General features: G+C 61.2%; 47 protein-coding genes and 2 tRNA genes (2 of these 49 cut by a window edge). 24 read left to right on the top strand and 25 right to left on the bottom strand.

What is annotated here, in order from left to right:
• Window positions 1-1492: the 3' portion of a TolC family protein gene (locus tag AC5IJH_RS02100; protein ID WP_491901138.1), read on the top strand. It extends 626 nt beyond the left edge of the window; only the last 1492 of its 2118 coding nucleotides appear in the window; the start codon falls outside the window, past its left edge; the stop codon is at window positions 1490-1492.
• A 40-nt stretch (window positions 1493-1532) separates the two neighbouring features.
• On the opposite strand, the gene aroA is transcribed toward AC5IJH_RS02100, so the two are convergent.
• From aroA to hpt, 4 genes are all read right to left on the bottom strand, one after another.
• Window positions 1533-2831 carry a 3-phosphoshikimate 1-carboxyvinyltransferase gene (gene aroA, locus AC5IJH_RS02105; protein ID WP_491901139.1) on the bottom strand — a complete coding sequence of 433 codons (1299 nt, stop codon included), beginning with the start codon at window positions 2829-2831 and terminating at the stop codon, window positions 1533-1535.
• A gap of 47 nt (window positions 2832-2878) precedes the next feature.
• Window positions 2879-4708, bottom strand: a complete 1830-nt coding sequence (locus AC5IJH_RS02110; protein ID WP_491901140.1) for a SpoIIE family protein phosphatase — start codon at window positions 4706-4708, stop codon at window positions 2879-2881.
• An 89-nt stretch (window positions 4709-4797) separates the two neighbouring features.
• Window positions 4798-5481: a deoxyribose-phosphate aldolase gene (gene deoC, locus AC5IJH_RS02115; protein ID WP_491901236.1), complete on the bottom strand. Its 684-nt coding sequence runs from the start codon at window positions 5479-5481 to the stop codon at window positions 4798-4800.
• Between the two features lie 248 nt (window positions 5482-5729).
• Window positions 5730-6290: a hypoxanthine phosphoribosyltransferase gene (hpt, locus tag AC5IJH_RS02120; RefSeq protein WP_491901141.1), complete on the bottom strand. Its 561-nt coding sequence runs from the start codon at window positions 6288-6290 to the stop codon at window positions 5730-5732.
• A 73-nt stretch (window positions 6291-6363) separates the two neighbouring features.
• Between hpt and AC5IJH_RS02125 the strand changes: the two genes are divergently transcribed.
• Window positions 6364-7161 carry a prolipoprotein diacylglyceryl transferase gene (locus AC5IJH_RS02125; RefSeq protein ID WP_491901142.1) on the top strand — a complete coding sequence of 266 codons (798 nt, stop codon included), beginning with the start codon at window positions 6364-6366 and terminating at the stop codon, window positions 7159-7161.
• Between the two features lie 7 nt (window positions 7162-7168).
• Here the strand turns inward: AC5IJH_RS02125 and AC5IJH_RS02130 are convergent, their stop codons facing one another.
• The 8 genes from AC5IJH_RS02130 to ileS form a co-directional block, all read right to left on the bottom strand.
• Window positions 7169-7855, bottom strand: a complete 687-nt coding sequence (locus AC5IJH_RS02130) for a M48 family metalloprotease (protein ID WP_491901143.1) — start codon at window positions 7853-7855, stop codon at window positions 7169-7171.
• A gap of 82 nt (window positions 7856-7937) precedes the next feature.
• Window positions 7938-8135 carry a hypothetical protein gene (locus AC5IJH_RS02135; protein ID WP_491901144.1) on the bottom strand — a complete coding sequence of 66 codons (198 nt, stop codon included), beginning with the start codon at window positions 8133-8135 and terminating at the stop codon, window positions 7938-7940.
• Window positions 8136-8187: 52 nt separating this feature from the next.
• Window positions 8188-8730 (bottom strand): SNARE domain-containing protein, encoded by a 543-nt coding sequence (locus AC5IJH_RS02140; RefSeq protein WP_491901145.1) that lies wholly within the window; start codon window positions 8728-8730, stop codon window positions 8188-8190.
• 4 nt (window positions 8731-8734) lie between these two features.
• Complete coding sequence (locus tag AC5IJH_RS02145; RefSeq protein WP_491901146.1) at window positions 8735-9181, bottom strand: hypothetical protein; 447 nt, start codon at window positions 9179-9181, stop codon at window positions 8735-8737.
• A 26-nt stretch (window positions 9182-9207) separates the two neighbouring features.
• On the bottom strand, window positions 9208-10530 hold the full coding sequence (locus AC5IJH_RS02150) for a tetratricopeptide repeat protein (protein ID WP_491901147.1): 1323 nt from the start codon (window positions 10528-10530) through the stop codon (window positions 9208-9210).
• Between the two features lie 14 nt (window positions 10531-10544).
• Entirely contained in the window at window positions 10545-13502 is a 2958-nt protein-coding gene (gene uvrA, locus AC5IJH_RS02155; RefSeq protein WP_491901148.1) for an excinuclease ABC subunit UvrA, read from the bottom strand.
• Window positions 13503-14185: 683 nt separating this feature from the next.
• A complete protein-coding gene (gene lspA, locus AC5IJH_RS02160; protein ID WP_491901149.1) occupies window positions 14186-14713 on the bottom strand; it encodes a signal peptidase II in 528 nt (175 codons plus the stop codon).
• Window positions 14713-17952: an isoleucine--tRNA ligase gene (gene ileS, locus AC5IJH_RS02165; protein ID WP_491901150.1), complete on the bottom strand. Its 3240-nt coding sequence runs from the start codon at window positions 17950-17952 to the stop codon at window positions 14713-14715. Before ileS ends, lspA begins: the two co-directional genes overlap by 1 nt.
• Window positions 17953-18227: 275 nt before the next feature.
• Between ileS and AC5IJH_RS02170 the strand changes: the two genes are divergently transcribed.
• Both AC5IJH_RS02170 and AC5IJH_RS02175 read left to right on the top strand, forming a co-directional pair.
• A complete protein-coding gene (locus AC5IJH_RS02170) occupies window positions 18228-19238 on the top strand; it encodes an energy transducer TonB (protein WP_491901151.1) in 1011 nt (336 codons plus the stop codon).
• Window positions 19239-19362: 124 nt separating this feature from the next.
• Window positions 19363-19439: transfer RNA gene (locus AC5IJH_RS02175), tRNA-Arg, on the top strand.
• Between the two features lie 64 nt (window positions 19440-19503).
• Here AC5IJH_RS02175 and msrB read toward each other — a convergent pair.
• From msrB to AC5IJH_RS02190, 3 genes are all read right to left on the bottom strand, one after another.
• Entirely contained in the window at window positions 19504-20124 is a 621-nt protein-coding gene (gene msrB, locus AC5IJH_RS02180; protein WP_491901152.1) for a peptide-methionine (R)-S-oxide reductase MsrB, read from the bottom strand.
• A gap of 75 nt (window positions 20125-20199) precedes the next feature.
• Window positions 20200-20484, bottom strand: coding sequence for a hypothetical protein (locus AC5IJH_RS02185; protein WP_491901153.1), 285 nt, complete (start codon window positions 20482-20484; stop codon window positions 20200-20202).
• Window positions 20485-20520: 36 nt separating this feature from the next.
• Complete coding sequence (locus tag AC5IJH_RS02190) at window positions 20521-20997, bottom strand: TlpA family protein disulfide reductase (protein ID WP_491901154.1); 477 nt, start codon at window positions 20995-20997, stop codon at window positions 20521-20523.
• A gap of 134 nt (window positions 20998-21131) precedes the next feature.
• Between AC5IJH_RS02190 and AC5IJH_RS02195 the strand changes: the two genes are divergently transcribed.
• The 4 genes from AC5IJH_RS02195 to truB are packed head-to-tail and all read left to right on the top strand — an operon-like array spanning window position 21132 to window position 23528.
• Window positions 21132-21560 (top strand): 6-pyruvoyl trahydropterin synthase family protein, encoded by a 429-nt coding sequence (locus AC5IJH_RS02195; RefSeq protein WP_491901155.1) that lies wholly within the window; start codon window positions 21132-21134, stop codon window positions 21558-21560.
• The gene (locus AC5IJH_RS02200; RefSeq protein ID WP_491901156.1) at window positions 21557-21970 is read left to right on the top strand and encodes a 6-carboxytetrahydropterin synthase; all 414 of its coding nucleotides are present in this window, start codon (window positions 21557-21559) and stop codon (window positions 21968-21970) included. The genes AC5IJH_RS02195 and AC5IJH_RS02200 overlap by 4 nt, the downstream gene beginning before the upstream one ends.
• Before the next feature lie 56 nt (window positions 21971-22026).
• Window positions 22027-22629 (top strand): GTP cyclohydrolase I FolE, encoded by a 603-nt coding sequence (gene folE / locus AC5IJH_RS02205; protein ID WP_491901237.1) that lies wholly within the window; start codon window positions 22027-22029, stop codon window positions 22627-22629.
• A gap of 23 nt (window positions 22630-22652) precedes the next feature.
• Window positions 22653-23528 (top strand): tRNA pseudouridine(55) synthase TruB, encoded by an 876-nt coding sequence (gene truB, locus AC5IJH_RS02210; RefSeq protein ID WP_491901157.1) that lies wholly within the window; start codon window positions 22653-22655, stop codon window positions 23526-23528.
• Between the two features lie 3 nt (window positions 23529-23531).
• On the opposite strand, the gene AC5IJH_RS02215 is transcribed toward truB, so the two are convergent.
• Window positions 23532-24236, bottom strand: coding sequence for an arylesterase (locus AC5IJH_RS02215; protein ID WP_491901158.1), 705 nt, complete (start codon window positions 24234-24236; stop codon window positions 23532-23534).
• 50 nt (window positions 24237-24286) lie between these two features.
• Between AC5IJH_RS02215 and AC5IJH_RS02220 the strand changes: the two genes are divergently transcribed.
• Together AC5IJH_RS02220 and AC5IJH_RS02225 are read left to right on the top strand one after the other, a co-directional pair.
• Window positions 24287-25006, top strand: coding sequence for an ABC transporter ATP-binding protein (locus AC5IJH_RS02220; RefSeq protein WP_491901159.1), 720 nt, complete (start codon window positions 24287-24289; stop codon window positions 25004-25006).
• Window positions 25003-27597 (top strand): ABC transporter permease, encoded by a 2595-nt coding sequence (locus AC5IJH_RS02225; protein WP_491901160.1) that lies wholly within the window; start codon window positions 25003-25005, stop codon window positions 27595-27597. Before AC5IJH_RS02220 ends, AC5IJH_RS02225 begins: the two co-directional genes overlap by 4 nt.
• On the opposite strand, the gene AC5IJH_RS02230 is transcribed toward AC5IJH_RS02225, so the two are convergent.
• From AC5IJH_RS02230 to AC5IJH_RS02245, 4 genes are all read right to left on the bottom strand, one after another.
• The gene (locus AC5IJH_RS02230) at window positions 27541-30762 is read right to left on the bottom strand and encodes an efflux RND transporter permease subunit (protein ID WP_491901161.1); all 3222 of its coding nucleotides are present in this window, start codon (window positions 30760-30762) and stop codon (window positions 27541-27543) included. The genes AC5IJH_RS02225 and AC5IJH_RS02230 overlap by 57 nt on opposite strands.
• A 3-nt stretch (window positions 30763-30765) precedes the next feature.
• Window positions 30766-31860 (bottom strand): efflux RND transporter periplasmic adaptor subunit, encoded by a 1095-nt coding sequence (locus AC5IJH_RS02235; RefSeq protein WP_491901162.1) that lies wholly within the window; start codon window positions 31858-31860, stop codon window positions 30766-30768.
• Complete coding sequence (locus AC5IJH_RS02240; protein WP_491901163.1) at window positions 31857-33059, bottom strand: TolC family protein; 1203 nt, start codon at window positions 33057-33059, stop codon at window positions 31857-31859. Before AC5IJH_RS02240 ends, AC5IJH_RS02235 begins: the two co-directional genes overlap by 4 nt.
• A 262-nt stretch (window positions 33060-33321) precedes the next feature.
• A complete protein-coding gene (locus tag AC5IJH_RS02245) occupies window positions 33322-33741 on the bottom strand; it encodes a hypothetical protein (RefSeq protein ID WP_491901164.1) in 420 nt (139 codons plus the stop codon).
• 162 nt (window positions 33742-33903) lie between these two features.
• Here AC5IJH_RS02245 and AC5IJH_RS02250 point away from each other — a divergent pair.
• From AC5IJH_RS02250 to AC5IJH_RS02265, 4 genes are all read left to right on the top strand, one after another.
• Window positions 33904-33977 (top strand) — tRNA-Gln (locus AC5IJH_RS02250).
• Between the two features lie 175 nt (window positions 33978-34152).
• A complete protein-coding gene (locus AC5IJH_RS02255; protein WP_491901165.1) occupies window positions 34153-35493 on the top strand; it encodes a tyrosine-type recombinase/integrase in 1341 nt (446 codons plus the stop codon).
• 303 nt (window positions 35494-35796) lie between these two features.
• Entirely contained in the window at window positions 35797-36003 is a 207-nt protein-coding gene (locus AC5IJH_RS02260) for a hypothetical protein (RefSeq protein WP_491901166.1), read from the top strand.
• A 271-nt stretch (window positions 36004-36274) separates the two neighbouring features.
• On the top strand, window positions 36275-36577 hold the full coding sequence (locus AC5IJH_RS02265; RefSeq protein ID WP_491901167.1) for a hypothetical protein: 303 nt from the start codon (window positions 36275-36277) through the stop codon (window positions 36575-36577).
• A 503-nt stretch (window positions 36578-37080) separates the two neighbouring features.
• On the opposite strand, the gene AC5IJH_RS02270 is transcribed toward AC5IJH_RS02265, so the two are convergent.
• Window positions 37081-37521, bottom strand: coding sequence for a hypothetical protein (locus tag AC5IJH_RS02270; RefSeq protein ID WP_491901168.1), 441 nt, complete (start codon window positions 37519-37521; stop codon window positions 37081-37083).
• 128 nt (window positions 37522-37649) lie between these two features.
• Here AC5IJH_RS02270 and AC5IJH_RS02275 point away from each other — a divergent pair, with 128 nt between their 5' ends.
• Window positions 37650-38102, top strand: coding sequence for a hypothetical protein (locus AC5IJH_RS02275; protein WP_491901169.1), 453 nt, complete (start codon window positions 37650-37652; stop codon window positions 38100-38102).
• A 14-nt stretch (window positions 38103-38116) separates the two neighbouring features.
• Window positions 38117-38668 (top strand): DUF8453 domain-containing protein, encoded by a 552-nt coding sequence (locus tag AC5IJH_RS02280; protein WP_491901170.1) that lies wholly within the window; start codon window positions 38117-38119, stop codon window positions 38666-38668.
• On the opposite strand, the gene AC5IJH_RS02285 is transcribed toward AC5IJH_RS02280, so the two are convergent.
• Window positions 38634-38933: a glycoside hydrolase family protein gene (locus AC5IJH_RS02285; RefSeq protein ID WP_491901171.1), complete on the bottom strand. Its 300-nt coding sequence runs from the start codon at window positions 38931-38933 to the stop codon at window positions 38634-38636. The two genes, AC5IJH_RS02280 and AC5IJH_RS02285, sit on opposite strands and share 35 nt — an antisense overlap.
• Window positions 38934-39329: 396 nt before the next feature.
• On the opposite strand from AC5IJH_RS02285, the gene AC5IJH_RS02290 reads away from it, so the two are divergent.
• The 4 genes from AC5IJH_RS02290 to AC5IJH_RS02305 are packed head-to-tail and all read left to right on the top strand — an operon-like array spanning window position 39330 to window position 47891.
• Window positions 39330-41630 (top strand): type I restriction-modification system subunit M, encoded by a 2301-nt coding sequence (locus tag AC5IJH_RS02290; RefSeq protein ID WP_491901172.1) that lies wholly within the window; start codon window positions 39330-39332, stop codon window positions 41628-41630.
• The gene (locus AC5IJH_RS02295) at window positions 41627-43453 is read left to right on the top strand and encodes a DUF262 domain-containing protein (protein ID WP_491901173.1); all 1827 of its coding nucleotides are present in this window, start codon (window positions 41627-41629) and stop codon (window positions 43451-43453) included. The genes AC5IJH_RS02290 and AC5IJH_RS02295 overlap by 4 nt, the downstream gene beginning before the upstream one ends.
• On the top strand, window positions 43453-44850 hold the full coding sequence (locus AC5IJH_RS02300; RefSeq protein WP_491901174.1) for a restriction endonuclease subunit S: 1398 nt from the start codon (window positions 43453-43455) through the stop codon (window positions 44848-44850). The genes AC5IJH_RS02295 and AC5IJH_RS02300 overlap by 1 nt, the downstream gene beginning before the upstream one ends.
• Complete coding sequence (locus AC5IJH_RS02305) at window positions 44847-47891, top strand: type I restriction endonuclease subunit R (RefSeq protein WP_491901175.1); 3045 nt, start codon at window positions 44847-44849, stop codon at window positions 47889-47891. The genes AC5IJH_RS02300 and AC5IJH_RS02305 overlap by 4 nt, the downstream gene beginning before the upstream one ends.
• Window positions 47892-49792: 1901 nt before the next feature.
• On the opposite strand, the gene AC5IJH_RS02310 is transcribed toward AC5IJH_RS02305, so the two are convergent.
• Window positions 49793-51967, bottom strand: coding sequence for a recombinase family protein (locus AC5IJH_RS02310; RefSeq protein ID WP_491901176.1), 2175 nt, complete (start codon window positions 51965-51967; stop codon window positions 49793-49795).
• Window positions 51968-53426: 1459 nt separating this feature from the next.
• On the opposite strand from AC5IJH_RS02310, the gene AC5IJH_RS02315 reads away from it, so the two are divergent.
• From AC5IJH_RS02315 to AC5IJH_RS02330, 4 genes are all read left to right on the top strand, one after another.
• Window positions 53427-53630 carry a hypothetical protein gene (locus AC5IJH_RS02315; protein ID WP_491901177.1) on the top strand — a complete coding sequence of 68 codons (204 nt, stop codon included), beginning with the start codon at window positions 53427-53429 and terminating at the stop codon, window positions 53628-53630.
• Window positions 53631-54111: 481 nt separating this feature from the next.
• Entirely contained in the window at window positions 54112-54348 is a 237-nt protein-coding gene (locus AC5IJH_RS02320; RefSeq protein WP_491901178.1) for a helix-turn-helix transcriptional regulator, read from the top strand.
• A gap of 301 nt (window positions 54349-54649) precedes the next feature.
• On the top strand, window positions 54650-54889 hold the full coding sequence (locus AC5IJH_RS02325) for a DUF4238 domain-containing protein (protein WP_491901179.1): 240 nt from the start codon (window positions 54650-54652) through the stop codon (window positions 54887-54889).
• Entirely contained in the window at window positions 54871-55548 is a 678-nt protein-coding gene (locus tag AC5IJH_RS02330; RefSeq protein ID WP_491901238.1) for a DUF4238 domain-containing protein, read from the top strand. The genes AC5IJH_RS02325 and AC5IJH_RS02330 overlap by 19 nt, the downstream gene beginning before the upstream one ends.
• Window positions 55549-55796: 248 nt before the next feature.
• Here the strand turns inward: AC5IJH_RS02330 and AC5IJH_RS02335 are convergent, their stop codons facing one another.
• Window positions 55797-57527, bottom strand: coding sequence for a tetratricopeptide repeat protein (locus AC5IJH_RS02335; protein WP_491901180.1), 1731 nt, complete (start codon window positions 57525-57527; stop codon window positions 55797-55799).
• Window positions 57454-57671: the end of an outer membrane beta-barrel protein gene (locus tag AC5IJH_RS02340; protein ID WP_491901181.1), read on the bottom strand. Its footprint extends 3100 nt past the window's final position; 218 of the gene's 3318 nt are visible here — the last part of the coding sequence; its start codon lies off the right edge, out of view; its stop codon occupies window positions 57454-57456. The genes AC5IJH_RS02335 and AC5IJH_RS02340 overlap by 74 nt, the downstream gene beginning before the upstream one ends.

The raw sequence follows: 57671 nt of genomic DNA on the forward strand, positions 1-57671 counted from the left end.
ATCGACGACGCCCGAGCCCAACCAGTTCATCACTGGTGCGCCAGCGTTGAATCAGAACACTGATGCTTACAACTTCCAGTACCAGCAGGGGTACCAGACCGGCACGCTGTTCACTGTAGGGTTCCAGAACTCGCGCGTCACCACGAACAGCTTCCGTAACGGCTATAGCCCGGAGCTGACCTCGAGCTTTCGCGCGACCGTCACGCAGCATCTGCTGAATGGCTTTGGCCCCGGCGTGAATCGCCGGTTCATCGTCCAGGCGCTCAACAATCGCCGCATCACAGACTCAGGTTTTCGCCAGCAACTGCTCTACACCATCAACCAGGTAGAAGGCATCTACTGGTCGCTGGTGAGCGCGTACGAAAACGTGCAGTCGGCGCAGCGTGCCTTGGACCAGTCGACGCAGGTCGCCTCGGACGATCGCAAGCAGTTGCAGATCGGCACACTGGCTCCGCTGGACGTGCTGAATGCCGACAACCAGGTAGCGCAGGACAAGCAGACGCTGATCAGTGCGCAGTCCACGCTCGAATACCAGCAGCTCATCATCAAGCAGGCGGTCGCGCGGAACCTGGATGATCCCAAGCTCTCTGCCGCCCCTGTGGTGCCGACCGATCGTGTGTCGCTGGTCGAGATGCCGGAGGAGACAGCCGCAGTCGAAGACCTGGTCAAGCAGGCGTATCAGAATCGGCCGGAGATCGAGCAGGCCGTGCTCAATCTGAAGAACGACCAGATCACGCTGCGTGGTGTGAAGAATGGTCTGCTGCCAACGGTGGATGTGTATGGCTTCTACGGCTCGACCACACTGGGGGGCGCGGCGAACCCGAACTGCAGCATCGCGGCGAACGGACCCGAGGGTTGCCAGATCACGCCGGGCGGCTACTCCGATGTGTTCACCGGTCTGTTCAAGGGCAACACGCCGGATCGCGGCGTTGGCGTGAACGTAAATATTCCGCTGCGCAACCGCACAGCGCAGTCGCTCGTGTCGCGCTCCCTGCTCGAATACCGGCAGGACCAGTTGAAGCTCGAGCAGCTCTACACGCAGGTGCGAATTCAGGTGATCAACTCGCAATATGCGCTGACGAACGATCGCGCCGCGGTACAGGCCGCGACGGCGACACGCGAGTACAACCTGCAGGCGCTCGATGCGGAGAAGAAGAAGTTCAAGTACGGCGCTTCGACCACAGCGCTGGTGCTGCAACAGGAGCGCAGCCTGGCGGCGGCCGAGAACACGGTCACCTCCGCGCTCGGAACCTACGCGCGCGATCGCGCATCCCTCGAGCAGCTCCTGGCGAACACGCTGACCAAGTACAACATCAGCATCACTGACGCGGTCAGCGGCAAGGTGAACCAGGCGATCAGCGTGCCCGGCCTGGAGCCGGCCCCGAAGACGCCGGACGCCAGCCTGCCTTCGCAACAGCAGCAGCTGCAGAAATCGCACGACCAGCCAACGCCGCCGTCGCCCATGCCGCAGCAGCCGCCGCCACAGCCTTAGTGCTCTGCTGGCGGGAGCGCGATCGCTCCCGCCAGCGTAACTATCGGACTGCGACCTGGTCGAGCAATGTGAAGAACTCCGGGAACGAAATATCCGCGGCGTCTGCGCCGTGGATCAGCGAATCGCCCTTCGCTCGAAGAGCCGCGATGGAGAACGCCATCGCGATGCGGTGATCTCCGCCGGCGTCGATCTCCGCGCCGTGCAGCATCTGTCCGCCGGGTACGTCCATACCGTCGTCAACCTCTGTGACTTCGGCGCCCATGCGGCGCAGGTTCTCCGCCACCAGCGCGATCCGGTCCGATTCCTTCACACGCAGCTCCTTGGCATCGCGAATGCGAATGCCATGACGCGTGTAGGGTGCGATGGCAGCGAGCACAGGCAGTTCATCGATGAGCTGTGCGGCAAGCGCACCTGAGATGGTGGCACCACTGAGACCGTCGGGCGGCGCAACGAGCTGCACCGTTCCGGCAAGCTCACCGCCACGTTGCTCCAGGTTGAGCACGGAGGTCTTCGCACCCAACGTCGAGAGCACGTCGAGCAGTGTCGCCCGCGTCGGATTCAGCCCCAGATTATCGAGCAGCAGGCTGGAATCGGGGAAGAGCGCAGCCGCACACAGGAAGAACGCCGCCGAGGAGAGATCGCCCGGGATGACCGTCTCGACCGCGTGGAGCGACTGTCCGCCAGCGACGCTGATCTTGTTTATCTCGCGGATCAGGCGGACGCCGAACGCCTCAAGCGCAATCTCGCCGTGGTCGCGGGTGCGGATGGCTTCTGTTACCGAGGAGGTGCCATGTGCCTGCATGCCGGCGAAGAGCACGGCCGTCTTCACCTGTGCGCTCGGCACGGGGGTGGTGTAGTCGAGGCAACGGAGTGTAGCGCCCTCGATCGCGACCGGTGCATGACCCTGGGTCAGCGTGATCTGTGCGCCCATGGCTTCGAGCGGCTTGCGAATGCGCTCCATCGGGCGGCGGGTGAGCGACTCATCGCCAACCAGCGTGAAACGTCCCTGCTGGGCAGCGAGCAGGCCGGCCAGCATGCGCATCGTCGAGCCGGAGTTGCCGCAGTCCAGCGGCTCGGTCGTCGGCGTGAAGCGGCCGGCGCAGCCCTCGATGGTGACGCTTGTGCCCTCGTGCGTGACCTTCGCGCCCAGTGCGGCGACGCACCCCAGACTGCTGGCTGGGTCTGCGCCAGTCGAGAAGTTCTCCAGCCGCGTCGTGCCATGGGCCAGCCCGCCGAGCAGTGCATAGCGGTGCGAGATGCTCTTGTCGCCCGGCAGGCGCAGGCTGCCGAGCAGGTTACGCGCGGGAGAGATCACGCGGGTCGGGGTCGATTGAGACAAGCGAAGACTCCGTTTCGAACAGCGGTTTGTCTTCGAGTGTAGCTGGCTCAGGCGGGGTTCGCGGCGTCCTGAACGCGAAGGACGATCAGCGTCTCATCGTCGAAGCGCTCTTCGCCGGACTGAAACGCCGAGATCTCGGCAAGGATGAGGTCGGCGAGCGCGGCCGCCGAAAGCGTGGGATGACGTTCGACCAGTTCGGCGAGTCGTTCGGTGCCGAACATCTCTCCTGCCGGGTTTTGCGCATCGGCGAGGCCGTCGGAGAAGAAGAGGATTGCATCGCCGGGTCGCGTGGATAACGTGAACTGCTCGTACGACACATCGGGGAAGAGCCCGAGAGGGAAGCCTTCCGCGCGAATTGTCTCGACCTCCCCACTGCGAAGAATCAGTGGCTGCACGGCCCCGGCATTGGCAATTTCGAGCGTCTGGTCTTCATCGTTCCACACTGCGAAGACCATGGTCACGTACTGCGCGTCGACGCGGCGCTCCTGCAGGGAGTCGTTCAGCAGGCGCAGCATATCGGCCGGATGCGGACATCGTGGCGCGGCGGCGCGCATGATGCCGGAGACGAGCGCCGCATAGAGCGCGGCCGGCGCAGCCTTACCGCTCGCATCGCCCAGCGCGATCCCGGTGCGCGTCTTGTCATAGAGCAGCAGGTCGTACATGTCGCCACCGATGGTGCGCGCGGGCAGAAAGCGTGTGGCGAAGTCGGCGAAGCGATGTTTGGGGCGCAATTGGGGCAGCAGGCGAAGCTGGACCTCTCGTGCCATCTCGAGATCGTGCTCGAGGCGCTGCTCTTGCTGCGCAATACGTTGATAGAGGCGCGCGTTCTCGATCGCGATGGCGATCTGCGCAGCCAGCGTGATGACGGTGCGCCGATGATCTTCGTTGAAGTAGTTGACCTTGGTGTGTTCGAGGTCGAGCACGCCGATGACCTTGCCTTTATAGATCAGCGGCACGGCCAGCTCGGAGCGCGTGAGCGGGTCAATCATGTAGTAGCGCGCATCGCGACGGACATCCGCGGCATAGACCGGCTCCCGTGTCTCGACCGCGACACCGACCAGTCCGCGCCCCACCGGCACGCGCTCGCTTGGCACGTACCGTTTACCAAAGCGCACCGCGAACTGCGTCTCCAGCAGATGGTCGCGCTCGTTCACCAGCAGGATTGAGAACATCTGGTAGTCGATGAGCCGGCGCAGCAGCGCGCCGATCCTCTCGAGCAACTCGTCCAGGTCGAGGATCGAGCTAATGTCGCGCGAGACCTCGGTGAGCACCGCCAGTGTCTGCGCCTGGCGCGAGACGCGTGTGTAGAGCCGAGCATTCTCGATGGCGACTGCGACGCGGGACGCCGTGAGCTCGAGCAGGCGAAGCTGCTCTTCCTGGAAGTAGCCGATCTGCTCGCTTTCGATGTCGATCACACCGATGACCCGGCCTTTGACGATGAGCGGGACCGCGAGCTCGGATCGCACTGAATCGTTCGCGGAGATGTAGTTCTTCGCTTCGCGGACATCATTGATCAGCACGGGCTGTTTCAGCGATGCTGCTTCGCCGATCACGCCTTCGCCGACGCGGAAGCGCCGCCGCTCGGTCTCCGGCGTATGGCCGACCTGGTAGCGCATGCGGAGATCGTTGGTGCGGTCGTTGAGCAGCAGGATCGCGAAGATGCGGAAGTCGATGACGGCACGAACCAGCTCCGCCGTCTGGTGCATGATGGTCTGCAGATCGAGCGTGGCGTTTAGAGCGTTCGCCAGCCGCATCAGGAACTCGAGCTGGATCGGCTCCTGACGCACCTGTACGCGCGCGGCCCCGCCTTCGCTGGCGGGCCGGTAGTCTCCTTCGAAGCTGTCGGCAGGCCGGTCGGGCTGGCCGTCATTCTTCACGTGGGTCGCTCCATCGCCCGGTCACGTGGGCCGGGCAATCGAGTCATCATAGCGCAGCGCCGCGCGCCGGTCGGACGATGAGAACCCGCTCAGATCGACGCAGTCTGCTGTGCAGAGGCGAGTTCCTGCATGCGTTCTTCGACGATGCGCACACTGGCGCTGGCCCCGATGCGGCTTGCGCCGGAGTCGAGCATGATGCGGGCGTCACTGAGCGTGCGTATGCCTCCCGAGGCCTTCACCCCGCAGGAGTTGCCAGCGACACCGCGCAGCAGCGCGACATCGGCAGCTGTCGCGCCGCCCGTGGAGAACCCGGTGCTGGTCTTCAGAAAGTCCACGCCAGCGCTGATGCCGATCTCGGAGGCGCGCAGCTTTTCCGGGATGGAGAGCAGGGAAGTCTCAAGAATGACTTTGACGATCGCGCCTGCTCCGTGAGCCACCTCGAGGACGGACCGGATGTCGCTTTCAACACCGTCATACATGCCGCTGCGCAGCATGCCGATATTGATCACCATGTCGAGCTCGCGCGCCCCCATCTTCACCATCTCGCGCGCTTCGTCACGCTTGCTGGTGGCGAGATTCGCCCCGAGCGGGAAGCCGATCACCACGCCGACAGGGATGCCGGTCCCGGCCAGAGCCGAACTCGCCAGTGGCACCCACGCGGGATTGACCATCGCGCAGGCGAAACGGTATTCGGCGGCTTCGCGACAGAGCGCAATCACCTGGTCCCGCGTCGCGTCAGCCTTCAGCAGCGTGTGGTCCAGCAAAGCGGCCAGCGCAGCCGGCGTGGCGAGTGCTTGCTCTGCAAAGACCTGCGGGTTGAAGGTGCCGCGGTGGGGGTTCTCAACGATCTTGGGCGGGGTCTGCTCAGTGGTGGGCGATGCTTCCTCGATATGGATCTCCACGGGTCAACTCCTTTGCGTGGCGGGGCGAAACACAGTGCAGCTTACGACGCCGCGGAGACTCCCGTCTCCTCTGAGAAGACGCAGTGTGTTCCGCGTTGCTCCACAACGGGAGCAGTGCGTCAGTCCGCTGCTTCGGGCGGGAAGATGCAGATGTCGGGCAGGTTGCGAAAGCGCTCGGCGTAGTCCATGCCGTAGCCGATCACGAAGTGGTTGGGGATGGTGAAGCCGACGTACTCGGCCTGGATGGCCTCCTGCCGGCGGTCGGGCTTGTCCAGCAGCGTGGCCACGCGCAGCGACTTTGGCTGGTGGTGCTGCAGCATGCGCTTCAGGAAGGACAGCGTGAGCCCGGTGTCGAGAATATCCTCGACCAGAATGATGTTGCGGCCCTCAATCGGGTGGTCGAGATCCTTGATCAGCTTGACTGCGCCGCTCGACCGCGTGCCTTTGCCGTAGCTCGAGACGGCGACGAAGTCGAAGGTGCAGTTCACGGTGATGGCGCGCGCCAGGTCCGCCAGGAAGATGGTGGCCCCTTTGAGCACGCCCGCCAGCAGGACGGATTCGCCGGCGTAGTCGCGGTCGATTTCGCGGCCTATCTCGGCGATGCGCTGGGCGATGGCGTCCCGGCTGATCAGGACCGGCGGATGAACCTCGTGCAGAGCATGTCCGGCCGTGGTCGCCATGCGGCTATCATCTCCCAGGTCCCGTCTTCTGCCAAAGCCAGTTGACGCTGGCTATACTCGACACAGCGCTTTCATGTATCCGTTCATTCATCTTGGCCGATTCACCATCGGCACCTTCGGTCTGCTGCTGTGGCTCGCGGCGGTGTGTGCGGCGTTCGTCCTGCACCAGAACTTTCGTCGCTACCGCGTGCAGGCAGATGCGGTCAGTGTCGTGGCGTTTGTCACGGTGCTGGGCGTGATCGGCGCCAAGCTGTGGCACGTGTTCGAAGACCCGTCGACGCTGATCCATTTCCCCATTGCCACGCTGTTCGATCGGGCCGGCTTCGCCTGGTATGGCGGATTGATCGCTGGCATCCTGACGTTGATGTGGCAGGGGCGCGCGGCGGGTACAGGCTCGCTGGGGATGCTGGACCTGGCCGCTCCCGCGGCAGCCGTGGGCTACGGCGTGGGACGGATCGGCTGTCTCACCTCTGGCGATGGCGACTACGGCATCGCAACGAGCCTGCCCTGGGGCATGAGCTTCCCTCACGGCCTGGTGCCGACCGTCCAGCGTGTGCACCCGACGCCGATCTATGAATTCCTGGCCGCGCTGGCGATCGGGGCCTGGCTGTGGCATCGCGGGACCGTGCAGTTGCGACGGCGTGCGCAGGGCGAGAGCCTTGGACAGGGCGAGCTGACAGGCGAGTACCTGGTGCTGGCCGGGCTGGCACGCTTCCTGGTGGAGTTCATCCGCATCAACCCGCGCATTTACTTCGGCATGAGCAATGCGCAGCTCGCCAGTCTTGGGTCCATGGTGGTCGGCATCCTGCTGATCGTGTGGGCCAGACGCCATGCGACGTCACGCGCTGCGTCTGCTGCCGCAGCCACCTGAACCGCAACTAAAGCTGCTTCAGGTACACCTTCGCAGCGGCAAGCTCCGGGAACAGGCGCTCGTCTGCCTGGAAGGCGCGCGAATGCACGCAGCGGCGGCCGGATCGCACCGTGACCGGATGCTTCAGGTGCAGCATCTCGTGATAAACGAGATATTCGACGGCACAGCGCGGTGTATTGCGTCGGTCGAAGACGCGGCTGACCACGATCGTGTTGTGCGCCGGGTCGTAGTGGCCGAGCGCGCGGCGCGCCATGTGCGCACTCCAGGTCAGCGTCGGCCGGCCGAGCAGGCCGTAGAAGAACCGGGTATTCAGAGTGTCGAAGATCTCCTCAAGGTCGTAGTACTGCCCCTTGGGCCCGAGGATGGTCTTGCGCCCGCGTGTCTGGCGCAGCCGCTCGGTCTGCCGCATCACGGACTCGCTCGAGGAGAAGTGGCGATAGCGGCGGGTGTGCCGCGCATCGAGCGGCTTGCGATAGAGCTTCGCGATCAGGATGTGAGCGATGGCCCGCAGCACCGGCTCCGGAGCGCCCTCGAGCACGTCGGAGAGCGAAACGTGCAGATTGCCTTCGCGCAGACGAATGGTGGTGTTCAGGGTAGTGAACTGCCGGAAGCGCACCTGCAACGGAGGCATCGGCGCGCGGGGTCGGAGGACGCGGTATTCGTCCTGAAAGATGCGCTGTAACTCGGGGGTCACGTCTGACTTAGGCTAGCACTGTTGCGGACTACCACAGAGCGCCGTGTGGGCGTCGAGGTAAGTGCGTTACGGCCGATTCCGCTCAGCGGGTCGCGGCCAGTCGGGCCACGGTGAAGAAGCAGAAGGCAGCGACGGCGATCAAGCCGGCTCGCGCCGTCCACCCGGCAGCGGGCTTGCCCAGCGCGCCGCCATTTTCCCCGAGTGTGAAGCACTGATACAGGCAGAACACGCCGACGCCCGCGGTCGCCAGCAGTTCGAAAAACCGCAATGCAGATTCCATCTGAGTCTCCGCACGAAGAGATGCGCGGACGTACGGCAAAGACGCAGAGGTGTTACTTCTTCGGGGCTTTGTGCTTGCCGAAGTACTCCTCCTGCGACTTCAGGACTTCCGTGACCGCCTGGCGCAGACTGTCAGACGCTTCAAGCGCGGTCTTTCGCGCAAAGTCGTACTCCGGTGAGCTGGGCGGCTCATTCAGGATGCCGTTCCACTTGGCCGCACGCTCCAGCGCCAGCTTCAATCCCTTGCGAGCATCGGCGTGCTGCTGGTCGTAGGTGTCGATATTGTCTTCGAGCTCGTCCACCAGCCGGGTGAACTCCTCCATCTTGGTGTGGATGTCCGCACCGGGATGCTGATCGACAGGACGCCGCACCGTCTGGTGGATGGTGTCGCTGCGCTCGTCGATGAACTGGAGGTAGAGCTTGATACGCTCACTCGGCTGGTCCGCGACCTCGCGGATCTGATCTTCCTGCTGCGGCGTCAGCGGGTCGCGCGAGTGCTGCGCGAGAGTCGGGACCGTCGCTCCCAGCAGGACCGCGAGAGCGATGAGCCGAACGGGAGGCGCGACGGCGCCACAGCGGAGGTGTGCGCGCTTCACAGACTTAGCGGCGGAAGACGCGCAACATCAGCTCGTCCTGCACCTGGTTCAGGTTCTTGAGCGTGGTTTCGAGCACCGGGCGGTCGTCGAGCGCCGCTCCATGCAGGTACTCGTTCAAGCGGAACGCGGTGTGCTCCATCAGGATTTGCGCGTTCTTCATCCGCTTGGTGTCGTCCGCCATGCCGAGATGGATCTTCTGCGTGTACTCGCGAATGGAGCGAAGTGTCGCGGAGGCGTCCTCGCCCTGCTTGAGCTGACGACCTGCGAGTTCGGTCATCTGGTGCACGACCTCGGCGTAGAGGAAGCACTGCTCCTTGGGAGAAGCGATGCTTGCCTTGGTGGCGAGGGCGGTAATCGCTGCCTGGTCGAGCTGCTTGTTGTCCAGGTTTGCGCCGAAGCATGCCGGGGCGGCAAGGGAGAGAGAGAGAACGAGGAGACCGATCGGACGCATAGCGCACCTCGCGGGGGCCGCTGCGGTCAGTGACCGTGTCCCAGGGTCACCAGCCGGTGTTTCGCCTGCCATTCCTCGTTCGGATAGTGATTCCCGGCGGCCGCGAGGAACCGTTCATAATACTCGGCCGCTTGTTTGCTTTGGTGCAGATTATCGTACGAAGTTGCCTTCAGGAACAATGTCTCTGCCGTGTCCGGTGCGATTTGTTCACGCGCCCGAAGCGCGGCGAGCACGGCAGCGTCCTGGTGCAACTGAGACTGTGCAAATGCGAGGCCGCCCCAGGCTTCTACGTCCCTTGGATCGACGGCGGTCGCGCGCTCCAGCACCGGGACCGCTTGCGCGAACTGGCGCGTGTAGATCAGGCTTTGTCCATAGACGGTGAGCAGCGACGTGTCCTTTGGATCGTTGCGCAGGGCCTCAGCCAGGACCGGGACGGCCTTGTCCGGCGCACCGGACTGCATGTACGCATCGGCCAGCATGCCGCTGACGGAGTTGTTGGCGGGCTGAAGCTGATGCAGCTTTTCGAGCGTGGTGAGCGCCTCCGCCGTGTTGCCCTGCGCGGAGAGCGCACCAGCAAGCTGGGCCTGCAGGCCGGCGTCCTCTGAATGCCGGGCGAGCGCTTCGCGCAGGAGCGGTTCGGCCTCCTGCGGCTTCTTCTCTTGCAGCAGCAGGTGCGCCAGGCCGGACGTGGCTGCGGCGGAGCCGGGCTCGGCCGCTAACGCCTGGTGATAGGCAACAGCGGCGTCCTCGGGATCGTGATTGGCCTCGGCGATGCGTCCGGTCAACACCAGGTCCGCGGGATTGTGCTGGCCGGGGACCAGTTCGAGCGCATGGAGCAGTGACTGCTTCGCCGCAGACGGGTCGGTGGCGAGCTGAAGTTCTGCGAGGCTGCGCCAGACCTGCGCCTTCGCCGCCGGGTCCGGCGCAGCGGGCTCAAGCTGGCTCGCGGTCTCGAGTTCGGTGCGCGCCTGGTCGGCCCGGTTGGTCTGCGCATAGAGGAGCCCCAGGGCGGCGTGCGATTCGAACTGCCTGGGGTTGGCCGCGTTCGCCTTCATGTAGTCGCGTTCCGCGGCTTCCTGCTGTCCTGTGGCGTCCTCGACGTAGCCGAGGTCAAACAGCGCTCGCGCATCTTGCGGGTGTTGATTCAGCCAGGCCGCGAGCAGCGGGCGCGCTGCGTCGTACTCGCGCGCATCCATTTTGTCCTCGGCCGCGGCCAGCGCAGGCGCGACGCCCGGAGCGGGATGCGCGGCGGAAGCTGGTTGGTCCGGAGACTGTGTGCCCGCCGGCAGCGGGGCCTGCTGCGCAGAAGCCAGCGGCGCGAGCAGCAGGAATGAGAGCCACCATTTCATCGATGCCGTCCTGATCAAAGCGCAACCGCTGCGCGATCTGCCGATTCCTTGAGCACGCGCGCGAGCCAGTAGCCGGTGTGTGAGCCCTCGACTGCCGCGATCTCCTCCGGCGTGCCGACCGCGACGACCTCGCCGCCGCCAGAGCCGCCCTCCGGGCCCATGTCGATGACCCAGTCCGCGGACTTGATCACGTCCAGGTTGTGCTCAATGACTAGCAGGGAGCCGCCGCCGTCGATCAGCTTGCGAAACGCGTGGAGCAGCTTGCCCACATCGTCGAAGTGCAGCCCGGTGGTCGGCTCGTCGAGGATGTAGAGCGTGCGGGAGCGGGTCAACTTGCCGTTGGACGTGCGCACGGAGGCAAGGTGGGCAGCGAGCTTGACGCGCTGCGCCTCGCCGCCCGAGAGCGTGGTCGCGGACTGGCCGAGCCGCACATAGCCCAGCCCTACCTCGTCGAGTACGGCGAGCTTATCGAGAATGCGCGGATGGCCAGCGAAGAAGCGTAGCCCCTCCTTCACCGAGAGCGCCAGCACCTCGGAGATGTTGCGGCCCTTGTACTTCACCTCGAGGGTGGAAGCTTTGTAACGCGTGGCGTTACATTCTTCGCAGGGAAGCTCGACATCCGCCAGGAACTGCATCTCGACGGTGACCGTGCCGTCGCCTTCGCACACATCGCAGCGACCGCCCGGCACGTTGAACGAGAAATGGCCGGCGCCGTAGCCGCGGCGTTCCGCCTCGGGCTGCGCGGCGAAGAGCTCGCGGATCGCGTCGAAGGCCTTGATGTACGTGATCGGGTTTGATCGCGGCGTGCGCCCGATGGGATTCTGGTCGACCAGCACGACGTCGTTCAGGCGCTCCACCCCGGTCAGTTCGCGATACAGTCCGCTAGGGTCGCCGCCCTCGGTCTGCCCAAGCTGGTGCGCGATCGCGCGATAGAGCACCTGGTGAACAAGCGTCGACTTGCCCGAACCGGAGACGCCGGTCACGCAGGTCAGCATGCCGAGCGGGATCTCCACATCGACGTTGCGGAGATTGTGCACGCGCGCACCGCGGAGCACGAGCTTCTCTCGGCCCGGCTCGCGTCGCCGCGAGGGCACAGGGATCGTGAGCGCACCCGACAGGTAGCGGCCGGTGAGCGAGTCGGGATTGTGCTCGACTTCCGCGACTGTGCCCGCTGCCAGCAGGCGTCCGCCGTACTCGCCCGCACCCGGCCCCAGGTCGAGCAGGTAGTCAGCTGCGCGGAGAACATCGGGATCGTGCTCGACGACGAGGATCGTGTTGCCGAGATCGCGCAGGTTTTCGAGAATGCGGATCAGCTTGGCGGTGTCGCGCGTGTGCAGGCCAATCGAAGGCTCGTCGAGCACGTACAGTGCGCCGACGAGCTGCGACCCGAGCGACGTAGCGAGTTGAATGCGTTGCGACTCGCCGCCTGAGAGTGTCGAGGCGAGGCGGTCGAGCGTGAGGTAGTCGAGGCCGACGGAGTCGAGGAAGCGTAACCGCTGCTGCACTTCTTTGAGGATCGAGCCGGCGATCTCCTCCTGCTCGCGCGTCAACTGGAGCGCAGCAAAGAACTGGTGCGCTGCGGCGATCGTGAGCGCAGCCGTTTGGCAGATGTTCCGACCATCGAGCAGCACCGCACGGGCTTCGGCGCGCAGCCGCTCGCCCTTGCAGTCCGGGCAGCGCGCGTAGCCGCGGTACTTCGACAGCATGACCCGCACGTGCAGCTTGTACTTCTTGCGCTCCATCAGCTCGAAGAAGCCGTGCACGCCAAGGAAGCCGCCATGTCCATCGAGCACCAGCGCCTGCTGCTCCGCCGTGAGCTCGTACCAGGGCACGTCGAGCGGGATGCTGTATTCGCGCGCAGCGCGGCGCAACTCTGTCTGGTAGGGCCGGTACTTCGGCCGCGTCCAGGGATCGATGGCGCCCTGGTCGAGCGTCTTGTTCTTGTCCGGGATGATCAGGTCAAGATCGAAGTCGATCGTGTTACCGAAGCCCTGGCAGCGTGGGCAGGCGCCGTACGGGTTGTTGAACGAGAACAGGCGCGGCTCCGGCTCGCGATACAACCGGCGGCACTGCTTGCACTCATACTCGCGGGAGAAGCGGTGCGTCGAGCGCGGTGCGCCGTCATCCTCACGCGGCACGACTTCGTAGACGATCTCCCCCGACTCGCGATAGCCGATCTCGGCTGCATCCACGATACGTGCGCGCGCGTCCGACGAGACCGCGATGCGGTCGATGAGCACGAACACCGGCTGCGTGAAGTCGATCTCGAGTAGCGACTCGGGCGATGAGAACTCGTAGATCTGCTTGTTCTGGTAGAGGCGATTGAAGCCCCGCGCGCGCAGGTCGGTCAGCCGCTGGCGCAGCGCATCCGAGAGCGGCTCGGGCGTCTCCTCGGTCTTCTTTGCTGCTGCCTTTTTGGCGCGGCGGGGCTTTGCAACCGGCTCGGCCTCATCCTTCGGGTGCTCGTTCACAGGCAGATCTTCGGACGCAGGCGGGCGGCGCATCTCGACGGGGAACAGCGCGTGCAGGCGCGTGCCTTCACCAAGCGCGAGGATCGCTGTGGCGATCTCGTCGACGGAATCGCGGCGCACCAGGTTGCCGCAGACGATGCAGTGCATCGTGCCGCAGCGCGCGTACAGCAGCCGCATGTAGTCGTAGATCTCGGTGGCGGTCGCGACCGTGGAGCGCGGATTGCGCGTCGAGTTCTTCTGCTTAATGGCGATCGCCGGCGCGAGCCCGTCGATCAACTCGACGTCCGGCTTCTCGATCCGCTCGAGGAACTGGCGCGCGTACGCGGACAGAGACTCGACGTAGCGCCGCTGGCCTTCGGCGTAGATCGTGTCGAACGCGAGCGACGATTTGCCCGACCCGGACACGCCCGACACCACGGTCAGCTTGCCGTGCGGAATGTCGCAGTCAACGCCCTTCAAATTATGGGTCCGCGCGCCGCGGATGATGATCGCGTCATTCACTCGAGGGGTATCCAGTGCGTCTTTCGGAGCTTGGGGATGCACTCTTCAGTATAGTGCGGACCGCATGGGCGAACGCATTCCCGTGGGACCTGCCGTCCAGGCAGACGCACTCACGTGCGTGAGGTGAAGCGGCTCCCGTTGGTCGCCGCCCGGGAGTGCTGCTGTCTAATTGGGCGTGCGTGAGGCGTTCCTTCACGCCTCACCCATATCCTGATTGAAGCAGTTGCTAACGCGCGTGCTTTTGCAGGTTGAAAAACATGCCGCCAGCCGGCGCCCTTTCGTCTTCGATTCCGGACTCAAGGACAACATCCACAGGGTGGCCGTCGACCTGCGAGAACGTCATGACATTGGAGACTGACCTCGCGCTCAAGTATCGGATCCGAAGGGTGTGCTCATCCGTCCAGAGCAGGTTGACTCCGTAGGCCTGTTGGTTCCGAACGGCACCATACAAGCTCGCAACCCGGACAGACTGAGCTCTCCCTACTGCTTCCACACTCACGTCATAGCCGAAGGAGGTAGTGGCGCCCGCGTTAGTCTCGGTCAGCCTCGCGCTGAGCACGCGATCCGGCGAGACTGCCCGTGCCACCTCGTGACTCGAGCACGGCGTGCAGCCGATGCTGCATCCAGCCAGAAGCACTCCGTAGGCCAAGCGGCATGTTGCAAGATGTACAGCCATGACCTGCCTACTCCCGTGCGGCGATCAGCGAGTCCAGCACCAGCAGTATCCCGCCGACAACGATGCACGAGTCCGCCACGTTGAAGTCGGGCCAGTGGTAGTGGACGATGTGGACTTCGAGGAAGTCGATCACCGCGCCCGTCTTGATTCGGTCGTAGACGTTGCCGAGTGCCCCGCCGAGTATCAGCGCGAGCGCGATGCCGGTCATCGTGATGCGCCGGCCGGTGCGCAGCAGGATCACGATGATCGCGACCGCGGCCACCAGCGAGAAGCCCACCAGCATCCAGCGCACCAGCTCCGGCGATGCGGAGTCGCCGAACAGCGAGAAGGCCGCGCCCGTGTTCAGCACATGCGTGATGCGGAAGACCTTCGGGATCACCTCATGCGCGCTGCCCAGCCGCAGTGAATGGTCGACTGCGATCTTGGTGACGCGGTCGACCACGATGACGAGCAGCGACAGCGCGAACAGCAGGCCAGGGAAGTGCCAGCCGCGACGCTCCGGAACGGACGCCGCGGTGACGGTTTCGGTAGCCATCAGGCCGGGACCTCTGCGTTGAGCGGCGGGAAGCCGATCTCTTCGAGCGCACCAGCGCAGCGGCCGCACACCTCGGGCCAGCGCGGATCGACGCCGATGTCGGTGCGGTAGTTCCAGCAGCGTGTGCACTTCGTGCCGTCGGCAGCGATGGTGGTGGCGCGAATCTCGTCACCGCCGCTGTTGCCAGAGAGCGTCACCTGCGAGACGTTGAGCAACTCCTTAAGGCTGGACTCGTAGCGCCGCCCGACAGCGAGTGATGCCACCGGCAGCTCGAGGATGATCTTCGCTTCAAGGGCCTTGCCGATGCGCTTCTGCTTCCGTGCCTCTTCGAGCGAGAGCAACGCTACCTCGCGGATGCTTAACAACTGTGACCAGTCAGCTAGGAATGCTTCGAGGTAGAGAGGTGCGAGATCGTCGGGAGAAGGAAACAGTGCCGTATGGACGCTTGCGGGTCTTTGCGGCCTCTCTGCCATGACCACGGCGCATTGCCTCGCAGCCTCTTTGAACGCCTGACCTGCAGCGATGCTGAAGCTCAAATCATTGGAACTGTCAGCCTGCTCGGTCGTGTCGAGAAGTGTGACGTGTACATCTGAGATCGCCAGCCCTTGCAAGATCCCGTTCCTGCTTGCCTGATGGACGCCGTGCTTGATGGCGGTCACGTAGCGTGAGTGGCCCGCCTGCTTGCTGCTGAAGCTTAAGCCCTCTCCTGGCGCATTCGGCTGAATACGTAGCCGGACGTGAGCGTAATTCGCATTGCTGTCGTACGTAGCTTCTGCTTCCGCCGTGTTTGTCAGCACCTCATGCTGACCGCCATTTTCGGGCAGATACTGCCAGACCTCGTCCGAGAGGAAGCTGAGGATCGGCGCCATCAGCCGCGCGAGCGCGTCGGTGATCTTCCAGAGCACGGTCTGCGCGGCGCGCCGTTGCGGCGAATTGGGCGCGAAGGTGTACAGGCGATCCTTGAGCACGTCGGCATAGAGCGCGCTCAGGTCGACGATCGCAAATTCGTTCACGGCCTGGTAAATCCGGTGGAACTCGAACTCCTCGTACCAGCCGAGCACCTTGGTCGTCAGCTCGCGGGCGCGCGCCAGCATGTACTGGTCCAGTGGTTCGAGCTTGTCCCATTCGACCGCATTCTGCGCCGGATCGAAATCGGCCAGGTTGCCGAGCATGAAGCGGAAGGTGTTGCGCAGCTTGCGGTAGGTTTCCGCAGCACGCTGCATCAGGTTCTCGCTGGCGACGACGTCCTCGCGGAAGTCGACCGAGGCCACCCACAGCCGCACGATCTCGCCACCCAGCCGCTTCGCGATATCCACCGGATCGACGCCATTGCCGAGCGACTTCGAAAACGCGCGGCGCTGTTCATCGAGCGTCCAGCCAGAGGTCGCGACCATCTTGTAGGGTGCGATGTCGCGCAGCCCTACCGAGAACAGCAGCGAGGAGTGGAACCAGCCGCGGTGCTGGTCGCCACCCTCGGTGTAAAGGTCGCAGGGGAACTGCAGTTCGGGCTGCGTCTCGAGCACGGCCGCCCAGCTTGTGCCCGAGTCGATCCAGACATCGAGAATGTCCGTCTCGCGCCGGAACGCGCGATTGCCACAGTTCGCGCAGGCTGCGTCGGCGGGTAGGGCACCGTCAGCTTTGCCGTCGTACCAGGCGTCGGCGCCGTGCTGATGGAACAGGTCCACGACCTTCTTGTAGGTCGCAGGTGATTGCAGCGGCTGATTGCACTCCGTACACAGGAACAGCGCGATCGGCACGCCCCAGATGCGCTGGCGCGAGATGCACCAGTCGGGCCGGGTGGCGATCATGTTCGAAATGCGCTCCTCGCCCCACGCCGGATCCCATTTCACGTTGCGAATCTCTTCGAGAGCGCGCTGACGAAACGTAACCGTGGACCCGTCAGGACGCGCGATCGGCGTCTCCATCGAGATGAACCACTGTTCGGTCGCGCGGAAGATCACCGGGTTGTGGCAGCGCCAGCAGTGCGGGTAGGAGTGATAGATGTCGTTCTGCCCCATCAGTGCGCCGTGCGCCTGGAGCAGCTTGATGATCTCCGGATTGGCCTTGAAGATCTGCAGGCCGTTGTACTCTGGCAGCCCGTTCACGATGCGACCGGCATTGTCCACCGGGCAGGTCTGGTCGAGGCCATACTTCTCGCCCGTGTAGAAGTCATCTGCGCCGTGCGCCGGGGCCGTGTGGACCGCACCCGTGCCCTGGTCGGCGGTGACGTAGTCGGCGAGCACGCCCAGGATCGAGCGATCCAGAAAGGGGTGCTGGTAGGTGGTGTATTCGAGCTTCGCTCCCGGGATGCGGGCAATCTCGCGCGCATCCTCGAGGTGGCAGGCCTGCTTGACGGCGGCCGCGAGCTCGGCGGCAACGATGTAGACGTTTCCGTCCGTGTTCTCGAGCGCCACGTACTCAAACTTCGGCTGGAATGCGATCGCGAGTGACGCGGGCAGCGTCCATGGGGTCGTCGTCCAGATGATCGCGTACACCGGCTTGCCGGCCAGCTCAGGTGAGAGCGCGTCGGCCGGGCTGGTCAGCGCATAGCGGACGTACACGCTGGGGCTGGTGTGCATCTCGTACTCGACCTCGGCCTCGGCCAGCGCGGTGCGGTCGTGCCAGCACCAGTAGACCGGCTTCAGTCCGCGGTAGACGAAGCCGCGCTCGAACAGCTCGTAGAACGAGGCGAGGGTCACAGCCTCGTACTGGTTCGACATGGTGGTGTACGGGTCCTGCCAGCGGCCGAAGACGCCGATGCGCTCGAATTGAGAGCGCTGCAGGTCGATGTACTTCTGCGCGTAGGCGCGACAGGCGGCACGGACCGCGATCGGGTCCATCTCGAGCTTCTTGCGGCCCAGTTGCTCGTCGACCTTGATCTCGATCGGCAGGCCGTGACAGTCCCAGCCCGGGACGTACGGAGAGTCGTAGCCCGACATGGTCTTTGACTTGACCACGAAGTCCTTCAGGCACTTATTGAGGGCGTGACCCAGGTGGATCGGCCCATTGGCGTAGGGGGGGCCGTCATGGAGGATGTACTTCTTCGCACCCCGGCGCGCGGCCCGAATCTGTTGATAAAGGTCCATTTCCGCCCACCCAGCGAGCCGTTTGGGCTCGTTCTCGGGCAAATTGGCCTTCATGGGGAAGTCGGTGCGCGGCAGCAGGAGGGTCGACTTCAGGTCGGGGCGACCGCTGTCCTTAGAAAGGGGTACGGAGGGCTCGGATGCTGGAACAGTCATGACAGGAATAGTTCATTGTAGACCGGCAGGTACCTCGGTTTGCTCCTTTCCCCAAGTTGCCAGCGATCCATTCTGCGCGATCACGAATCTCAGGTGTTGCCGTCTCAATGGAAGTCGGCTCCTTGGCCGTCGCCGGCCCCCACGTTACCCGGTGGTTTCTACTGGTAGCGAATTTCGGGAAACCGAAGACACGGGGTGGTGCGTCCATAGATAATTACTCTTAGAGACAGATGGATGGGCGAGTCCCTTCCTCTGGTACAGGTCACGATGTGCCTATGACAAACCAGGTCCTGCCCCCGCCCGACATCGATCAGACGCCGCCGAAGGTTGATCGCCGTGCGGCCCCGGAGCCCCACCTGTTGAATCCGGTGGTGGACGAGCCGGTCTGGCAGACGATCTTTACGAATATCCGCGGCCTGTTCCATTCGGAGAAGCTGCCTCCGCTGGAGTTGACCTCGAAGCCGGTGGCGGTTGCCGACCCGTTCCGGGTCAAGCGCAGCCCCACGTCCACGGCCCTCGCTGTTCTGGCCCACGTCGCGATCATCGGCTTCATCATTTGGCTAGCGATTGAATCCAGGCTGCACCCGAAACCGATTCCGCCAAAGCCCCAGGTCGCGGCCATTGACATCTCGCAGTTCAAGCCGATCGCTCCCAAGGGTCCGGCCATGGGCGGCGGTGGTGGTGGCGGTGCACATGAGATGGTGCAGGCGCCCAAGGGCCGGCTGCCCAAGTTCTCTGACCAGCCGATCACTCCGCCGATGATCACGAAGAACGATCATCCGAAGCTGGCGGTGGAACCGACGATCAAGATGCCGCCGAACATCGCGCTGCCGAACAACAATCTGCCGAACCTGGGCGATCCGCGGACCAGCATCGTGGGACCTGCCTCGAATGGCACGGGCTCCGGCGCCGGTCTGGGCACGGGTGACGGTGGTGGTATCGGCTCGGGCTCAGGCACGGGCTACGGCCCGGGCGAGGGCGGCGGTTACGGTGGCGGTGTCTATCACGTCGGCGGAGGGGTCTCTCCACCGGTGGTGATCTACTCCGTCGACGCCGAGTTCTCCGACGAAGCTCGCCGCGCCAAGTACCAGGGCGTCTCGGTCGTATCGCTGATCGTCGATGCTCATGGCATGCCGCAACGCATCCGGGTCACGCGCAAGCTTGGCATGGGGCTGGACGAGAAGGCGGTTGACGCGGTGAAGCAGTACAAGTTCAAGCCCGCCATGTTCCAGGGCAAGCCGGTCCCGGTCGAGATCACGATCGAGGTCAACTTCCGGATCTACTAGGCGCTCTGCCGCGTGCCGGAGCGAACAAACGAGTGCATACAACATGAGCGGAGGCTCCGGCCTCCGCTCAGTTGCTCTCACCCGGCACTCTTGTTATTCTCAATGAGTTGCAACCCTCCTTTGTGCGCCCATAGCTCAGTTGGATAGAGCGATTGACTACGAATCAATAGGTCGGAGGTTCGAATCCTTCTGGGCGCACCATTCCTGCTTCAAATCCTAAATTTCTGAAGCGCGGCAATCGTGCGAGTCCCTCGTCTTCGTGCGCTTACACGCTCTTGAGCGGCACGAAGCGCAGCGAAGCTGAGTTCATGCAGTAGCGCTCGCCGGTGGGCGGTGGGCCGTCGGAGAACACGTGGCCCAGATGCCCGTTGCACAGGCGGCAGGCGACGGCGGTCCGGTCCATCCCGAGTGAGCTGTCTGTTAACTCCACGATGTTTTCCGGGGCGATGGGCGCGGTGAAGCTGGGCCAGCCGGTGCCTGATTCGTACTTGGCAGCCGAGCTGAACACGGCTGTGTCGCAGCAGATGCAGCGGTACAGGCCGGCCGCGTGCTGGTTCCAGAGCTTGCCGGTGTAGGCGATCTCTGTGTCTGCGAGCCGGGCAACGTCGTAGCTGGCGCCGGTGAGCTGCTGCTTCCAGGCCGCGGCGCTCTTCACGACGTGGGGCAGAGTGATGGTGCGCAGGCGCTCGCCGGAGTCCGAGAACAGCACGATCTCGACCGGCGGTCCTGCAGGCGGCACGAAGTTTTCTGCCGCCAGTCGCCGCGGATCTGGACGTTGCCGAAGCAGCAGGACGGCTCCTGCGACTGCCGCTGCACCTGTGGCGAGGAACACTCGCCGCGAGACGCGTGGACCCGCCTTGTCTGTCTCGAGAGCTGTGCCGAACATGGAATCACCCACTTGGTTCGACGCAGGACGGAGGGGCGCGTTACACCAGGGGATCGCGCTGGTAGAAAAGGCTTGTTACTTGGTCACCACCGGCGGCTGCGAGGCGTCCGGGTGCTCGATCGGGCTCTGGGGAGCGATCAGTGGGAGCTCTTCGAGCACGCTGATCCCGCCGCGGCGCAGCAGGTTGGCGACCACGGCCCGTGTGAGCCGGGTGGCGTCGTATTCGACGCGGATGGTCTTTGCCGGCTGGTTGATCTCGATCCGGCGGATGCCGTAGACCTCTTTAAGATTGCCCAGCGCAAACGTCGCAGCCTCGGAGGGCTGATGCTCGTACCGGAAGAGCACATCGACGTTCGTCATAGCGGCATGATAGCTCATTCCTGCCCGGGGTCGAACCTAGAGCCGGCGCAGGTATTCGAGAATCTCCGGGCTGGTCCAGTTCTGGGGTCCGATGAACTTGCGCTGGATGACGCCGTCGCGGTTGATCACGTAGCTCTCGGGCCAGCGATAGGAGTGGTAGAGGTCACTCGAGTGCCTGGAGACGTCGTTGACGGTCAGCAGCCCCAGTTTGTGTTCAGTCAGGAACTCCCTGTAGGCCTGCTGGTCCTCGTCGACGCTGACGGCAAGCACCTGCACGCCGGGGAGATCGCGCTGCATGGCCGTGAGTGAGGGTAGTTCTTCGATGCAGGGGGCGCACCAAGTCGCCCAGAAGTTCAGAACGACGACTTTGCCGTGATAATCGGCCAGATGGACGCTGCGGCTGGCGTCCGCTACTGTGAAATCCGGGGCAGGCGTGCCGGTCTGGCGCGGGTGAGCGCCGCGGTCGCATCCTGTGCACAGGAGCAGGGCTGCCAGGAGAAGGCTGAGTCGCATAGGTGCTCCTATGATACGAGCCGGTATGAGCCATAGGAGTCGCTTCTGCTGCGCCTCCCATCAAAACGACTGAGCCGCGCCGTGGAACCGATGGACGGGCTGCGACATCGATAGACAGGACATTGAAAGCGAGCATGATCCTACTGACACGACGGGCAGAGTTTTCCGCAGCCCACTACTACTGGAACGAGCACTGGAGCGAGGCTGAGAACCAGCGCGTCTTCGGCAAATGCGCGAACCGCAACGGCCACGGCCATAACTACGTGCTTGAGGTCACGGTGGCCGGTGAGGTGGATTCGCAGACCGGCTTTGTGGTCGACCTCAAGCAGCTCAAGGATGTGCTGAACCGCGAGGTGGTCGATGTCTGGGACCACCGCCACTTGAACCTGGAGATTCCGGAGTTCAGGGACAGGGTGCCGACCGTCGAGAACCTGGCGGTGAGTGCCTGGCAGCGACTGGACGGAAAGATTGCCGGTGCGCGGCTGGAACGCGTGCGCGTTTATGAAACCCCGGAGCTGTTCGCCGATTGCTACGGCGATGCGGGGAAGGGAAGCGCGCGATGAGGGTGGTGTTCACACGCTGTTACAAATTCAGCGCGTCGCACCGGCTGGACTGTGCCGCTTTTTCCGCGGAGGAGAATCGCGAGACGTACGGGAAGTGCAACAACCCGTATGGGCATGGGCACAACTACCGCGTCGAGGTGTCGGTGCGTGGACCGATCGATGGCGCAACCGGGATGATCATCAATCTGGCCGATCTCGATGCAGTGGTGATGCCGCAGGTGGTGGAGCGCTTTCATCTGACTAACCTGAATGTCGATCCGCTGTTTGAACAGATGGTGCCGACGACGGAGAATCTAGCTCGGGTCGTCTTTGATCTGCTTGAGTCGAAGCTGCCCGTTGGAGAACTGGACCGCATTCGTATCGAGGAGACAGAGAACAACTTCTTCGAGTACGCAGGAGAGACCGCGTGAACAAAGGACGACGAGCAGTGGCGCATGCCGGGGCAACCGTGCAGCCGATCAACAATGTGCCGGTGACGAAGCGCGCACCGAAGGGGTTGGAGACTTACTCGACCCAGGACATCTATGCCGAGTTGCTGTCGCGCTACGACGAAGACCCGACGCGCGATGGCCTGCTGAAGACGCCGGAGCGCGTTGAGAAGGCGATGACGTTCCTGACGCAGGGCTACCACCAGAGCCCGCAGGAGATCCTGAAATCGGCGCTGTTCGATGTGGATTACGACGAGATGGTGATGGTGCGTGACATCGAGATGTTCTCGCTATGCGAGCACCACATGCTGCCTTTCTTCGGCAAGGTGCACATCGCGTATATCCCGAACGGCAAGGTGGTCGGGCTGAGCAAGCTGCCGCGGCTGGTGGATGTGTTCGCGCGCCGCCTGCAGGTACAGGAGCGGATGACGCGCGAGATTGCCCAAGCGTTGCAGGAGGCTATCTCGCCGCAGGGCGTCGGCGTCGTGATCGAGGCGCGGCATCTGTGCATGATGATGCGCGGCGTGGAGAAGCAGAACTCCTCGACAGTCACCTCATCCATGTCCGGTGTGTTCCTCGAAGACAAGACGCGCGCGGAGTTCCTGTCGCTGGTGCGCGATCACGGGCGCTCTCAGTACTAGCGCGCTCTCGATATAGTGGGAGAGTGAACGGCCTGCTGATTGTGGACAAGCCGGCGGGCATGACCTCCCATGACGTGGTGGCGCGGTTGCGCCGCCTGCTGGACGAGCGCTCGATCGGGCACCTGGGTACGCTCGACCCTATGGCGACCGGAGTGCTGCCCTTGTTGCTCGGCCGCTTCACGCGGCTAGCGCAGTACTTTGGCCGCATGGAGAAGTCGTACACCGGCACGATTCGCTTCGGCCAGGCCACGACCACCTACGACGCAGAGGGCGAGCCGGTGGGTCCGGCGACTGCCGTGTCGCTCGATGCGGTGGAAGTTCTCAAGCACGCATCCGCGTTTCATGGCGAGTTGCTGCAGCGGCCGCCGGCGTTCAGCGCGAAGAAGGTGGGCGGGCGCACGGCACACTCGCTTGCACGTGCCGGGAAGCCGGTCGAGCTCGAACCGGTGCGCATTGTGGTCCACGAGTTCACGATCACGTCCGTCGGCGCGGACACGGCCGAGTTCAGTGCCACGGTTTCGGCGGGCGGCTACATCCGGTCGCTGGCGCACGATCTGGGCTGCCGCATGGGCTGTGGTGCTCACCTGGCAGCGCTGCGCCGGACGGCGGCTGGGTCGTTTCGACTGGAGCAGGCCATAACACTCGAGCAGATCGCTGCGATCGCGGTAGACCAAGGCTTTGAGCAGCGTCTGCCGCATCCGCGAACGCTGCTGCCGGAGCTGCCCTCGACCACGGTCGATGCGCACACTGCAGGACGCATGCGGAATGGCGCGCTCTGCAATCTCGCAGACTTTTCGAACGCTTCGCACGTCAAGGTCTTTGCGAACCGGAATGACCTGATCGGGATCGCGCAGCGAGTGGCGGGCACGCTGTTCCAGCCGGTCGCGGTCATCGGATGACGGCTATGGCTTGCGCAGCAAGGGTATAACCAGCGGCAGCAGGTTGCGGGCGACCTGCTGATTGCCCTGCGCGGTGGCGTGGATGCCGTCGGCCTGCATGCTGCCGGCGACACCGTAGACGTCCTTGAGCAGAAAGGGCAGGAGCGGCACATGGTACTTGCGGGCGAGCAGCGCGTAAGTGTCGTTGAACTGGCGGATGTAGTCAGGTCCGTAGTTGGGCGGCAGGGTGATGCCGCCGAGCACCACCTTGCTGCCGGCCTGCTGGAGCGTGGAGACGATCTGGTCGAGGTTGCGTCGCGTGGCGTCGATCGGCAGTCCGCGCAATCCGTCATTGCCGCCGAAGGCGACGATGACCAAGGCCGGTTTAAGCGCGACAACATCGGGCAGACGCTCGACGCCATCCTTGGTCGTGTTGCCGCTGACGCCCGCGTTGACGACGTGATAACGGTAACCGTGCTCATTCAGATCGCGTTCGAGAAAGTCCGGGTAGCTGTTTCCGGCATCCGTGCCGTAGCCGGCAGTGAGGCTGTCGCCGAAGGCAACGAGGGCAGGACGATGGTCCTCGGCGGCAGGCGCGGGTTGCGGAGCGGGTGTGGCCTGCGTCGAAGCAGAAGGCTCGGACGAGGCGGACCGCTGGCCACTGTGGCATCCGGTGACACAGAAGAGAAGGGCGGCGGCTAGCAGGCTGGAACGGAGACCGCGGGTCACACGTTCAATCTAGCAGGCTGGCCGAAGCACGCGAAACACAGGGAGACAGCATGATCGAAGTGCGCGGACTGAAGAAGTCGATACACAACGGGACGAACACCGTGGAGATCCTGCGCGGCATCGATCTGACGATTCCGAGTGGCCAGTTCTGCGCCATCATGGGCGCGTCCGGCAGTGGCAAGAGCACGCTGCTCGGCCTGCTGGCAGGGCTCGATGCGCCGACCGAGGGCGAGGTCATCCTCGACGGCACCGCAATCTCGCGCCTTGGCGAAGACGAGCTCGCGGAGATTCGCGGGCGCAAGCTGGGCTTCGTGTTCCAGTCCTACCAACTCATCCCCATGCTGAACGCGCTTGAAAATGTGCTGCTGCCGTTCGAGTTGAACGGAGCCCGATCGCGCAGCGTCCGCGAGGGGCGTGCCCGTGCGACGGAGTTGCTGAGCAGCGTCGGGCTTGCCGAGCGCATGCATCACTACCCGGTGCAGCTTTCGGGCGGTGAGCAGCAGCGCGTTGCGTTGGCCCGCGCCTTCATGCTCGAGCCACCGATCGTCTTGGCAGATGAACCAACCGGCAACCTTGATTCGCGCAACGGAGAGCATGTGCTGGACCTGCTGCTGCGCCGGCACCGTGAGAGTGGAACGACGCTGGTGATGGTGACGCATGACCCGCAGGTCTCGATGCGGGCGGAGCGGCGGATTGTGCTGCGCGATGGAGCGGTGACCGAAGACAGCATGGCGGCGGAACCGGCGGTGGTGAGCGAGGCGGGACGATGACCGCGCGCAGTGAGCAGGGGCTGAGCTGGGCGAGCGCATTGCGCATTGGCTGGCGCGAGTTCGAAGCCGCCCGGACGAAGTTTCTGTTCGTCATCCTCTCGGTGGCGATCGGTGTGGCGGCGCTTACTGGTGTGCGCGGCTTCATCGATTCGTTCCAGAAGACGCTGCTCGGCCAGGCGCGCACCATCATGGCGGCGGATGTTTCCGCGCGCATGTTTCGCCAGCCCACGGCTGCGGAACTGCAGCAACTGGACGGCCTGCACGGGGTGGAGCGGACGCAGGTGACGGAGCTGGTCTCGATGGCCTCCACGCCGTCTGATCCCATTCCGCTGCTTGTCTCTCTGAAGGCGGTCGATCCGGCGAAGTATCCGTTCTACGGCAGTTACAGATTGCGGCCTGCGGGCACGCTGCATGACCTGCTGACGCCACAGACGGTGCTGGTGGGAGAAGACCTGCTGATCCGCCTGCGAGCGAAGATCGGCGACACGCTCAAGATAGGCAACAGCAGCTTTCGCATCGCGGGCGCGATCGAGCGCGAGCCAGACCGCATGAACTCGACGATGGGGATCGGGCCGCGTGTGCTGGTCACGCAGCAGGGGCTCGCAGCAAGCGGCCTGCTGCAGCCGGGCAGCCGCGCGGGAGAGCGCTTCCTGCTGAGGCTCGATGCGAACCGCGATGTCGGTGGACTGCACACCAGCGTCGAGAAGATCCTGCGTGATGCGCAGGTGACTGATTTCCGCGAGGCCAACCCGGCGCTTACGCAGGGGCTCGACCGTGCGGGCGGCACGCTCAGCCTGATCTGTCTCGTAGCCATGGTGCTGGGTGCGATCGGTGTGGCGATGTCGATGCGCGCACACCTGGAGCAGCGCATGGATATCCTGGCGACGATGAAGTCGATCGGCGCGCGCTCGTCGGACATCCTGCGTATCTATCTGCTGCAGACGCTGCTGCTCGGATTCATCGGAGGACTGGTCGGCATCGCCGCTGGCATCGGTGTGGAGTGGACGATCCCGCTGCTGGCCGCGAAGCTCCTGCCCATCGAGCCGACCCTGCGCTTCCCGTGGCGTGCAGCGCTCGCGGGGCTCAGCACCGGGATGCTGACAACGCTGCTGTTCTGCCTGCCGCCGCTGCTCGAGATCAGGCGCGTGAAGCCGAGCCTGGTGTTGCGGCGCCAGGTGGAGCCGCCATCCGAAATGCCGCTCGAGGAGCGCTGGCGTCGGCGGCGCGGGCAGTGGCTCTCGATTGCTCTGATTCTGCTTGCGCTCGGCGGCATCGCAGCGGGGCTCACCAGTTCGATGAAGGTGGCCGGCATCTTCACCGCTGCACTCGTGGTGGTGATGCTGTTCATCACGCTGCTAGCGCGCACGCTGTTGCGGGTGCTCCGGACCACGCTCGCGCGCACGCGGCTCGCGTTGCCATCCGCTGTGCGGCATGGGCTCTCGAACCTGTACCGGCCGGGAAACCAGTCGAGCGCTGTGCTCACTGCGCTAGGCGCCGGGATCATGCTGATCCTGACTGTCTTCCTCATGCAGAACGCGGTGCTGCGGGACATGCAGGAGACGCTGGGTCGCGGGTTGCCGAACATCTTCCTCATTGATATCGCGAGCGATGAGCTCGAAGGCGTGTCGTCACTGATGGCGCATCAGCCGGGCGTGCGTGGCGCGATGGAGCGGCTGCCGCTGATTGCAGGGCGGCTGGAAGCAGTGAACGGGGAGTCGAGCGAGCAGATCCGGGCAGAGCAGAAGTCGAAGAGCGAGGGCGACGGCACGGACCGCGTGCCGCGACACCTGCTTCAGTCCGTCAATCTGACCTGGTCGGACACTGTGCCTGCAGGTGCGAAGGTGCACGCCGGCGCGTGGTGGAAGGCCGGTGATGTAGGGAGAGTCGCCGTGCGTGAGGGCCTGGCGAAGCGCATGCACGTGGGCGTGGGTTCGACGCTCGTCTTCTCAGCCCAGGAGCGGCGCATCCCTGTTACCGTCACTGCGTTATATACGAATGACGGTCAGCACGCCTTTGGCCGCAGTGACTTCATCCTCTCGGAGCGGTCGCTCGTGCATCTTCCCGTGGTCTGGTACGGAGCCGTCCATGTGAACCCGCCGCAGATCGCGGAGATGCAGCGCGCGCTGTTCACGAATTATCCGACCGTGACGGTGATCAACATCGCGGACCTGCTCGAGACGATTGCCGGGCTGGTGCATCAGATCACGCTGATCGTGCGCTTCCTGGCCGCGTTCTCGATTCTCTCTGGACTCGTGATCCTAGCGTCGAGCGTTGCCAGCACGCGGTTCCGGCGGATTCGCGAGGTGGTTGTGCTGAAGACGCTGGGGGCGCAGCGGCGGCGAGTGCTCGCCGTCTTCGGCGTCGAGTTCACCGTGCTGGGACTGCTGGCGGGCGTTGTCGGCGTGTTCTTCGCGAACACGCTGACGTTTCTTCTGCTGCACCTGCGCGCGATCGATGTGCGCTATCACCCGGAGTGGATCGCGAGCATCGCCTCTGCTTGTGGCACGGCGGTGCTCGCGGTGCTGACCGGGTGGCTAGCCAGCCTGCGGATCCTTGGTCAGCGACCGCTTGAAGTGCTGCGCGACGAATAGCTTCGCCATCTCAAACGGGCTGGGTGCGCTGCCGCGGAACTCATCTCGGCCAGCGCCGCCATCGTCCTCGGGCCCGTCGTCCCGGTCGTCACCGAAGTCTTCGCCTGGATTGCGATCGAGCGGCGCCCACTTCCGCGCCATCAGCGGAACGAGGAAGAGGATGGCGAAGAGTGTCGTTACGGTTCCACCGACCACGACGCGTGCGAGCGGCTTCTGCGTTTGCGAGCCGATGCCGGACGCAACCGCCGCCGGCAGTAGTCCGAGTCCGGCAGCCATGCAGGCCATGACGATAGGGCGCATCTCGTCGAGCGCGCCCAGAACGACGCCGCGCTCGCGCCCGTGATCATGCTGCTGGTGGCGCAGTCCCGTCAAAAAGACTACGGTGCCGAGCGTGTTGAGGCCGAGCAGGGACGTAAAGCCCACTGCGGCGGAGATGCTGAAGGATGTGCCAGTCAGCATCAGCGTCAGGATGCCGCCGATCGCGCCGAATGGCAGCGTCGCGAGCACGATAAGCGCATCGCGGAACGACTGGAACAGCAGGTAAAGGAGCAGCAGGACGATGCCGAGCGAGATTGGCACGATGAATGCGAGTCGCCGCAGCTCCTTCTGCAGGCTGTCGTATTCGCCGGCCCATGTGTATTCGTAACCGGCTGGCAGCTTGATCTGCCGCGCCAGGTCACTCTTCAGCTCTTCAATGGTGCTCTTCAGGTCGCGCCCGCGCACGCTGAACTTGATGGGGATGTAGCGGCGTCCGCCTTCCCGATAGATCATGAAGGCGCCGTTATGGAGGCTAATGTCGGCTACGTTGCCCAGCGGAATTTGATTCCCGTCCGGGGTGGGAAGAAGAACTTTGCGGATCGCCTCCGGCGTGTTTCGGTATTGCGGGCTGTAGCGCAGCGCGAAGTCGAACCGGCGTTCGCCTTCGATGATCTGTGTGATGGCTGCGCCGCCAACGGCGGCCTGGACCGCGTTGTTGATGTCCCCCGCCGCGATGCCGTAGCGCGCCGCCTGTGCGCGATCGATCGAGATCAGAAGGCTGGGCTGGCCGCCGACGTCGAACACGCCGACGTCGGTGACGCCCTGCACCTTCACCATGATCCGGTAGATCCGATCCGCGGTGCTGGTCAGCGTGTCGAAGTCATCGCCGAACAGCTTCAGCGAGTTCTCGCCCTTCACGCCGGACATAGCCTCTTCGACGTTGTCCTGAATGTTCTGCGAGAAGTTGAAGTCGATGCCTGGGTAGGCAGCGAACTTCTTCTGGATCGCAGCAATCAACTCTTCTTTCCGGCCATGGAACTGCGGGCGCCATTCGTCTGTGGGCTTCAGGTCAGCGAGGAACTCGATGTTGTTGAACGTGCTCACATCTGTGCCGTCATCCGGGCGGCCCATTTGCGAGAGGCATTGGCTGATTTCTGGGAAGCTGCGCAGGATGCTGCGGATCTGGTCGGACACCTCGGCCGACTGTGGGAACGCAATGTCTTGCTGCATGGTCGCGCGAATCCAGAGATTGCCCTCTTCGAGAGCGGGCATGAACTCGCCACCGATGTGCGTAAAGGCGAAGCCGGCGCCGACCAGCAGAACGGCAGCGATGATCCACACCATCGCCGCACGCGCCAGTGCGAAATGCAACGCGCGCTCATACAGGCGATGAGCGTTGCGGATCAGCCAGGTCTCCTGCCCTGGCACGCTCTTGGGCGAGGAGAGATAGCAGAGCACCGGCGCAAAGAGGAATGCGTAGAGCAGCGCACCGATCAATGCGAACCCGTAAGCCTCTGACATGGGCGCGAAGATCTTGCCCGGAACGCCTTGCATGGTGAACAGCGGAATGAACGAGACCAGGATGATGAGCGTCGAAAAGATGACTGGACGGGAGCCGTCGCGCACGCCGGCGACGATCACATCGGTCAGCGTCTCACCCTGGCGGCGCCGACCGAGCTTCCGATAGACGTTTTCGAGGATGATGATGGATGCATCGACCAGAATGCCGAAATCGATCGCGCCGATCGAGATCAGGTTCGCCGAGCTGCCGCGCACCACCATCAGGCTGAAGGCAAACAGAACAGCAAACGGGATGGTGAGCGCCGCGATAGTGGTGATGCGCAGGTCGCCCAGGGTGACAAACAGCACGATGGTGACCAGCGCCATGCCCATCAGCACGATGTGCTGCACCGTCTCCGTGGTGCGGTTCACCAGCTTGCTGCGGTTGTAGATGGTCTTGATCTGCATGCCATGCGGCAGCAGGTTGCCGGAGTTAAGCTCGTCGATTTTCTTGCGCAGAGCGCTGAGGGCCGGCAGGGATTGTTCGCCCTTCTGCAGCAGAACGAGCCCTTCGACAATGTCCGAATTTTCGTTGAATCCCACCTTGCCGAGGCGCGGCAGGTGTCCTTCCTTCACGGTCGCAACATCGCGCAGCAGGATGGGTGTGCCGTTGTGCTCCGCTACGACGATGTTGTCCATGTCCGTCAGCGACTTGAGAAGGCCGATACCGCGCACGTTGACGCTCTGGGTGCCCAGGGTCAGGTAGTTGCCGCCAGCATTCGCGTTGCTGTTCTGAATTGCGTTCACCACCTGCGTGGTGGTGACCCCAAGGGAGAGGAGGCGGTTGGGATCGATCTCTGCCTGGTACTGCCGCGTGGTGCCGCCGAACGTAGCGACGTCGATGATGCCCGGCACCTGCTTGATCTGGCGCACGAGGAACCAGTCCTGCTCGGCCTTGAGTTCGTTCAGGCTGTAGCCGGGCCCGACGAGCTGGTAGCGATAGATCTCACCGACCGGCGACTCGGGCGAGAGCTGCGGCTGCAGGCTGTTCGGTAGCGACAGCGATTGCAGACGGTTGAGCGTCTCCTGCCGGTCCTTGAAGTACTCCGTGTTGAAGTCGAAGTAGAGCTTGACGTCGCTCAGGCCGAAGATGCTGATCGAGCGAATCTCGGTGAGCTTCGGCGTCCCGTTCAGCACGGCCTCGATCGGAATCGTGACCTGCTGCTCCATCTCCTCGGCGGACCACGCAGGGTTCTGCGTGATGAACTCGACCATGGGCGGCGACGGATCGGGGTATGCCTCGATGTCGAGCTGCGCGAAGGCGTAGCCGCCAACCCCGAGCGCGACCAGGAACAGGATCAGGACGATGGTGCGGTACTGCAGAAGTGCGCGTGTGAGTGCCTGCATCGATTATTCCGACCCCGCGCCGCGCAGTAATTCGGCGCCGGTAGTGATCACGCGATCACCTTCCTTGAGTCCGTCGATGACTTCGACACTCGTGTCATGGGGTGCGCCGATGCGTACGTCCTGACGCTGGTATTTGCCATCGGTCGGCTCGACGAAGACGTAATTGCTGACGCCGTCGCGGATGACTGCCGTGGAGGGCACCAGGATGGCGTTTCGCTTCTGATTCGTGATGGCGATGTTTGCGTACATCTGCGGCTTGAGCCGGTGCCGCACGTTGCGCAGCACCACGCGCACCTTCAACGTCAGCGTCTGCGGATCGACTGCGTCCGAGATGTTGTCGACGACGCCGTCGAAGACTGCGTCGGCATACCCGTTCACCGTGACGCGGACCGGCTGGCCCCGCCGCACGGTCTGCACATCGCGGGGGAACAGGTCACCGATCACCCACACGTCGTCGATGTTCGCAATCGTAGCGATGGGCGTGGCATTCTCGAGCGAGCGCTGCAACTCGCCGCTCGCCGTGTTTACGTCGAGCACGACGCCAGCGATCGGGGAGCGGAGCGCCACGAAGTCGCTCGCGTCGGTCTCCTTGTAACCGAGGATGTGCAGTGTCTGCAGGGTGCGTGCGAGTTCGGCATGGTCGGCCTGGTCGACCGCCGCAAGGTCGTCATAATCGCGCTGCGACAACACTTCGTGCTGTAGCAGGTCCTTTGCTCGATTCAGCTGGAGGTCGGCGCGCGCGGCTTCGATCTTTGCCTTCTCGTAATCGGCGCGGGACTGCTGCAGTTCAGTGCTCTGCAGCATCGCAACGACCTGCCCCTTCGCAACCTCCTGGCCGGGCAGAACCTTCAGCGCGAGCACCCGGCCGCTAAGCGGCGGGAAGATGTGCACGACGGTCGTGGGGTTCGACTGGACGCGCGCAGCCAGCGTGAGCGAGTCTGCCACGGGCTGCGTGTGCACCACGACGGTTTGAAAGACGCGGTACTGCGGCGCGGGTGTGTCGGCCACGTCGACGGCTTTTTTGTGCTCGCACCCGGAGAGCCCGAGCAGCAGGGCTGCCGGCATGGCGAGTGAGCGGAACAGGGGGAGCGATCTCATGGGACGATCTCCGTGGCGGCAGCAAAGCTGACCTGGTGGAGGCTGATCCAGACCTGCACGTTCGCGTTGAGCGCGGCCAAGTTGACGGCGCGGTAGTCCTGCAGGGCGTTCAGATAATCGAGCAGTGTCGCGGACCCGTGACGGTAGCTGTACTCCAGGTTGTCGCGGACTTCATGCGCCTCCTGCAGGTAGTGACCGTTGTAGCGGCGCGCCAGCAGCGTGGCATCCTCGTAGCCGGCCCACGCCTGATCGACATCGGAGACGACCTGGTTGCGCGCGGCTGTCTCGGCAAAGCGGCTGGACTGGGCTTCGTACTTCGTGCGTGCCTTCTCGCCCTGGTTGCGATCGAAGATGCGGAGCGGGATGCCGACCTGGAAACCGGCAGAGTTGGCGGTGCCCGCACGATCGTATTCACCCTCGAGCGTCGGGTCTGTGGTGCCGAGCGCGTAGGCGTACTTCACATTCGCATCGGCCAGCCGCACCGATTGCTGAGCAGCGAGAAAGTCAGGCCGCACGGCGAGCGCCCTCTGCTCGGCATCGGGCAAAGTCATCGTGATCGTTGGCGGGTCGAGTGAACCGGTGATGTCGAAGCCCGGGCGCGGGCGGTCATAGCCGAGCAGCGTCTGCAACTGCTCCGCGGACTGGATCAGGTTGGTGTGCGCGTTGTCATAGTCGGACTCGAACTGCGCGAGCTGCAGGTCGAGTCGCTTGAAGTCGGTTGCGCTGATGTCACCGACGCGCAGTCGCTCACGACTCAGGTCCACGGTGTGGCGGTAGTCGTCGACGTTCTGTCGCGCGAGTTCGAAGGCGCTTTTGGCGGCCAGCATCTGGGTAAAGGCGGTCCGCACCGCGAGCACCACCTGTCGCTCCTGGTCGGCGTACTGGCTGCGCGTCACGTCCGTTGTGGAGTGAGCGATGTCCAACCGCCAGCGCCGCTTCTGGCCGCGCTCAAACAGGCGCGAGACCTGGCCGGAGTAGAAGTAAGGATTGTTCGACTGCGCTGCCAGCGAGACATCGGAGCCAACCAGATTGAAGTTGGGATTCTGGCGCAGGCCGGCCGTGATTTCGGACTGTTTGGTCGCGGTCACGTGCGCCCCTATCGAGAGCAGGTTTGGATTCTGCGTTTTCGCGAGGTCGACCGCCTGCTGCATGCTGAGCGGCGCGGGCGCCTGGGCACGAACGGCGACCGGGATGAGCATCGCGACGAAGGCGGCGATGCTGACGGCAAGTCGCTGCGCGAATGAGCACCCGCCTCGCCCGGTTCGGTTCTCTCGCGTCGGAGCTTCGCGCGTGGGAGAGAGGGATATCGTGTCTTCTTGAAGCAAGTGCACCTCGGTGCGACAGCACGTCATGCGGATCGAATGGATCGCTGGGAAAGACAGAGAGTTGTGGCTTCGCGATCTCCGATGGTCTTCAGACACGAACCTGGAGATCTGCGCCCGGCGACGGAAAGGGCAAGCGTCAGGCTGCGGGAGGCGGCCGAGTGTCGATGGTGAGGCGTGCGCCCTCGAGCAGGACAGTTCGCTTTGCCTCCGCAACGAGAGGCTCTCCGCGGCTGCTGCTCAGAACGGCCAGCAGCAGGTCAGCGGCAGAGACGGCGAGTGGCAGCACAGCGGGTGCGTGCGGAGCGCCTTCGAGCGGGTCATGCAGACGCAGCGCTCGCTCGGCTTCCTGCGGAGCCGTGCAGGCAGCCATGTCGTCCGTCATGGAGATGACGGGAAACAGCAGGACGACCAAAACCAGAAGAGCCGTGAGCTGCAAGCCGCGGGAGGGAAGCAGGCGCGATGCGCGGCGCGGCTTTGCGGTCCGCGCCTGCCCGGCCCAAGCCGTGAGCAGGGCAACAACGAGCAACAGCCAGGCGCAATTGAGCAGACTCTCCACTAGGGCGATTGTAAGACACTGGTGTCACTTTTACGTGAGCAGGTCTCGTCAGATTGTCTGCTCGGGAGCCTCGGCAGGCGATCGCACGCGTGCAGGATTGACGGTCGCGCAGGGTGCCCGTATGATCTTGAAGGCGCAGTAGTCATGCGCTCCAACCTGCACTGCCCCCTCGTTCAATGGTAGGACAGCTGATTCTGGATCAGCATATCGGGGTTCGAATCCCTGGGGGGCAACCAGCTTTTGTCTGGCGGTGTCCACGCCCGCATGCAGGTATCCACTCCAGGCCCAATGCCTTCAGCCCGTTACCGGATTTCCTGTCTACAGCCGTCTAGGGCAATCAAGCTGAAGCCACGGACAATGCAGGTATTCTGCAGGTACGCCAAACTTCCAAAATGTAGGTATTCTGTCGCCATGGGTACCGGTATGACGAGGAAGCTGACCGACACGAAGGTCGCGAAAGCAGCGAAGAGGGATAAGGCTTACAAGCTCTCAGATGGAGGTGGTCTGTTCTTGTTTGTAACAGCCACTGGTAGCAAATTGTGGCGCTGGCAGTATCGCTTCAAAGGCTCACCGAAGTTGATGGCGCTCGGCGCATATCCCGACTTCAGCCTTTCCGAAATCCGCAAGCTCCATGAGGCGATGCGGAATCTGCTCAAGGGTGGCTCGGACCCAATGCGGACCCGCAGGGCGGAGAAGGATCGCTTCACTCAAACGACGAAGGCACCGACGGTCGTGACGGTCGTGGAGGTGGTGGAGGACGGCAGCAGTAAGAAGGTCGTCCAACTCAGTCCTGTCTTGAACAGCTTCTCCTCGGTCGAGGCCGAATGGCGCAAGAAGTGGTCAGCGGACAAGAAACCCATCCACGCCGCTGCTGTAGCGGGCCGCATCGAGCGTGACATCCTCCCGTTCCTCGGGCATCGTCCTATTGCCGAGATCGAAGCACCGGAAATTGCTGCCGTGGCCCTTCGAATCGAGGAGCGGGCAGCGCTGGACGTGGCGCATCGGTCACTGAACACGATGGGGCAGATATTCCGGTTTGGGATCTCCAGAGGATACTGCCGTCGCAATCCGGCCTCTGAGATCAAGGCCGGTGACTTCCTCAAGGGGCGATCCCCGAAGAACTTCGCTCGCGTGGAGCAGAGAGAAATCCCCGATCTGCTCTGGGCGATCGAACACTACAACGGGATGCCGGTCACCAAACTGCTGCTGAAGCTGATGGTCAGGGTGTGGGTGCGCACGAGTGAACTGATCCTCTCGCCTTGGTCGGAGTTCACGTTCCGCGACGGCAAGCTTACCGACACCGTTTGGACGATCCCGGCTGCACGGATGAAAAAGGTGAAGGGCAAGCCAGTACCGCACCTAGTACCGCTCTCGCGGCAAGTGATCGTGCTCCTTGAAGAGTTACACGGGTACACGGGGCGCACCAATTGGCTGTTCCCTGGCCAGCGAGATTTGACGAAATGCATCTCCAACAACACGATTCTGGCTGCCCTGGATTCCATGAAGTATAAGGGCCGCATGACTGGACACGGCTTCCGTGGTCTGGCCTCTACCTGCCTATACGAGAAGCAGTACCCCCGCGAGCACATCGAGACGCAACTCGCGCACTTGAGCCGCAGCACGGTCTCCGGAGCCTATAACTACGCCGAGTACCTGGAGCCCCGGAAGGTCATGATGCAGGAGTGGTCCGATCACCTGGACCGCTTGCTCGCGACGAGACTAACAGAATCTCCGACGCTTCACGCCAGATGATTGAGGAGTAGTCCAGACGTCTCTATCGCTCGCACAGAGGTCTCGTCTGTACTGTTCCGCTCATCTGGTTCGCACGCATCTTTCGTGCTCTCCACCATTGCGAATTCGCCAGAAGGGCACTCACTGTGGCCAGGCAGACAAAGTTATCCACGCTGACTTACTCGCACCGGGGTATTACTCTGATAGAGGTCGCCCGTTCCGTGCCAGGCTTCGACCCTGGCCCGGGTTGTTAGGACGGCTTGCCTAGTTGAACAACAGCCGTAGGACGGCCCCGGAGTTGCCGCTCCGGGGCCAAACTTCACGATGGATAGAAACCCAGACCGTGTCGGTAAAGAGGTCATCGCAGACCTTGAGGACCTGCGCGATCTGGCGAAGCATGGCGACATCGTTGGCAGTGAAATCGCCGACTGTGTGCTCGACGATGTTGCTGCCAGGCTCTGGCGCTCAGGCTTGCTCGACGACCTCATCACGAGAGCGAGCGGCTTCTACTGGCCATCCACGAAATCTTAGGGAATGTACGGTGGCTCTACGGAGCACCACCGTAACAGCTACGAAGCTATAACCCTTTTGGCATGATGCACTTGAAGCCCTGTCGCCTGTGCTGTACACCTGTAGGGTGAATGACTCTGGCACTGTCAGATTACTGCTCGACTACCTACGATCGCGGACCCGACGACTTGAGCGCCGGGACTACCCGAATGGGGACATCAGGTACTGGGGCGAGAGGTCATCGACTCTGCTTTTCTGCCGTGCGACCGGAGTCTGCTCTCTCACTCACCAGGTGACAGCACATGGAACTGAAGACCTCGCTCTAGCGGCTTCAATCGATATGTACTGGGCGGTTTGCGATTTCCTCCGTGGCGATGCGCCAACAAAGGTCACGTGGCAGGATGAGCCGCTGCTCACGCTGCTCCTGCTAGCCGAGCGAGACCGACCGGAGTCCATCGTCCGACTGCTGAGCTATGACATCAGCAAGAACAGGATGATCCGTGCTGATGTCGAATCAGCGAGCCGGAGTGCAGAAGCGACCCCGACGCAGCATGAAGTCGAGGATCTGACCGATCGCACAGACGATCCCCGGTAGCCGGGCCTGCTCGGCTCTCATGATCGCTTCAAGGGTAATCCGGTCAGCTTCGCGCTTACGTGCGTACCGCTGACGACGCATCCTCTGCTCAGCTTCTTTCGCGGTCCCCCTTGATCGAGCGGTCATCCCCAAACTTGGAGCGCTTATAGACGCGACCGTCCCAGTTACCTATTCCTTTCGACATGAGCCCGATTCTGTCGCAGAGTTCACTTGGTACGAATCCCTCGCAGGTCGTATCGAGGTGAGTCGAGTCTGATCGAGGCCCCTGAATGCATCCAGAGGCCCATGCTCAATGTGAAACGGCTCGCAGCAACGAATGCATGTCGAATGCGAGGTTAAAGGTTACGTGAAGGTTTATCACCAGCGAGATCACGAGCGAGATCGTGATCAGGAAGGTAATCGTAATGACTTTTTGCTGTCGGTTCGAAGCGGCCATGGATCGATCTTGCCCGCCCACCAGATCGTCCGGTATCAGGGTTTCACCGCAATTTCGGGGATTATTTTCAGAGCTTCGACCAGTCCACCTTGAGTAGGTTCCGCCGGAGCGGTGCGAGCGTCACCCTAGTGCTCCCCTGTCCCCACTTCTTGCGCGTGTCCTCGAAGTCTGCGATCTGCTCATCCGTCGCGCCGAGGTATCGCAGCATCCTCACCATCGTCTCGTCGGACGGTACGTGCAGCCACGGACCCAGGACCGTCTTGCAATCGACGCGCAACGCATGACAATTGATGCCGTCTCTCGGGATGAAGCTCACCATGAGCTCGTAACTGCTGCGGATCACATCGAGCGGCATTCGGCGAAGATTCCCCAACGGGTTCCTGTCTCCACACAGACTGCACGTCGCACCACCATGCTCCAGCGTGTGATGGTTCGGCCCGGTGCGCCCACCGCACTTCCAACACACCAGGACGGGAGTGAGCCGGTTCTCGCGCTTGTGCTTGAGCATGGGGCCAGCGTATCGCTAAGCCGCCTGTGGAAGGCGAATGGAAGGAGAAGACGTATACTTGCGGCTGCTGTGTACAACCGACGCGTAGTCTCTGCACAGATTCGTTAAGAAGGGGATTCCGGCAGCCTATGCGCACACGACTCTCACACCTGTTTCTTGCCTTCGTAGTTACACTCTGCTCGTTCAAGGCTCATGCTGACACTGACAGGCGAGATGGCAACTGGTGGAACACCAATGAATCCGTCTCCAAGGTTGCTTACGTTGTGGGAGCATTCGATGGAATGGAACTCGGGAAGAACTTTTCGATTTGGCTCTCGTTTGAACGCGGTGGAGAAAGCAAGTGCGCGGGAGAAGCGGCTGGGTCATACGACCACTACATGCGTCGGTATATGTCCACAGTCACCAATGGGCAGATTAGGGACGGGTTGGACGACTTCTATAAGGATTTTCGCAATCGCTCAATCCTCATTCCAGACGCCATGTGGATCGTTGTAAGGCAGATCGCGGGTGATTCGAAACCGGATATCGAGCACCTCACCGAGCAGCTTCGCCGCAATGCGCAGGGTCCACTTACAGAATAGAGGGATGAACTTGCATGGGTCTTGAATGGTCCTTAAGTGACCTAAACGCCTTCTTTCAGGTGCTCTTCTTAGCTTCTGGATTCGGCGTATCGATCGTGACGCTGATCGTTCTGATTCGATATGCGAAGGATACAAAGACGCTTGCCGAGGTGTCCCTGAGGCAGGAGGAGGAATCAGTCATTCCGTACCTCAGCATCACCCCTCGGGACAAGGTGGTGAGCACGATAGAGATAGTTCAGCTCAATGTCCGTAACACAGGAAAGGGTCCAGCGATTGGTATACGTGTCGAAGGAGAGGAGCGAAGCAGAAACTGGCTCAACACCACACCCACATCAAAGGATGGCAAGGAATGGACCCCCAGTGTCTCAGATGTCGGAGACCTGGGAGTTGGAGATACACGTGTTCTTTCCGGTTGGGTTTTGGTAAGTATCAATCATGGGAAAGCGATCAAGCTGACATACAGGTCTTTGACGGGAAGGCGCTATCAGACGACCTACGCCGGGGGTAAGCACGGTCCAGTCACACAAACCTTTAGGAGGCTTGGCGACTCTGAGCGAGAGCGATAGGCGAGTACAGCAGCGCAGCCTCCTCCTTGCGCCGCCGCTCCAGGTCATCGAGCACACGACCATCCGGATCGCCGTACAGCAGCATCGTCCCAGCAGCCGCCTCGAACTGCCCCGCGTTGACGTGAGTGAGCACGGTGGGCTGCGCTACCGTTCTGCTTCCCACGTAGAACTCGAAGGACACAAGCGCATCGATCTGGTCCTGCGTGACGATCACCTTCAGGTCGCTCAGCAGCGGATGCTCAGCCCACGCGATTCTTCCGCGCACATCGCATGCCCGCTCCTCGGTGGTGCCGTGCACGTAGGGAGCCTCTGAAGGGCACCCACAGATCGGACCCCGGTGCAGGAGGCAATCATCAGGGCTCCGCGACGGCGAAGCATTGCCCAGTTGAAGTTGGAGGAAGAGCGATTCAGTCCCGGTGACAAGCTGGATTACCAAGGCAGTGACCTCATGTCGGGTGCGTTTGACAAACTGCCATCTACTGCCTTCACGAACCAAGAGCATCGCTCGGGTGAATCTGGAGCGTTGGTCAAGCGTTGGCACGGTACCATACGGCAGCGAGTCTCATTCCGGCTTCCGGCACGGAGCGAGATCAGTAAAAGGCGACCGCAGAAGCAGTAACACTTGGATATGAAAGTCGGCTGTCGAAGAGAAGGAGGGATAGTGGATCAAGCGACACACAGCAAGATTGTCTCATTCATCTGGGGAATTGCGGATGATGTCCTACGCGACCTATTCAAGCGCGGTAAGTACCCCGATGTGATTCTTCCTATGTGCGTTATCCGTCGAATGGATGCGGTACTTGAGCCAACAAAGAAAGCTGTTCTTGACACCAAGAAGATGCTGGACGGTGCTCTCATCACGGAGCAGCGGGCTGCCCTATGCGACTCTGCCGGACAGGCCTTCTACAACACGTCGCAGTTCAAGCTGCTTGATCTGCGGTCGCGGGGGAGCCAGCAGCAGTTGCTCGCAGATTTTGAGGATTACCTCAACGGCTTCTCCCCCAACGTGCAAGACATCCTCGACAACTTCAAGTTCCGTAACCAGCTCTCCACTCTATCTAAAGCTGACGCCCTGGGCACACTGATAGACAAGTTTCTCGACCCTGACGTGGACCTCTCCCCGGCAGGTGTCGACAACCACTCGATGGGAACGATCTTCGAGGAACTCGTTCGCAAGTTCAACGAAGAAAATAACGAAGAAGCTGGCGAACACTGGACGCCTCGAGATGCCGTCCGCCTCATGGCGAACCTGATCTTCCTTTCTGTTGAGAAAGAGATCAAGTCGGGGACATATCTGCTATATGACAGCGCCTGCGGGACGGGCGGAATGCTCACGGTCGCAGAGGAAACCCTGATTCAGATTGCCGCGAAACAGAAGCAGTCGGTCAAATGTCTCCTATACGGCCAGGAGATCAATCCTGAGACCTACGCGGTCTGCAAGGCCGACATGCTTCTCAAGGGCGAAGGTGAAAGCGCGGACCACATCGTCGGCGGCGCTGAATGGTCTACCCTTGCGCACGACGCCTTTCCTGCCCAGGAATTCGACTTCATGCTCGCCAATCCTCCCTACGGGAAGAGCTGGAAGAAAGACCTTGAAGCGATGGGGGGCAAGGACGGGATGCGTGACTTGCGCTTCAAAGTGATGCATGAAGGCGAAGAGCTGTCCCTTGTTACCCGCTCCAGCGATGGACAGATGCTGTTCCTTGCCAATATGGCTTCGAAGATGAACGGCAAGTCAGCTCTTGGAAGCCGAATCGCCGAAGTTCACAACGGATCGTCGCTCTTCACGGGCGATGCAGGCCAGGGGGAAAGCAACATCCGCCGCTGGCTCATTGAAAACGATTGGGTTGAGGCTATCGTCGCCCTGCCGTTGAACCTCTTCTACAACACCGGCATTGCGACTTACGTTTGGGTACTCTCGAACCGAAAGTCGAGCCATCGGAAGGGGCACCTGCAGCTTATCGACGCGACAAACTGGTACAAGCCTCTCCGCAAGAATCTTGGGAAGAAGAATTGCGAGCTCTCTAGCGAAGATATCGAGCGGACTACTCGCACCTTCCTCAACTTCGCTGAGACGCCAGAGTCCAAGATCTTCCCTAATCAGGCCTTCGGGTATTGGAAGGTCACCGTCGAGCGCCCGCTCCGTCTTCATAGCCAGCTAACTGTCAAGGCCATCGAGTCGCTCCGGTTCGCGTCTGGGGATGAAGACATTCGTGCGACCCTCTACGAAGAGCTGGGCGAGCGGCTCTTCACCGCTTTCGCACAAGTTTCTTCCGCGTTGGAAGCTCGTTTGAGCGACTGGGGAGCTGAGGCGGAAGAAGAGGACGACGAGGAAAGCGCCACCAAGAAAGGCCTTCCGGAAAAGAAGAAGAAGAAGCTGCTGGACGCCAAGACCTGGGAGCGCGACGGCCGCCTTTTGGATGCGGCGATGAAACTGCGCGAGCTGCTGGGAGATGGGCTGTTCGAGGATTACAACCAGTTCCGCGACCGTGTGGAGAGAACACTCAACACAGAAGAGATCAAGCTGTCCGCTTCCGAGCTCAAACAGCTACTCAAGACGGTAAGCTGGCGTGTAGAAACTGCGCCACGGGTCATCGCCAAGATTCACAAGCTGGGCAGAGCCACACCTGATCCTCTCCATGGCCTGTTTGAAGAGACGCTGAACGGCAAGCAGATGGTGGTGGAATACGAGCCCGACTCCGAGCTGCGAGACACCGAGCAGGTTCCGTTGCTGGAGGAGGGAGGGATCGAAGCGTACATTCGGCGCGAGGTCCTGCCCTACACGCCCGATGCGTGGATCAATGAGGCCGCCACGAAGATCGGCTATGAGGTCAGCTTCACTCGACACTTTTATAAGCCGCAACCATTGCGCAGTCTTGAAGAGATTAGTGCGGACATTATGGCCATTGAAAAGGAAGCTGAAGGCCTGCTCGACGGCCTGCTGACGGGGGCGACGAAGTGAGAGAGATCCTTGGCAAGGCCAAAACCGTCCGCGAATTGCTCAAGGGGGTCAAGTACTCGATCGATTACTACCAGCGCGAATACAAGTGGCACGAGAAGCAGATTCTCGAGCTCGTAAATGATCTCAGCGATAAGTTTCTGGAGGAATACCAGCCCACTCACACGCGCAACAAGGTTGCCGATTATCCGCACTACTTTCTCGGCTCTATCATCATCAGCAAAAAAGAGAGCGTCGGCTACATCGTCGATGGCCAGCAGCGACTCACCAGCCTGACGCTGCTCTTGGTCTTTCTCCGCAACCTGCAGAAAGGCCACTCGGAGAAGGTCAATGTCGACGAGTTGATCTTCTCCGAACGATATGGGCAGAAGTCTTTCAACCTTCACGTCGATGAGCGCACTCCGGCCATGGATGCACTCTACGAAGGTCAGCCCTTCGATGTGACGGATCGGCCTGAGTCGGTGCAGAACCTGGTTCAGCGCTATCGCGATCTGGAAGTCTATTTCCCGGAAGAGCTTCGCGACGCGGCACTGCCTTACTTCATCGACTGGCTCCTTGAAAACGTTCATCTGGTCGAGATCACCGCGTACTCGGACGATGACGCCTACACCATCTTCGAAACGATGAATGACCGTGGGCTCTCGCTCAGTCCTACGGACATGCTCAAGGGATACTTGCTGGCCAATATCGATGAGGGTAAGCGCACAGCCGCAAACATACGGTGGCGAGACCGTATCCGTGAGCTTAACGATGCTGGCAAGGAGGTCGAGGCGGATTGTTTCAAGGCCTGGCTACGCAGCCAGTACGCTACGAAGATTCGTGAACGGAAGAAGGGCGCAAAACCCGAGGACTTCGACCGCATCGGTACGGAGTTCCATCGATGGCTGCGTGATGCCGCACCGGCGGTTGGGCTGAAGCAGAGCGATGACTTCTTCCGGTTTATTGATCGAGACTTCGACTTCTACAGCCGGCAATATCTGCGTTTCATCGATGCAGCGGAACGTCCGGTCAGCGGGCTGGAGCATGTTCTCTACAACGCCCAGCAGGGATTCACGTTGCAATACATGCTGCTTCTTGCACCGTTGCGGCCTGACGATCCTGAACCCGTCGTTATCCGCAAGGCTGGTCTTGTCGCAGAGTATCTGGACATCCTCCTGACCTGGAGGCTCTGGAACTTCCGGACCACCGCCTACTCTACGATGCAGTACGCCATGTTTAGCGTGATGCGTGACATCCGTGGCCTTGCGCCTGACGCTCTGGCGCACAAGCTGCACGAGTTCCTCACCAATGAGGACGAGACTTTCGCGAGCAACGATCGTCTGCGAATGCACCAGCAGAACCGATATGCATTGCACCGTATTCTGGCCCGGCTCACCGATTATGTGGAGACACAAGCCGGGCAGCCATCTCGGTATCTCGATTATGTGAGCGAGGGCAAGACCCGCTATGAGGTGGAACATATCTGGGCGGACCACCCAGAACGTCACACCGCTGAGTTCCCGCATCCGGCGGATTTTGCAGAGCACCGCAATCGCATCGGGGGCTTGCTGCTGCTCCCGAAGAGCTTCAACGCCAGCTACGGCGACCTGACCTACGTCGAAAAGCTGCCCCATTACAACACCCAGAATCTGCTCGCGCGATCGCTACACTCGCAATGCTACGACCACAATCCCGGTTTTCTGCGGTTCAAAGAGGAAAACGGGCTGCCATTCGTCGCGCACGAGCAGTTCAACAAGACAGATCTCGAAGCCCGCAGCTCGCTTTATCGTGAGATCGCGGAGCATATCTGGAACCCGGAGAACCTGCTGAAGGGAGCCGGACTGTGATGATTGCGGATCTCAACCCCTATCCCGAATACAAGGAGTCCGGACTTCCGTGGCTCGGTGCAATCCCAGCCTCTTGGACAATCAAGCGAGCCAAATCAGTATTCGAGCGCGTGGATAGGCGCTCCAGCACCGGGCGGGAACAGCTTCTCACGGTATCCTCGGCGCGAGGGATCGTGCCTCGAAATACCACGAACGTCACAATGTTCAAGGCTGAATCTTATGTAGGCTACAAGCTCTGTTGGCCCGGCGATCTCGTCATCAACAGTCTTTGGGCATGGGCCGGCGGCCTTGGAGTGTCAAAGCACCACGGCATCATCAGTTCCGCGTATGGTGTTTATCGGCTCAGGAAAGATGCCCCACTGATTCCAGGCTTTGTGCACGAAGTGGTCCGCTCACTCCCCTTCAATTGGGAGCTTCGCGTGCGCTCGAAAGGAGTATGGATATCACGGCTTCAGATGACAGATATTGCGTTTCTTGACGCCCCCATATTCATTCCTCCACGCGAGGAACAGGAAGCAATCGTGCGGTTTCTGGATTGGGCGAATGGGCGGCTGGAGGGAGCGATACGAGCGAAGCGCAAGGTGATTGCGCTGCTCAACGAGCAGAAGCAAGCCATTATTCACCGGGCCGTGACCCGCGGCCTCGATCCCGTCCCCCTCAAACGGTCAGGTATCCCATGGCTTGGTGAAGCCCCTATCCATTGGAAGTTGATTCCCATAAAGAGGCTCTTGTGCTCGATGGATTACGGCACCTCTGAACAAACTCGAGAAGATGGGACGATTGTCATTCTTACGATGGGAAACATTCAAAATGGCGAGATCGTAATGCCGAGGTCGGGGGGGCTCAATGAGATTGCGCCTACTCTATTGCTGGACCATTACGACTTGCTCTTTACTCGTACTAATGGAAATCCAGACTTGGTCGGCAAAGTTGGTATCTTTCGAGGCTATCGAGAGGATATGGTCTCGTTTGCCTCATACCTGGTAAGGTTGCGTGTCGATACCAATCATGATCCTCAATGGCTACACATGCTGCTGAACAGCGCAGCTTTTTGGAGGTTTGCCCGTAGTCATGCTCTTGTCAATCTTCAGACTAACTTGAATTCAACGCGATATGGCAAATTCATCGTCCCTGTTCCTCCGCGCGACGAGCAACGAAAGATTGTTGAGCGGGTCAGCACAGAATCTAGGCCTCTCGACGATGCAATTGGTCGCCTTAGACGTGAACTCGACCTCCTCCGGGAATACCGCACCCGCCTCGTCGCCGATGTCGTGACTGGCAAGCTCGACGTGCGACAAGCCGCCGCCCGACTTCCAGATGCAGCGGACCTTGAGAGCCATGAAATAGGCGAAGCAGAGGTTGACCCCGAAGAAGCTGATGAGGAGGTCGTCGCTTGAGCACAGATACCAGCGAGAAGGGCCTGGAGACATTGATTGTCCGACACATGACCGGCACCGATGGCCTTGGGGTCGAGCCGAACGCCGTCAAGGACGCTCCTGACGCCGCTGGAACTGGCTATTTTCCCGGGAGCCCGAAGGATTACGACCGGGCGGTCGCCATCGACGTGCCGCAACTCTTTGCTTTCGTAAGTGCCACGCAGCCGGAGGCCTTCCGCAAGCTGGGCATGACCGACGATCCGAAGGATTTCCAGCGTGTGAAGTTCCTGACCCGCCTCTCCTCCGAGGTGGGCAAACGCGGCGTGATCGATGTGCTGCGCAAGGGAGTGGACGACGGACCGCTGCACTTTGATCTGTTCTACGGAACGCCTTCCCCTGGCAATGCAAAAGCCGCAGCGCTGCACGGCAAGAACCGCTTCTCCATCACTCGCCAACTGGCCTACAGCATGGACGAGACGCGGCGGGCGCTGGACCTGTGCCTGTTCATCAACGGCCTGCCCATCGCCACATTCGAGTTAAAAAACAGCCTGACCAAGCAGACAGTGGAAGACGCGATTGAGCAATACCGGCGTGACCGCGATCCTCGGGAACGCCTGTTCGGGTTTGGCCGGTGCGTCGTCCACTTCGCCGTGGACGACAGCGAAGTGCGAATGTGCCCGGAGCTGAAGGGCAAGGCCTCATGGTTTCTGCCCTTCAACAAGGGCTATAACGATGGCGCCGGAAATCCGCCAAATCCGAACGGCTTGAAGACGGACTATCTCTGGAAGGAAGTTCTGACACCGGCGGGGCTGACGAATATCCTCGAGAACTATGCGCAGATTGTCGAGGAGAAAGACCCGAAGACCGGCAGAAAGCGGCGCAAGCAGGTGTGGCCGCGGTATCACCAGCTAGATCTCGTGCGCAAAGCCTTGGCGGATGTGGAGAGTCATGGGGCCGGAAAGCGCTACTTGCTGCAACACTCCGCCGGTAGCGGAAAGTCCAACTCCATTGCGTGGCTTTCGCACCAGCTCGTTGGGTTGAAGCGCAACGGCAAGGAAGTCTTTGATTCGATCATCGTCGTGACGGACCGCCGCATTCTGGACGAGCAGATTCAAAAGACCATCAAGCAGTTCATGCAGGTCGGTGCGACGGTCGGCCACGCGGAGCATTCCGGTGATCTGCGGAAGTTTATCGAGCAAGGCAAGAAGATCATCGTCTCCACGGTGCAGAAGTTTCCATTCATTCTGGACGAGATTGCCACGGAAGCGGCCAAGACATTTGCCATCGTGATCGATGAGGCGCATTCAAGCCAGGGCGGCAAGACCTCTGCCGCGATGAGCGAGGCGCTCACGTCGAAATCCAAGGAGGATGGAGCCGACGCCGAAGACACGGTGAATGAGGCGCTCGAAAAACGCATGGCAGCGCGCAAGATGCTGAAGAACGCCAGCTATTTTGCATTCACGGCAACGCCGAAGCCGAAGACGCTGGAGATGTTCGGGATCGCGCTGCCTACGGATGCCGAGGGCAAGGTCAAGCACCGCCCTTTCCACTCGTACACGATGAAGCAGGCGATCGAGGAACGTTTCATTCTCGATGTGCTGAAGGCCTACACGCCGGTCAACAGCTACTACAAGCTCATCAAGAAGACGGACGATGACCCGGAGTTCGACACCAAGAAGGCAAAGAAGAAGCTCCGGCGGTATGTGGAAAGCCATGACCACGCGATTCAACTGAAGGCGGAGATCATGGTGGACCACTTTCACGAGCAAGTCATCGCTGCTGGAAAGATCGGTGGACAGGCCCGTGCGATGGTGGTAACCAGTGGCATCGAGCGGGCGATCCAATACTTCCACGCCTTTAAGGACTACCTGAATGAGCGGAAGAGCCCATACCAAGCTATTGTGGCTTTCTCAGGCGAACATGAGTACGGTGGTGCCAAGGTGAGCGAGGCCGCTCTGAACGGCTTCCCCAGCGGAGACATCGCAGAGAAGATCAAGAACGATCCATATCGTTTTCTGATCTGCGCGGACAAGTTCCAAACCGGGTACGACGAGCCCCTGCTCCATACCATGTATGTGGACAAGGCGCTCTCCGGGATAAAGGCCGTTCAGACACTGTCGCGCCTGAATCGCGCTCATCCGCAGAAATACGACTGCTTCGTGCTGGACTTCCAGAACAACAGCGAGGCGATCACGTATGCATTCCAGGATTATTACCGCACCACCCTACTCTCGGACGAGACGGACCCGAACAAGCTGCACGACCTGGAAACGTCGCTTGATGGTGCCCAGGTTTACTCGTCCGCACAGCTACAGCAGCTAGTGGAGCTCTTTCTGAGCGGAGCGGAACGGGACAAGTTCGACCCGATCCTCGACGCGTGCGTTGCGGTGTACTGCGAAAGATTGGATGGGGAAGCACAGGTTGATTTCAAGGGGAAAGCGAAGGCTTTCTGCCGGACCTACAGCTTTCTCGCCTCGGTCATCCCGTATACGAACGCCGGGTGGGAAAAGATGTCGATCTTCCTAAATCTTCTGATCCCGAAGCTACCTGCGCCGAAAGAAGAAGATCTTTCCCAAGGCATCCTCGAAACGATCGACATGGACAGCTATCGAGTCGAAAAACAAACAGGGATACAGATCACTCTCGCCGATAGCGATGCAGAGATCGAACCTGCTCCGGCGGACGGCGGCGGCCACAAGACTGAGCCCGAGCTGGACCGCCTAAGCAACATACTCAAAACCTTCAACGATCAGTTTGGCACACTGTTCACGGATTCCGATCGAGTTGCGAAGCGAATCCGAGAGGACATAGCACCCAAGGTGGCTGCGGACGCCGCATATCAAAACGCAAAGGAGAACACACCCCACACGGCACGACTCGCGCACGATGAAGCGCTTGGAAAGGTAATGCAGCACCTGCTGACCGACGACACTCAGGTGTACAAGCAATTCGTTCAAAACGAATCGTTCAGGCGCTTCGTTGGGGATATGGTCTATCAAATGACTACTGCAGATGCGGCCACTCGTACACCCCGCTCGCAGGCGCCTGTCCAGACACCCTAGTGTGATGTCGGAACCTCGAGCGCGATAGCGAGCGCGCTCACAAATTGCGCGACTGACTCCCTAGTTGTGAGCTCTTTTGCGAGCTTCAGACTTAGAGTTTTGACCAGGCTGGCGATGCGTTTGGGGCTCATAGTAGGAGGAACTGCCTCAGTGAGGCACTTCTTGGGAGCGTCCGAAGAGTTCTGCCAATTGTTGATCAACCGGTCCGCAGTGGCGCGCGGGATGCTCAGTTCCCGCAAGAAAGGACTCCACTTCCCCTCACGTCCACTACCGACAAGGTGCAGCTTATATGTATGCAGACGCTCTGCGAGCTCCATGCGTGTTTTCGAAAGCTCGGCGCGAGTGAGCCGCATGGCGGCTTGTCGTTGCCGCTGTGAGTGCCACAACTCCGCAATCTCTCGAGTCAGGGCACTCTCCGCTTGCGCTGTCGCGGGCGATCCAACGCAGGGATCGACGTGCCCATCTGGAGAGGAGATCTCATCCCGTTTCGAAGGAAACCTTGGCCTTGCTGATGGAGCATCGGTCTTCCTTGCTGAGAAGACGGCTGCCGAACCTATCTGGTCCCTTCCTACGGCTCGGAGCTTGCTCGGGCGCACCGGCACTTGCACAAGCGGAACCGTTCTGGCTGGCTGAGGAGCCATCGGAATGTGATGGGAAGCCTGGGGAGGAACGGTGGGATCAGGCTTACTTTCTGGTTTTCCTTCTGATGGGTTGTCAGGCAAACGTTCTGTAAAATCAGCTACTGTCATGGTGAGTTCTCCGGGATTGCGTTCTCCCCGGTGGTCAAACCCGAGGGCACAAGAGCTAATACCCACCAGCTAGTGTCCTCGGCGTTTTTTAGAAGCAATGTCTCAGCTCGTGCGAACTGCAGAGAGAGAGTCTGGCCGCCACAAGAGGGTACGTGCTCTTCCGCCACTCCTCGGATCCGCACGCCGGAATAGGAAGGCAGACAGCAAATAGAAACGCGGCAGCACCGTCAACATACCGCTGGTCCAGTTGAAGAGTTAATGCGGGAGCTGTTTCGTCGATCCAGTCGAGAAAGCCTCGAGACTGGACTCCGCCCTTCTCGCGGAGCCGTTCATCTGCACCACAGGCCGTCCGCGTGGCTCTTGATGGCTCACTTCCCACGGAACTCCGGTTCTTGTAGAGCGGGCGCCAGTTCCGGGTCAAGAGTAACGTCACCGCCCGAGTACGAAGTGTCTACAGCGGAGGAGCCCGGAGAGGCTATCGTGCACAGGTGACAATCAGGTCGACCGTTGCCCGTGTTCTGCCTCTCCCGTGGGTAGCGCGCCATATCTCGAGATGAGCTCTCCCGACGTCACTCCATATCGGGCTTCTGAACTGTGAGGCGTACCAGCATCAAGTCTCCGTGGCCTTGTGTCTGAACCATCCCGATATGCCGACGCGCGACTAATCTGATAGCGAACTGGTTCTTCTGCATCGTTCGATCCGGCAGATCGGCGAGCGGTACGCTGAGCCAGACTCCTGGCTCAGCGGCAAGAGCCCGGAGAATAGGTGCCCAATCGTAACGTGGGCGTTTAGGTGAAGGGCGGCGGACATGGTGGGGGTTTGCTTTCGTAATGTTCATCGTTTCCTCCTGCCGAGGGCTTCACCCAGGGCTGAAGTGAAATACCAGAGAGAAGGATGAGAGCCCGTTTATGCTGAAAAAATCCGTAAGGCCCCCAAGGGACGCGCGGTCGGTTGCGGCCATTTGGCTTTTGCTCTTGGTGTCTAAGCCGTTCAGCAGCGTCCGATCTCTGGAAGTCCAGACACGCGACCTTTGCCAATGATGGGTTTCAACCTTGGCCGCTCAGGTGATGCGTCGAGGGCAGGTCGGCGACTGCAACCTGCCCCTAAGGATCAGTCATCTACGAAGGGCGGAGAAAGCCCTCGCAAATGACTCACGGGAGCTCACACGCGCTAGCCTCAGTCGAGGCAGGCTGTTCTGCCGGAACGTTTAGCTCGTCCCCCACGTGCGACTCTGCCGCAGGCGTGCTCTTGAGGGAGAGTTGATACCGGTGCCCAGGATCACTGCGGTTTGGGATCTTGGTAACCGTGAGGCGGGTATCAAGCTGATCAAGATGCGCCCAGAAGCACCGCGCGACCGCGCCGTAACCAACCTTCGGCTGATCAACCGGAAGAACGCTGTTGATCAGCGCAGCCCACAGAGTTGGGGACAATGGTCTGGAGGCAAGCTCGTGCTTGCTCTCAAGCAAGTGGACCAGGTAAGGAAGATGCGGGCACGCAAAGGCGTACGGATAGAGCCGAAACACGATCCCTAGCGATGTATCAACTGTGTGATGCTGGGGCTTTTGGGTACCCAAAAGTCCCAGCATCACAGCGGGTTTCGTGTCGTCTTTTCCAGCGAACATGTCGATTTCAGCGACCGCTTCGAAGTACGGCTCTCCGGTTTCATCTGTTCCGGGGAACAGGACGATACGCCGTATGTGCTGCTGGAGCACCTTCTTGGCAAACGCAGCATCGGACTGCAGAACGGAGAGGAGGTTGGCGATACGATCGCGGACGAGCTGACGAAGATCCGTTTCCGTGACGTCGAGCGACCTCAGATTGCGTGCCGCTGCGATCCTGATGTCCAGCCGATCCCGCTCAGACTGCCGATGCCGCAAGCGGCCGGAGAGTGCCTCGCGAGACGGATCCCCAACTGAGAGTTCTTCGATTTGGTCGAGCAGTGAGTCCATCCGGCGCTGACAGTCCCTCCGGTTTGCTTCGAGAGCGGAAAGGTTGTCACCAGCGAGGGACGAACGGTGAGCGTTCCATTCCATCTCCAGCTCGGAGTGAACGGACTTGACTACCTGGTTCCAGAGCGGTTCCTCCAGGAGGCTACTTGAGAGGACTTCGGTGATCTGAGCCGCGGCTCTCTCTTGCAGGATGCGGTAGGAGTTGGAGCATCCGCGCCGCAACCTGAAGCTGGGACACGTGTAGGCTGATGTTTTGGCAGGACCATCCGCATACAAACGCCTGCCGCAAAGGCCGCAGCACAACAAACCGCTATACAGATAAGGCTTATTCTTGGCGCGGTTATAGCCTCCAAGCCTCCGTGCCTCCTGCTTACGCTCCAGTTCCTTGAGGCGCGCAGCTGCCCGATGCCACAGCTCGTCCGGAACGATCCGGAGATGGGGCATGTCAACCCTGACGTGCTCGTGAGCTGGCCTCTTCACGACCGTGATCTTTCCTGTTCGGGGGTGGACCTGCTGCCTCTTCTGGTTCCACACGAAAACGCCCTTGTACTTCTCGTTGTGCAGGATCTTCTTGATGGCGTCGCCAGGCCAGCCTTTCCCGTTTCCGCGCGACCGAAACTGGGAGTTGCGAGGTACGCCCTCCTGGTTCAGCCGGACGGCGATGTTCCAGATCGTGTTGCCTTCCGCATAGAGCTCGAAAATGCGACGGACCACGCTAGCTTGGTCCTCGACTACTTCCAGCCTGGTACCCTTGGTCGCCGCTCGGCCGATTGCGCCGGGAAATTCCAAATCTTCGTCAACGACAGCGCGGTACCCGTACGGCCAGCTGCCCGCAACATAGCCAGCGAGCACACGACCCTTTTGGGCAGCATGCACCTTGTGCCGGAGCCGTTGAATTTGCTGCTCATCGATCATCCCATGCATGCTGATGAGCATTTGGAAGTTGGGGTCTGCCGAGTCCAGACGCTGACTCACAAACAGCAGCTTCACTCCATGGTGCTCCACCAGCTTGTGGAACTGCAGCACGTCGCCAAGGTCGCGAGCGAGGCGTGAACTGTCATCAAATAGGATGTAGTCGAAGGGTCGAGGCTTCTGTCCGGCGGCAGCCTCGAGACTCTCCAGGCCTTTCCGACCCACCTTTGAGGTGCCAGACATGGCCGCATCGGTGTAGACGTGCTCGTGCAGGATCTCCCAGCCCTTCTGCTGCGCAAACTCGTCGCAGACTCTCCGCTGATCCTCAATCGATGCTGGCCGCTGCATCTGGGTCGAGTAGCGACCGTAGAAGGCGCAGCGCATATAGGTGGTGGACTGGTTGTTCGTGCCGTTGATGATGTCTGATCTTTGCATTGTCATTTCCCCTTGTGTTGCAGCCAGCATTAATGTCGGAAGTCAACGATCGCGTCCCGGGAGCCTGTCATTGGGATCAACTTCTGGCCGGTCCAGCTCCGTCAAGAGGGTGGCCAGAATGCTCCGCGCAACAATCTTCGCGAGTCCGTCGTCGACCAATCGCCCCATACAAGCGGCCAAGTCGTCCTTCGAGCGAAACCGAATGGAGACGGATCGTTTGTTCTTCTCGGCAGTTCGCCTGCCGCATGAAAGGGAATACTGCATAACGAGGGCGTCCCCAGAATTTGGGGGTTGGTTTGTGCTCGGGGTCTTCGAAGCGGCTGTTGGCGGATTAGCGCGCCTGGTAGTCATATCTTTCATCTACAGAGCTAAGGGGCCGAAGGGGTAGTTTGCAGTGAAGATCGCCCCGTCTCCCCATGGGCATCACGCTTGGCTCAACGCCGACCTGTGGTCAACCAAAGGTCAAAGCTGGTTTGCTCACCTTCGGCTAGTTGCCAACACGGCGACACACCGATGTCGCGAGGGAAATGCTGCAGCATGCCCATCCGATTGACGGGAAGCGCAGAAAATACCTGCCCGACGGTTTGGCAAAAGACTGCAGCGATGAGGCTTCGACCGGGTCTGGACGCGATACGGTGGTAGCGACCAGCCGTTGCTCGGAATTCGCCAGTGGGTCGAAGCGCTGACTTCGGATGAGCCGAGCTAGGTGGCCGACGGGCTATTTAAGAGGCATGAAGGTCAACGCGGTCTGCAACAAAGAACCCTGCACTCGTGACATGCGCCTCTAAACATTACCGAGATGCGCTCTTGGGCTGTAGATCCAACGTGTGAACAACTCCATCCAGCTCTCCGTCGCTGGCTTCATCCTCGATCTGCTGCAGCTTGACGACTTCCCATCGGTGATCAGCTACATTCATCATCAATGGACACGTTCCCGGCGTATCTTGGGCAGCCAAAGATGACTGGCGGTCTCCTACAGCAAATCCGATCTGCGGGACTAATCTCCCCAGCGCACTGGTGTTCCGGTTTCCGCTTCACAGGAAACCTCTCCCCTTCCTGCCGTGACGCGAGACAACCTCTGTATGTCTCTCATGGCACTTGGGCGAAACGGTCCGGAGGGGATTCTGCTTCGAAGATGGCGAGCTGAAGGAGGACGGACTGGAAGACTGGGACAGATTCTGGCACCCCATGCACGCCGAGCTACGGGTGCGTGCATCCCTTACGGAGTGCCCCACGTTTAGTTTGGGAGGGTGAAGCGGACAATCGTGGCGACGTATCAGAGCCGAGCTGAAGTGTCACCCTACTCAAGGAAAACTGTACTGTTCTGGACGGACCGGGGCTGCCCCAATGAAGAGGCAGATCTTGAGACCACAAGATGAACGTCCCATTCGATGCCACTGAGCACCACATTTTCGCGGGCCTGCGCTGCGTCCGCCCATCGTGGTCTCATTCAAACGAGCGCTTCTTCCGACGTGAGGAGTTCTTGCTAGTGGTTCATCGCTGCCATGCCCTCGGGTTCGAGATCTACGGTCTCGAGGTGTTCACCCAGGCAGGTGAGTGGGTGGCAGTCGAAATAAACCCCGGCACACCGGGCGCAAGTTGGGTGAAAGAGGTCGTGATTCGATTGACCGCCCCTGGCCTGCTGTGCTCTGCGACCTACGCTCCGTCCAGGCGGTTCCTTGAGGCTCCCTAGGACCGGCGAGAAGCAGTTGGAGCCTTCAGATCGACCGGTGCCTCGGCATGTACGCAGTTGCCGCTGGGCGGAACACAGACTGAGTACGAGTTGAGGAACGACCAGAATGCGATTCGAGTGGATCGAAGAACCAGCGACCACGTGTCTGTCTTAGCTACAATAATTCGATGGACAAGCATCAGATCAACGCGAGACTCAATGAGATCACCAGACTACTTCAATCTGGGACGCAGGACCGCGTTCTAGGGAGTAATGAACGAGTCCCAGATGTCGAATCGCTCACTCCTGAGCGGCGTGATCAACTTCTGCAAGAGCAGAGGGAACTCCACTTGGAATCGGCTATGCTGTCTGGCCAGCGGAGTGAGAGTCATAGACTCTAAACGCACGAAAGCCCCGGAGCTGACCGGGGCTTTTCTTTTCAGCCATATTCCGGGTCGCGGCAAGGGCGGGGGTATTCCCCTCCATGCGAAAGCTCATAAAAATGCGAGACCTCCTTGAACGTATTCCCGTATCGCGTGCCCACATTTACAGCATGATCTCGGATGGCAGGTTTCCACGCCAGGTTCATCTGGGTGGCACCGGTGCGTTCTGGGTCGAGTCCGAAGTTGAGGCTTGGATCGAGCAACACATTGCCGCTGCCGACGCGCAGCTTGCTGGCAGCATGCCGCAAGAGGCGGAGCCGAGTCGCACACAGCTCCGCGCGCGGGTGGGGCTCTAAGGTACTTAGACAAATGCGCCCTCGTTCCATTGATTTCATTGTCGGAATGGATGCTTGGCGCAAGCAGCCAGCCTTTGTCTAGCGGTGTCCACTCTCGCCAACAACCGAAACCAGACAACGCGTACCACTGGGCAGCGGGGGGAGGGCGGCGACAGCTTGCGTTTGGAACGATCATTTCGGACATGTGGGTGTCCTTCTAGAAGGTAATACCCTTCGGGCGGGGAGACCTCCATCTATCGCTGAGACTGCCACTTTCCCACAGAACCACCTCTGACGTTGCCTTGTAGAATCCGCTCAGCCGATGCGACAACACACGGTTCCTAGGTCGTATCTCAAGGCGTGGTTAGAGCCGTTCACGCCTCCTGGACAGGACGCCGCAATCTGGCGCATACCGGTCACGGATCGCACACCTGTAGAGCCCTTTCGACGGAGCCCCGCAAAGTCTTTCGTCGTCACCGATCGGTATACCGTCACCCTCAGTGATGGCACCAGGAGCTTCCATGTCGAGCAGACGCTGGGCGCCTGGAGGCCGCTTACGTAGGTGTACTACAGCACATCCGGCGCGGTGATCCTCTGACCGATCGCCAGAGAGGATATCTGGCTGCATTCACTGCGGGGATGATGGGAAGGTCCGAGAAGCGAACAGCACACTTTGAGGCGCAATTCACTCGGATCGCCCGGAAGCACGACAGGTTACAGAAGGAGTTCGGATCGGGTCAGGACGAGTCACACGCCGAACACGCGCTGCAGAACATTCGCCCGGACGTTGTGCGCTGGACGATTGAGTGTGCAACTCCGATCTTATTCGGCATGCATCTGTCGATCCTCACAACCGATGACGAACTCGGCTTTGTGACCTCGGATGCGCCTGCATTCATGTACAACCCGATCGCATACAAGCTGCCGCCTTTTTATCGCAGCCCGGGCCTCCTGCAGAAGGAGATCGAGGTGACCCTGCCTATCACACCGCGTCATCTCCTTTTGTATAGACACGACGGACGGGTCGCCTCCCGCCTGAAGATTCCACGATCGGTAGTCGATGAGGCTAACCGGAATCTGGTGTGGACAGGGACGGAGATCGTTTCGTGGAAGGGACAAACAAGACCCGAGTGGTTTGTCCAACGAGACCCGCCCCCCGACGCCTGGGAGAACACGCCCGAGGGCAGAGCCTCGGCACAAGCACCCGCTCTACCTGAGTAGGTATGATTGTAGGTATTAAGACACAATTCCGGCATAAACCGTGTGTTTCGAACGCAAAGGAATCCCTGGGGGGCAACCATCTCACAACTGAGACCTTATTCATCGTGCCTCTGCACGAAGTCGAAACTGCGCCTGTGAAGGGCGTTTCCGCGAGCGTTCACGTGCCCGTTGCGCCGACAGATGGCTCAGCGACCAAAGCCCGAGTCTTTGGTGGGAGTAGAGCACGAGCCTCAGACTGCAGCGCCGCGTCATTTCGAAGAGGCATCATCCTCCACCAGCTTGTAGCGGTACTGTTCATGCTCTTCGTTGGTCGCTTGCTGACGGAGAAGAGCGAGCCGCTTGAGTAGTCCCGGGACTTCGGTCTTTTCATCCGTTCTGCGCAGCGCCTGGATGAGGTGGTACACGGCGGACTGGTCTTTGGGATCCAACTCCATGGCTTTCCTGCACTGGATGGTGGCTTCCAAGTATTGGCCTGACTTCAGATACAGCTTTGCCAACACACTGCGCGCGGGCCCGAGCGTGGGGCGGAGTGCGACAGCCTGCTTCGCCGAACGCATCGCGGTTTGGAATTCGATGCTGCCGGGCTCTGCTCCTTGCTCCAGAAGGATGTCGGCCCTGAGGTAGAGAAGAATCGGATCGTCGGGTTTGCGTGCAAGTTTCTCCTGCACACCTCCGAGAGCATGATCCAAATCGTTCTGCTGCACGGCGGCCAGCCCCTGAGCAGCGATGCTGAGGGCCTGGGTTGGATCGAGTTCATAGGCCTTCTCGAAGTCGGCCTGGGCCTTCTCGTATTCGGCAAGCTGGACATAGAGAACGCCCCGTGCAAAGTACAACGGCGCAGCTTTGGGCTGCAGCGTAAGGCCCTCGTTCACCACATTGATGCCAACCTGGAATGACTGGTGGGTGGAGGAGAGCGCTGCGAAATCTTCGTACAGATTCACGTTCTGTGGATCGAGCAATATGGCTTGCCGGATCGCGTCGACTGCTTTCTGCGTGTCGTGGGCGTCCTCGTATGCGGTGGATGCGAGCTCCAGCGTACGCGCGTCGGGGTTCGAGCCCAGGAGCGGAGCGAGTGTGAGGATTGCCTGGTCCTGCTGATGAGCCATCAACTGAATCGAAGCCAAAACCTGCCGTTCACTCCGGTCATCAGGATTCAGGGCCAGTGTTCGAGCGAAGACTGCGGCCGCCTCGCTGAGCCGGTTGAGTCTGACCAGGCAGACACCGTAGGCGTGCAAAGCGGGAAGCTTCTGCTCGAAGAGGGCGGCGGCTTTTTCGAAATGCTTGCTTGCCGCAGCGCAGTCGCCGTGTTGGAACTGGAGCACGGCGAGCATGCCGTGGCTCATGACGTCGTTCGGGTTCAGCCGCAGCAGGTGATCGATGTAGGGAAGGGCGGCAAGATCACCGGCATCGAATTCGATCTGGGCAGCCCCCTGCAGAGCGGCGACGTTGTCCGGAGAGAGCCGCAGCGCATGCCGGAAGGAGCTGAGCGCTTTCTTCTGGTCGCCCGCGCCGCCGTAAGCGACGCCCTGCATCGTCCAGAGCTGTGCATTGCCGGGGTGTTGAACGAGCGCGGTATGAATGAGTGCGAGCGCCTTTGGGTACTGCTGGTCGCGGAGTGCGGAGACGATGGAGTCGTTACCAGTTTGCGCGAACAGCGTGGGCAACAGAAAAAACGAAAGCGCGAGGCAGAGAAGTGCACGCAAGCACCCCTTCGCGATCAGGCCGCCGCGCATACCAGCTTTCATTCGGGGGTCCATGGGGGAGCGATTCCAACGCAGGGATGAGGTTTGTTCTCGGCAGCTTATCGAATGGCTATCTCGAATGCGGGACATGACTGTTCGATACAAAGAAAACAGGCCGACGGTGGGGAAGCGCCGGCCTGCTGTTTGTTGATGCGTAGCGTGGTCAGAAAGAGACTCTCCCCCCAATTTGCCAGAACCTTGGTTCGTGGGAACCCGTTGCGGCGCCGAAGTTTCCATTCGGCAGGTTGTTGTCCACGTTGGCATAGTTGGCACGATTGAAGAGGTTGAACACTTCGAAGCGCAATTGGAAGTTGACGCGTTCTGTGAGGACGAAGTTCTTATACAGATTCGCATTCGTTTCGAAGAAGTTTGGCCCACGGA

This window comes from Candidatus Dedyshia acidiphila (assembly GCF_051025295.1).
Classification (GTDB): Bacteria; Acidobacteriota; Terriglobia; order Terriglobales; family Acidobacteriaceae; genus KBS-83.

Excerpts from the sequence above, each read along its gene's own strand:
- lspA (WP_491901149.1), bottom strand. The coding sequence starts at position 14,713 with ATGGCTACCGAAACCGTCACCGCGGCGTCCGTTCCGGAGCGTCGCGGC.
- AC5IJH_RS02255 (WP_491901165.1), top strand. The coding sequence starts at position 34,153 with ATGGGTACCGGTATGACGAGGAAGCTGACCGACACGAAGGTCGCGAAA.
- AC5IJH_RS02195 (WP_491901155.1), top strand. The coding sequence starts at position 21,132 with ATGATCCTACTGACACGACGGGCAGAGTTTTCCGCAGCCCACTACTAC.
- msrB (WP_491901152.1), bottom strand. The coding sequence starts at position 20,124 with ATGTTCGGCACAGCTCTCGAGACAGACAAGGCGGGTCCACGCGTCTCG.
- AC5IJH_RS02240 (WP_491901163.1), bottom strand. The coding sequence starts at position 33,059 with ATGCTCATCCCGGTCGCCGTTCGTGCCCAGGCGCCCGCGCCGCTCAGC.
- AC5IJH_RS02275 (WP_491901169.1), top strand. The coding sequence starts at position 37,650 with ATGCGCACACGACTCTCACACCTGTTTCTTGCCTTCGTAGTTACACTC.
- AC5IJH_RS02150 (WP_491901147.1), bottom strand. The coding sequence starts at position 10,530 with ATGAAATGGTGGCTCTCATTCCTGCTGCTCGCGCCGCTGGCTTCTGCG.
- AC5IJH_RS02300 (WP_491901174.1), top strand. The coding sequence starts at position 43,453 with ATGATTGCGGATCTCAACCCCTATCCCGAATACAAGGAGTCCGGACTT.
- AC5IJH_RS02190 (WP_491901154.1), bottom strand. The coding sequence starts at position 20,997 with ATGCGACTCAGCCTTCTCCTGGCAGCCCTGCTCCTGTGCACAGGATGC.
- AC5IJH_RS02270 (WP_491901168.1), bottom strand. The coding sequence starts at position 37,521 with ATGCTCAAGCACAAGCGCGAGAACCGGCTCACTCCCGTCCTGGTGTGT.
- AC5IJH_RS02260 (WP_491901166.1), top strand. The coding sequence starts at position 35,797 with ATGGATAGAAACCCAGACCGTGTCGGTAAAGAGGTCATCGCAGACCTT.
- AC5IJH_RS02235 (WP_491901162.1), bottom strand. The coding sequence starts at position 31,860 with ATGAGATCGCTCCCCCTGTTCCGCTCACTCGCCATGCCGGCAGCCCTG.
- AC5IJH_RS02125 (WP_491901142.1), top strand. The coding sequence starts at position 6,364 with ATGTATCCGTTCATTCATCTTGGCCGATTCACCATCGGCACCTTCGGT.
- hpt (WP_491901141.1), bottom strand. The coding sequence starts at position 6,290 with ATGGCGACCACGGCCGGACATGCTCTGCACGAGGTTCATCCGCCGGTC.
- AC5IJH_RS02225 (WP_491901160.1), top strand. The coding sequence starts at position 25,003 with ATGACCGCGCGCAGTGAGCAGGGGCTGAGCTGGGCGAGCGCATTGCGC.
- ileS (WP_491901150.1), bottom strand. The coding sequence starts at position 17,952 with ATGACTGTTCCAGCATCCGAGCCCTCCGTACCCCTTTCTAAGGACAGC.
- AC5IJH_RS02145 (WP_491901146.1), bottom strand. The coding sequence starts at position 9,181 with ATGCGTCCGATCGGTCTCCTCGTTCTCTCTCTCTCCCTTGCCGCCCCG.
- AC5IJH_RS02220 (WP_491901159.1), top strand. The coding sequence starts at position 24,287 with ATGATCGAAGTGCGCGGACTGAAGAAGTCGATACACAACGGGACGAAC.
- AC5IJH_RS02185 (WP_491901153.1), bottom strand. The coding sequence starts at position 20,484 with ATGACGAACGTCGATGTGCTCTTCCGGTACGAGCATCAGCCCTCCGAG.
- AC5IJH_RS02310 (WP_491901176.1), bottom strand. The coding sequence starts at position 51,967 with ATGCTGGCTGCAACACAAGGGGAAATGACAATGCAAAGATCAGACATC.
- AC5IJH_RS02320 (WP_491901178.1), top strand. The coding sequence starts at position 54,112 with ATGCGAGACCTCCTTGAACGTATTCCCGTATCGCGTGCCCACATTTAC.
- AC5IJH_RS02200 (WP_491901156.1), top strand. The coding sequence starts at position 21,557 with ATGAGGGTGGTGTTCACACGCTGTTACAAATTCAGCGCGTCGCACCGG.
- AC5IJH_RS02135 (WP_491901144.1), bottom strand. The coding sequence starts at position 8,135 with ATGGAATCTGCATTGCGGTTTTTCGAACTGCTGGCGACCGCGGGCGTC.
- AC5IJH_RS02170 (WP_491901151.1), top strand. The coding sequence starts at position 18,228 with ATGACAAACCAGGTCCTGCCCCCGCCCGACATCGATCAGACGCCGCCG.
- AC5IJH_RS02325 (WP_491901179.1), top strand. The coding sequence starts at position 54,650 with ATGCGACAACACACGGTTCCTAGGTCGTATCTCAAGGCGTGGTTAGAG.
- AC5IJH_RS02280 (WP_491901170.1), top strand. The coding sequence starts at position 38,117 with ATGGGTCTTGAATGGTCCTTAAGTGACCTAAACGCCTTCTTTCAGGTG.
- AC5IJH_RS02335 (WP_491901180.1), bottom strand. The coding sequence starts at position 57,527 with ATGGAAACTTCGGCGCCGCAACGGGTTCCCACGAACCAAGGTTCTGGC.
- AC5IJH_RS02230 (WP_491901161.1), bottom strand. The coding sequence starts at position 30,762 with ATGCAGGCACTCACACGCGCACTTCTGCAGTACCGCACCATCGTCCTG.